We start from the raw sequence: 57,393 nt of genomic DNA, 5'->3' as shown, positions 1-57,393 counted from the left end.
GTGGGCGGTGGAGCGGGGGGCGGCTGCGGATCGGCGAGAGCCGCGCGGCCGGCCGCCGAGCGGGCGTCGACCTCCCGCTGGCCGACGTTGTCCCCGGCCGCGCCGTCGATGACCGGGTCGAGCCGGCCGCGACCGCCGGTGTCCTCCACGACGTCGGCCACGATCACGGTGATGTTGTCCGGTCCGCCGCCGCGCAGCGCGAGCTCGATCAACCGGTCGGCGGTCGACTCCGGGTCGGGGTCCTTGAGAGCCTCGGCGAGGGTCTCCTCGCTGACGACGCCCGACAGCCCGTCGGAGCACAGCAGGTACCGGTCCCCGTCCCGGGCCTCGCGCATCGAGAGGTCGGGCTCGACGTCCTGCCCGTTGAGGGCGCGCAGCAGCAGGGACCGCTGCGGGTGGCTGTTGGCTTCCTCGGCGGTGATCCGGCCGTCGTCGATCAGCGTCTGGACGAACGTGTCGTCGTGGGTGATCTGGGAGAGCTGGCCGTCGCGCATCAGGTAGGCGCGCGAGTCCCCGACGTGACACAGGGCCAGCCGGCCACCGGCGAACAGGATCGCCGTCAGCGTCGTCCCCATGCCCTCGAGCTGGGGTGACTCGCGGATGACCTCGCGCAGGTGCTCGCTGCCCTCGAAGACGGCCTGGCGCAGCGACTGGAGCATGTCGCCGGACGGGGTGTCGTCGTCCAGGTGCTCCAGCGCCGCGATGACCACCTTGCTGGCGACGTCACCCGCGGCATGGCCGCCCATGCCGTCGGCGACGGCGAGCAGCCGCGGTCCGGCGTAGACGGAGTCCTGGTTGTTGCCGCGGATCAGCCCGCGGTCCGAGCGCGCCGCATATCGCAGAACGAGGCTCACGCGTCCACCTCGCTGGCGCTCGGGGGGCGCATGCGCCCGGTTGCTGTCCTCAGGGGGGAGCCGGCACGTGTGCTCACGTACGCAGCTCCAGGGCAGTCTGCCCGATGCGGATCGGCTGACCGGGACCCACCAGGAGCGGACCCTGCACGCGCTGCTGGTCGAGGTAGGTGCCGTTGGTGGAGCCGAGGTCCTCCACGTACCACTGACCGCCGCGGTTGGTCAGGCGCGCGTGGCGGGAGCTGGCGAAGTCGTCGGTGAGGACGAGCGTCGAGTCATCGGCCCGGCCGATCAGGATCGGCTGGTCGCTCAGGGTGATCTTCGTGCCGGTCAGCGGGCCGGCGGTGACCACCAGGCTGCGCGGTCCCCGTTTCCCGCGCTTCTTGCCGGTGACGGCCGCGGCGCGCGGCGGCACCGACGCGACCCGTCCGGCACGGCCGCCGAAGAGGTCGGCCCGTACCACGCGGAAGGCCGCGAAGATGAACAGCCACAGCAGCAGCAGGAAGCCGAAGCGAAAGACCTGAAGGACTATTTCGCTCACTGCACCGCCTCGCCGGCGATCACTGGCCGTCCTGCCGGTAGACCAGCACCGAGTGCCCGATCCGGATGACGTCTCCGTCGGCGAGCGCCTGGCGAGTGACCCGGCGGCCGTTGACCAGCGTGCCGTTGGTGGAGCCGAGGTCCTCCACGGTCGCGGTGCCGCCGTCGAGCACCACGTCCACGTGCTTGCGGCTGACCCCGGTGTCGGGCAGCCGGATGTCGGCCTCGGTGCCGCGGCCGATCACGTTCCGGCCGGTGGAGAGCTCGTGCCGGGTGCCCGGCCCGTCGACGACCAGGACATGGGTGACGCCGGGCCGGTTGCCCGCGCGACCGACGAAGGAGGGACCCTGCTTGCCGGTGTCGGTGGCGACCCGGCCGCGCAGCGGTGGAAGGGGCGGGAGCGGGGGCAGCGGCGGGTGACCGGCCATCGGTCCGCCCCGGGGCGGAGCGCCCACGGCGAGGTCGTCGCGGGCCGGCGGGCGGGCCGGGTCGGCGACCTGGGAGCTGACCTCGAAGATCCCCGTCGGGAGGTCGCTGTCCTGCTCGAGCCGGACGGTGACCTTGTCGAAGACCGTGTAGCCCTCGTCGTCGATGTGCTCGGCGACCATGTCGGCGAGCTCCTCGGCCAGCTGGTCCGACCACTGCCCGAGGTGGTCGAAGTCGGTGCGCCCGAGGCTCACGACGTAGACGTTCGGGGCGAGCACGCGGCCCTCGCCCATGACCGACCGTTGCTCGTCGGCCTCGCGCTGGAGGGCCTTCGCGATCTCCGCCGGGTGCACCTTGCCCTTGAAGATGCGGGCGAAGGCGAGCCCGACCATGCCCTCGAGGCGTCGCTCGAAGCGCTGCAGCACACCCACAGTCGCTCCTTCACGCTCGGTCGGTCGTCCGCTGTCCCTCTGATGATCGTAGCCGGGTCACGTGCCCCCGCCCCGGCAGTGAGCCGCGACGCCCCGCACGAGCATCGGCGTCGATCGGGCAACGATCCACCCCCCGCCGGGGCTACGGCGTCCGGCTGCTAATGTCGTCGCTCGCCAGGGCAAGTGGCGGAATGGCAGACGCGCACGGTTCAGGTCCGTGTGTCCGAAAGGACGTGGGGGTTCAACTCCCCCCTTGCCCACCAGTTCGATCAGCACCCCGTCCACCGGTCCGCCGGGGGCGGGGTTCGCTGTTCCGGGGGGCCGGTCACTCGAGGCGGCGGGGCTCTTCCCGGACGTCCGCCCCGTGGCGAGGGCCGGTGAGCGTCCGGGCGAGCAGGACCGCGCCCCAGGGGCCGATGACCCAGACCGGCCAGAAGTACAGGAACTCCCAGGTGGCCAGGGAGGTCGCGGCCCAGATGACGAGCACGATCAGTGACGTGGTCGCCCACGCCCGCCAGGAGTGCGGGTCCCCGCCCCCGCCGCCGTGCGCCGCGACCGTCGCCGGATGACTGGTGGCATGCGGTGCGGCCGGCTGCGGGGCCGGGCGGGCTGCCGGGACGGCGGCCGGCAGGTCCGCGGTGAGCTGCTCCAGCTCGCCGTAGGTCTTGGCCGCGTAGGCCCGCGCCAACCGCTCGTCGTACTCGTCCAGAGTCAGTCGCCCGGCGGACATGTGCTCGCCGAGGACGGCGGCGACGGCGGCGCGGTCGGCGTCGGCCGCGCGCAGGTGAGGATCGGGCATTGCGGCTCTCCGGGTGAGGGAGCTCTCAGTCTGGTCCGCGGGGACGCTCCGGTCCACCACCGGTGAAGTCCGTTCCACGTGGAACCCGCGGTGGTGGCGGTCAGGTCCGGCTGGTCCGGGTCAGCCCCCGGCTCGGCTGCCAGGAGGAGATGACGAGCGCCGTCTTCTCGTCGTCGAGGGCGACGAGCACCACCTGGTCCAGGTCGACCCGGAACAGCTCGAAGTCCGTGCGCTCCGTGGGAGCCCCGGCCGCGGCGGCGTACCGGCTGCGCTCGTCCGGATCGGTGACCTCCGTGGCGTGGCCGGACACCTTGGCGTCGGCGCTGAAGTCGGCGGGTTCGTCGCTGCCGCTGTGCAGTGCGAAGCGGGGGTCCCGGCGCAGGTCGGTGAACTTGACCGAGTTCGGCATGCCCGCCAGCCAGGGCTCGCCGAGGACGAAGTGCATCTCGATCCCGCTGATCCGAGGGGAGCCGTCGGCGCGCAGCGTGGCGAGGAAGGAGTGCCCGTGCGCGTCGAACGCCGCGCGCACTCGTGCGGCGAACCCGGGCTCCTCGGATTCCACGTCCGCGAAGGAGGCCACGGCTCAGGATGCACCCGGGTACGGACGACATCGCCCCGTGCGTCCCGGCCCGCGAGACTGACCGGATGGGACACCGGGGCCGGCTGTGCGTCGCCGCCGTCCTCGCTTCGCTAGTCACCCTGACCGTCGGATTCCTCGTCGCCGTGCCCGTGGTCCGCATGCTGCAGGACCGCCTCCAGGCGCGGTACGACGCCGCCAACACCGGCCCTCCGGAGGCGGTGCGGGTGGTCGGCGACGAGTACGTCGGCGCCGCCTTCTCGATCCTGGTCGCCTTCGCGGTGGTGGTCTTCTGCGCGGGGGCCGTCCACGTGTCCCTGACGACCCCGCCGTCCCGGCGTGGTCTGGTGCACCGTGACCTGGGGCGGCTCGGCGCTGCGCTGCTGGTCGCGCAGGCGCCGCTGAGCATCGCGGCGGGCGTGTGGGGCCCGTACTCCTCCGCTGCCACCGTCGGCGGCGCAGCCCTGGGTGCCGCCGGAGTGCTGGTGCTGGTCCTCGACCGCGCGCCGGTGTGGGCCTACGCCTGCGGCTGCGCCGTGGCCGCGGCCAGCACGCTGACCGCCGTCGCATCCGCTGTGCTGCTCATCCCGCTGGTGGTGGGCCTGGCCGGCATCCTCGTGGCCGCGGCGGTGACGGCCGTGATCGAGGCCGTCCGCCGCGCCGTGCGGACGTCGGCGTAGGCCGCCCGTCCGGTGCTCAGCCGGCCGCCGGCGCCGCCTCCCGGGCCAGCGCCTTGCCGATCACCATCCGCTGGATCTGGTTGGTGCCCTCGAAGATCTGCATGACCTTCGCCTCGCGCATGTAGCGCTCCGCCGGGTGGTCCCGGGTGTAGCCGGCGCCGCCGAGCACCTGGACGGCGTCGGTGGTGACCTTCATGGCGGCGTCGGTGGCTACGAGCTTGGCGATGCTGGCCTGCCGGGAGTACGGCTTGCCGGCGTCCTTCCGCCGGGCCGCGACCAGGTACATGGCGCGGGCGGACTCCACCGCGGCCGCCATGTCGGCCAGCAGGAAGGCCACGCCCTGGTGCTCGACGATCGGCCGGCCGAACGCCTCCCGCTCACCGGCGTACCGGACGGCGAGGTCGAGGGCGGACTGGGCGAGGCCGACGGCGACGGCGCTGACCCCGAGCCGGCCGGAGTCGAGGGCGGCGAGGGCGATCGACAGCCCACGACCGCGCTCGCCGACCAGCCGCTCGGCGGGCACGGGGACGTCGTCGAGGCGGATGGCCGCCGTGGTGGAGCCGGTGAGGCCCATCTTCTCCTCGGGCCTGGCCGCGCCGAAGCCGGCCAGGTCGGGGGTCAGGTGGAAGCACGAGATGGCCCGGGAACCGTCGTCGGGCGTGCGCAGGAAGGTCGAGTAGAAGTCGGCGTGCCCGCCGTGGGTGACCCAGGCCTTCTCGCCGTTGGCCAGCCAGCCGCCGTCGGTCGCCTTCGCGCTCGCGCGCATGGCGGCGGGGTCGGAGCCGGCGTGGGCCTCCGAGAGGCAGTAGGCGCCGAGCAGCTGTCCGCCCACCATGTCCGGCAGCACCTCACGCCGCTGAGCCTCGGTGCCGAACCGGTCGATGGGAAAGCAGGAGAGCGTGTGCACGCTGACGCCGAGCGCGACGCTGGCCCACCGGGCGGCCAGCTCCTCCACCACCTGCAGGTAGACCTCGTAGGGCTGTCCACCGCCGCCGACGTCCTCGCCGAAGGGCAGCCCCAGCAGCCCGGCGTCGCCGAGCAGCCGGAAGACCTCGCGCGGGAACCGCTCTTCGCGCTCGTACTGGGCGGCCTTCGGCGCCAGTTCGGCGTCGGCCAGCTCGCGGGTGAGCGCCAGCAGATCGGCGGCCTCGGGGGTGGGCAGTTCGCGGTCGACCGGCACGGTGCTCCCTCGTCGCAGACGGTACTGCGAACCGTACCGCAGTACTGTTCATCGTCCAGATCCACGACCACCCGCCGGGAGGAGGACGCGTGACCGTTGCCGATGACGGGGCGCTGACGAGGCGTCAGGCGGAACTGCTCGACCAGCTCGAGGAGCTCTTCCTCGCCGAGGGATTCGTCGGCTTCACCCTCGAGGACCTCGCCGTCCGGCTGCACTGCTCCAAGAGCACGCTCTACGCGCTGGCCGGGTCCAAGGAGCAGCTCGCCCACCGGGTCATCAGGCACTTCTTCCGGAAGGCGACGACGGCGGTCGAGGCGCAGACGGTCACCGAGTCCGACCCGGCGCGGCGGGTCACCGCCTACCTGAGCGCCGTCGCCCGGGCGCTGGCCCCGGCCGGGGCAGCGTTCCACCGCGACCTGGACGCCTTCGGGCCCGGCCGCGAGACCTACGAACGGAACACCGCGCTGGCCGCCGACCGGGTCCGGGAGCTGATCGCGGACGGAGTGGCCCAGGGGCGCTTCCGCGAGGTCCATCCGGCGCTGGTCGCCGATACCGTCACCACGCTGATGTTGCGCATCGGCCGGGGCGAGACCGCACGCGCCACGGGGCTCGACGACGCCACGGCCTACCGGGAGCTGGCCGCCCTGCTGCTGCACGGGATCACGGTGTGACGGTGGAGCCGGTGCCCTGGGACGACGCGACGTCCAGCCGGCAGGTCCCCGCCTGATCCGGATGCGCCGGCATGCGGTCGTGGGCGCCCGGAAGCGCTCCGATAGGTGCGCGGACGGTGATCTGGCGATGGCCGAGCAGGTGACCTACCACCCCTGACGCTCGGGCGGACCGGCTCCTCCGGGGCCGGTCCGTCGTCGCAGGGTAGGACGGGCTGATGACCGACGACGTCGCCGCCGCCGTCCTGGCCCGGTACGGCACCACCTTCGCCGAGGAGGCGGGCATCCGGCTCGCCGATGAGCCGGTGCCGCTGTTCCAGTTGCTCGTCCTCGCCCAGCTGCTGTCGGCACGGATCGGTGCCGGTGTCGCCGTCGCCACCGCCGCGGAACTGTTCTCGGCGGGGTGGACGGTGCCGCAGCGCCTGCGCGACGCCGGGCGGGGCAGCGTGATCGCCGCCCTGGGCCGCGGCGGCTACCGCCGCTACGACGAGCGGACGGCGACGCAGCTGCGCGAGATGGCGACGCTGGTCCTGGACCGGTACGGCGGTGACCTGCGCGGGCTGGCGACGGCGGCAGGGGCGGACACCGACCGCGCGTCGCACCTCGTGCAGGAGGTGAAGGGCATCGGCGCGACCGGGGCGGCGGTCTTTTTGCGCGAGGTGCAGGCGGTCTGGCCCTGGGTCCGCCCCCACCTCGACGACCGGGCACGGGCCGGCGCCCGGCGCATCGGCCTCCCCGACGACACCGCACAGCTCGCCGGCCTGGTCGCGTCCGGTGACCTGGCGCGGTTCGCGGCGGGGCTCGTGCGCATCTCCCGGCTGCCGGCGGGCCAGGACCCGCTCGGCGGCTGACGGGTCTGTGGTGAGCTGGGCGTCCACCCCATCCCGGAGGGATCCATGGCGCAGCACTCCTGGCCGTCCACCGAGCCGACCGAGGTCGTGCTCTCCGCCGGCGCGGCCCGCCTGGCCGTCGATCTGCGCGGCGGGGGGATGCGGTCGTTGACCGTCGCGGGGTGGGAGGTGCTGGCCGGCTACCCGGCGGGCACGGTCGTGGAGGGCTGGCCCGGCGCGGTGCTGCTGCCCTGGCCGAACCGGATCCGCGACGGTCGGTGGACCTGGAAGGGCCGCGAGCTCCAGCTCGAGGTCGGCTCACCCGAGGAGCCGCACGCCATCCACGGCCTCGTCGCCTGGCAGCCCTGGACGGCGATCGATGCCTCGGCCGACACGGTCACGGTTGCGACGGTCGTCGAGCCGCACCCCGGCTACCCGTTCCGCATCGCGGGCGCCGTGGACTACCGGCTGGGTGGCGACCGGCTCGCCGTCACCGTGCGGGTGCGCAACCCCGGCCCGGACCCCGCGCCGTTCGGGGTCGGCATGCACCCCTACCTGTCGGTGGGGGCGACCCGGGACGGCGGCATCGGCGACGCCGACCTGAACCTGCCCGTCCGCACCGTCCTGGACCTCGACAACGGGCTGCCCACCGGAGAGCGCGGTCCGTTCGACGGTGCCATCGGCCGGATCGGCGACCGCGCCCTCGACGACGCCTTCTCCGATCTGGTGCGTGACGACGACGGCTGGGCCCGGGTCGGCCTCCGCGGGACGGCGGGGGAGCTGGAGCTCGCCGTGGACGAGTCCTGGCCGTGGCTGCAGGTCTTCAGCGGTGACGTCCTACCGGAGGGGCGGCGACGGCGCAGCCTGGCGGTCGAGCCCATGACCTGCCCGCCGAACGCGCTCGCCGACGGTGTCGATCTGCTGGTCCTCCAGCCCGGCGCCGACTGGTCGGGGACCTGGACGCTGTCCTGGACGGCGGCCTGATGCGGGTTCTCGAGTTCTGGCGCTATCCGGTCAAGTCGCTGCAGGGCGAGCGGCTGGCGGTCGCCGAGTTCGGGCCGGAGGGCATCGCCGGGGACCGGCAGTGGGCGCTGTTCGACCTCGACACCGGCTTCGGGCTGACCGCCCGCCGGGTGCCCGAGCTGCTCTTCGCCGCGGCCCGGCTCCGAGCGGACGGCGGGGTCGAGGTGGTCCTGCCCGACGGCACGGTCACCACCGAGGACACCGCGATCTCGGCCTGGCTCGGCCGCCGGGTGACGCTCCGGGACGCGGGCAGTGCGCCGAGCCGTCGCCGCTACGAGAGCCCGGACGACGACCTGGCCGAGGGTGCCGGGTCGACCGGACGGTGGCACGACTGGCAGGGGGCGCCCGGCGCCTTCCACGACAACGCCGACGGCCGCGTCTCGCTGGTCACCACGGACACGCTCGGGAACTGGGACCGGCGGCGGTTCCGGTCCAACGTCGTCCTGGAGGGCGCCGGCGAGGTCGGGCTCATCGGCTCCCGGGTGCGGATCGGCGAGGTGGTGCTCCGGGTGGGCGCCCCGATCCCCCGCTGCGTCATGGTCACCCGTCCCCAGCCCGGCGGTATCGCCCGCGACACCTCGGTGCTGAAGACGATCCACCGCGAGCGCGGCGGCGACCTCGCCGTCGCAGCGCTGGTACAGCGGCCGGGCACCGCGCGCACCGGTGAGGTCCTGGAACCGGCCTGAGGCGACACTGGTCGGCGTGCGCACCATCACGATCCGCCCCGGCGAGGACAGCATCCGACTGGGCCAACTGCTCAAGCTGGTCGACGCCGTCCCGACCGGCGCCCAGGTGAAGGACGTGCTCTTCTCCGGCGTCGTCCTCGTCAACGGAGAGCCGGAGGAGCGCCGCGGCCGCCAGCTGCGCCGCGGCGACGTGGTCGCCGTCGAGGGCATGGAGGACGTCCGGATCGGATGAGGTGGGAGTCGTCGTTCCACGTGGAACCGCGCTGACCGCCCGGCTCTGCCAGGCTGACGGCATGGGCAGCCCTCCGATCCGCGTGCCCCGCTGGCCGGCCGCGGCGCCGGAGGGGCCGGACTTCGCGGCCATCCGCGCGGAGTTCGACGTCCCGGAGGAGTTCCCGGCCGAGGTGGTCGCTGAGGCCGAGCGTCGTGCCGCGCAACCGCGCCTGCCCGAGCTCGACGCCACCGACGTCCCCCTGGTGACGGTCGACCCGGTCGGCAGCCGGGACCTCGACCAGGCCGTTCACCTGGCCGCCCGGGGGTACGGGTACCGGATCAGCTACGCCATCGCCGACGTCGGCGCCGCGGTGGATCCGGGCGGCCCGCTGGACGCCGAGGCCCGCCGGCGCGGCCAGACCCTGTACAACCCCGACCGGCGGATCCCGCTGCACCCGACGGTACTCAGCGAGGGGGCCGCGAGCCTGCTGCCCGACCAGCTCCGAGCGGCCGCGCTGTGGACGATCGACCTCGACGCGGACGGTGAGCCGGTCCGTGTGGACCTCCGCCGGGCCCGGGTCCGCAGCCGCGCCCAGCTGGACTACGCCTCCGTGCAGGCGCAGGCCGACGCCGGCACGCTTCCCGATCCGCTTGCCCTGCTGCCCACGATCGGCACGCTGCTCCAAGAACGGGCCGCCGAGCGCGGCGCCCTCGAGCTCGGCACCCCGGACCAGGAGGTGCGGGCCACGCCGGACGGCTGGGCCCTCGTGTTCCGCGGCGACCTGCCGGTGGAGGGCTGGAACGCGGAGATTTCGCTGCTCACGGGGCGGTGCGCGGCCGCGCTGATGCTCGACGGCGGGGTCGGCGTGCTGCGGACGCTGCCCCCGGCCCGGCCGGAGGACGTCGCCCGGCTGCGCCTGCTGGCGCCCGCGCTCGGGGTGGACTGGCCCGCCGACGTGTCGCCCCGCGCGGTCATCGCCGGCCTCGACCCCGGGCGTCCGGGGCACGCGGCGTTCCTGGAGGAGGCGGTCACCCTCCTGCGCGGCGCCGCCTACACCGCTTTCGAGGGCGCACTCCCCGACCAGCCCGGCCACGGCGGCGTCGGGGCGCCGTACGCGCACGTCACCGCCCCGCTGCGGCGCCTGGTCGACCGCTTCGGCACCGAGGTGTGCCTGGCCCTGGCTGCCGGGCGACAGCCGTCCCCCGAGTTGCGCGCCGCGCTGCCCGAGCTCCCGGCCCTCATGGCCGCATCCGACCGGCGCACCCGGGACGTCGAGCGCGCCGTCGTCGAGGCGACCGAGGCCTGGGTGCTGCGCGGCCGCGAGGGCGAGACCTTCCCCGCGGTCGTGGCCGACGCCGAGGACGGCCGCGGCACGGTGGTCCTCGACGACCTCGCCGTCCGGGGCCGCTGCACCGGCGAGGGGCTGCGGCCGGGCACGCGGGTCCGGGTCCGGCTCGAGCAGGCCGACGTCGGCACGCGAACCGTGCGTTTTGCGCTGGCGGGCCCGGCATGACCCGCGTCCCGTACCTCTCGGCCCGGCTGCAGGGCTTCGGGACGACGGTCTTCGCCGAGATGAGCGCGCTGGCCGTCGCCACGGGCTCGGTCAACCTCGGTCAGGGGTTCCCCGACTACCCCGGCCCACCCGAGGTGCTCGACGTCGCCCGAGCCGCCATCGGCACCGCCGCCGACCAGTACCCGCCCGGACCCGGCATCCCGGAGCTGCGTGCCGCGGTCGCCGAGCACCACGGGCGCTTCACCGGCCTGGCCTACGACCCGGCCGACGAGGTCCTGGTGACGGCGGGTGCCACCGAGGCCCTCACGGCCGCGCTGCTGGCGCTGCTGGACCCCGGCGACGAGGTCGTGGTCTTCGAGCCGATGTACGACAGCTACGCCGCAGCCGTCGCGATGGCCGGGGGAGTCGTCCGCCCGGTCACGCTGCGCCCGCCGCCCTCGGGGGAGGGGCGGTGGACCTTCGACCCGGAGGAACTGCGGGCGGCGGCCACCCCGCGGACGAAGCTGCTGCTGCTCAACACCCCGCACAACCCCACCGGGAAGGTCTTCACCCGCGAGGAGCTGGCCACGCTCGCCGCTCTGGCCATCTCCCACGAGCTGCTCGTCCTCACCGACGAGGTCTACGAGCACCTCGTGTTCGACGGGGCCCACCACGTCTCGATGGCAGCCCTCCCCGGGATGCGGGAGCGGACGCTGGTGGTCGGCAGCGCCGGGAAGACCTTCAACGTCACCGGCTGGAAGATCGGGTGGATCTGCGGGCCGGCCCCGCTGGTGTCCGCCGTCCGCACCGCCAAGCAGTTCCTCACCTACGTCAACGGCGGTCCGCTGCAGCCCGCCGTCGCCGCGGGGCTGGCACTGCCCGATGCGTACTTCACCGCCGTGGCCCAGGACCTGCAGTACCGCCGCGACGTGCTGGTCCGCGGGCTCGCCGAGGCCGGCCTGCCGGTGATCAGCCCGGAGGCCACCTACTTCGCGACCGTCGACGTCCGCCCGGTGCAGCCCGACGGCGACGGCCTGACGTTCTGCCGGGCGCTGCCCGCGCGCGCCGGTGTCGTCGCCGTCCCCACCGTGGTGTTCTACGACCCGGCCCATGCCCACCTGGGTCGGCATCTCGTCCGGTTCGCGTTCTGCAAGAGCGACGAGGTGCTGGGAGAAGCAGTCGAACGGCTCAGGAGGTTGGGATGAGGATCGCCGCGGTGCAGCACGACATCGTCTGGGAGGACCGCGACGCCAACTTCGGGCGGCTGGCGCCGCTGGTCGCCCGCGCGGTGGGCGCGGGGGCCGAGCTGGTGCTGCTCACCGAGACCTTCAGCACCGGTTTCTCGATGACGCCGGGAATCGGGGAGCCCGAGGGTGGGCCGTCGGCGCGGTTCCTCGCCGACCAGGCGGCCGAGCACGGCGTGTGGGTGGCCGGCACCTGCCCGGAGATCGCCGCCGGGGAGGAGCTGCCCTACAACTCCTTCGTCCTCGCCGGGCCCGACGGCGCCGTCCACCGCTACCGGAAGCTGCACCCGTTCACCCATGCCGGCGAGCACGAGCGGTTCCGGGCGGGGGAGAAGCCGGTGACCGTCGAGGTCGGTGACCTCCGGATCACCCCCTTCATCTGCTACGACCTGCGCTTCGCCGACGTCTTCTGGAAGGCGGCTCCGGACACCGACGTCTACCTGGTCCCGGCGAACTGGCCGAGCCCGCGGCGGCTGCACTGGCAGGCACTGCTGCAGGCCCGCGCCATCGAGAACCAGGCCTTCGTGGTCGGCTGCAACCGGGTGGGGACGGCGGGGGACGGCACCGAGCACGCCGGCGACAGCCGGATCGTCAGCCCCATGGGGGAGCTGCTCGCCACCGCCGCCGGGGTGGAGACGCTGGTCGTGGCCGACGTGGACCCGACCGAGGTGGCGGCCACCCGCGACCGGCTCCGGTTCCTGGCCGACCGTCGCGCCTGACAGGGGTTCCCGGGGGACGCGTCGGCGTCCTACCGTTCTCGTGGTGACGACTCTCGCCGGCTCGAGCCGGACCGGGTCGGCCCACCTCGCGGCGCAGCTCTCCGCTCCCGTCCGGAGGCTCATCCGTTCCGGCGTCGCCGGCGCGGGCCTGATGGTCGCGGCCACCCTGCTGGCACTGGCCTGGGCCAACTCCCCCTGGGGGAGCTCCTACGACCGGCTGTGGCACACCGAGGTGGCGCTGCGGTTCGGCGACGCCCAGATCGCCATGGACCTGCAGCACTGGGTCAACGACGGCCTGATGGTCTTCTTCTTCTTCCTGATCGGCATGGAGGTCCGCCGCGAGCTCTCGATGGGCGAGCTCGTGCAGCGCAGCCGGCTGAGGATTCCGGCGCTCGCCGCGGTGGCCGGCCTCGTCCTCCCGGCGCTGATCTACCTGGCGATCAACGCCGGTGGCGAGGGCGCGGTGGGCTGGGGCATCCCGATGGCCACCGACACCGCCTTCGTGCTCGGCGCGCTGGCCCTGTTCGGCCAGCACTGCCCCATCCAGCTGCGCGTCTTCCTGCTGTCGCTGTCGGTGGTCGACGACATCGGGGCGCTGAGCGCGATCGCGATCTTCTACTCCGACGAGATCGATCTCGTCGCGCTCGGGATCGCGGGGGCGTGCGTGCTCGCTTTCATCGGGCTGTCCCGCATGCAGGTGTGGCGGGGGCCCGCCTACTTCGCCGTGGGCGCGGTGATGTGGGTGGCCATGTACGAGTCCGGGGTGCACGCCACCATCGGCGGGGTGGTCCTGGGGTTGCTGGTCAGCGCCTATCCCCCACGCCGGGCCGAAATCGAGCGCGCCGGTTCCCTGGCCCGGGCGTTCCGGCAGTCGCCGGAGCCGGGCGTCGCGCGCGAGGCGAAGCTCTCGGTGGAGCGCGCGGTCTCCCCCAACGAGCGGATCGGCGCGGTCCTCGTCCCGTGGAGCAGCTACCTCGTCGTCCCGGTCTTCGCGCTGGCCAACGCCGGCGTGCGGATCGACGGCGCACTGCTGGAGCGGGCGCTCACCTCCCGGGTGACCATCGGCGTCTTCGTCGGCCTGGCGGTCGGCAAGCTGCTCGGGGTCGGGCTCGCCGCGACGCTCGCCGTCCGGCTGCGGCTCGGCGTCCTCCCGCCCGGCGTCAGCCTGGGCAGCGTGTGGAGCGGCGCCGCCCTGACGGGGCTGGGTTTCACGGTCTCGCTCTTCGTCACCGACCTGGCCTTCGACGACGCGGAGCTGCGGGAGGAGGCCACGGTCGGCATCCTGGCCGCCGCGGTCGTCTCGGCCGCGCTGGGCGCGCTCTTCTTCCGGCTGCTGGGCCGGGGAGGGGGCGCACCGGAGCGGCCGGACGCGCTCGACCCCCCGGTGGACCCGGCGGTCGACCACATCCGCGGGCCGGTCGACGCCCCGCTGACGCTCGTCGAGTACGGCGACATGGAGTGCCCCTTCTGCGGTCGGGCCACCGGTGTCGTCAGCGAGTTGCGCGGCCGGTTCGGCGACGACCTGCGCTACGTCTTCCGGCACCTGCCACTCGTCGAGGTGCACCCGCACGCCCAGCTCGCCGCGGAGGCGACCGAGGCGGCCGGAGCGCAGGGGCGGTTCTGGGAGATGCACGACCGGTTGTTCGCCCACCAGGACGAGCTCGACGCCCCGGGCCTGCTCGACCACGCCGCCGGTCTCGGGCTGGACCTCGAGCGGTTCGCGCGCGAGCTCGGTGACGGCACCTACGGCCAGCGGGTGCGCGATGACGTGGCCGGGGCCGAGGCCAGCGGTGTCGAGGCCACTCCCACGTTCTTCGTCAACGGGGTCAGGCACGCGGGTTGGGCGGGCACGGACGAGCTGGCGGCGGCCCTGCTGCGCACCGATCCCCGCGGCACGCCGACGGAGCGCGCCGCTGCTCCGGCTCGGGAACCAGGCGGTCGGTCGCCCGTCGCGATGTCCCCCTGGGTACGGCTGCCGGCGGTCGGGGGCCTGGCCGAGACCCCGGACCCGACCGGGGCATCGCCACGCCTGGACGCCCGGCAGCTCGCCGTCCTCCGCCGGGCAGGGCGTCGCCGGACGACGACGGCCGGTGAGGTGCTGGTCCAGGGCGGATCCAGCGAGTGGGACTTCGTCGTCGTGCTGGAAGGCACCGTCGCGGTGGTCGAAGACGCGGAGCCGGGCGACGGTGAGCAGCCGCGCGTGGTCTCCGTGGTGGGCCCGGGCCGGTTCCTCGGCGGGCTGAACATGCTCGCCGGTCAGCGTGCCGTCCGGTCGGTGATCGCGGCCACGCCCGGAGCGGTGGTCACGCTCACCGTGCAGCGGTTGCGGCAGGTGATAGCGGCCGACCGGGAGCTGGCCGACGTGATCATGCGGGCGTTCCTGCTGCGGCGAGCCATGCTCATCGGGCGGGCGTCCGGTCTGCGGGTGGTGGGCGATCCCCGGTGGCCGGCGAGCACCGAGCTCCTGGAGACGCTCACCGCGCACCGCATCGCCCACCGGTGGCTGGACCCGGCGGAGGACGCGACGGCGCGGTCGATGCTCGCCGAGATCGATGCGCTGCAGGAGGCGCGTCCCGTCGTCGTCGCCTCCGACGGGCGGGTGCTGATCGATCCGACGGCCGAGGACCTGCTCCGGGCTGCGGGCACCGACCGCGTGGGCTGAACTCAGCCGGTGTGGCGCGCCGGGTGCTCGTCGACGACGATCTGCTCGCGCTGGACCTGCTCGGTCACCGTCTCCTGCCCGTGCACCAGCTCGGTGCGCAGACGGACGCGTTCGGTCGGCACGACCTCGACGGTCACCACCGGCCGCTCGGTGTGCAGGATGATCTCGCCCGGCAGACCCGATGTCGCCGCGGTTCCGGCCGGCTGGTCGGTGAGCAGCGACTCGTCCGGGCCGTCGTCGGGGGCGTCGATGGCGACCTCCTCGACGCGGATCTCCTCGCGCCGGATCGGCACGGTGATCTGCACCTCTTCGGTGACCACGTACTTGACCAGGCGCGCTCGCTTCGCGGCCACCCGCTCGGTGCCGACCACGAGCTGTTCCTCGCTGCGGGTCATCCCGCCGTGGTCGTCGGCCGCCGGGTGCCGTGGCGGCTCCGCCGTGGGCCGTGGCGGCTCTGCCGGGATCTGCACCGTCGGGGCGGCGTCGGACGGAGAGCCTGCCCCGGCGTCTGCAGGTCCTGGTGGTGTCACCGTGCCCGTGCCCGTGACGGCGTCCGTGCCCGTGGCGTAGTGGCGGCGCAGCTCGGCCTCGTCGTCGGGAGACAGATGGTCACCGGTGAGCTGCGGCGCGCTCTTCACCGCATCGACGGTGACCGGGAGGCGGAGCCCACCGTCGGCGAAGGTCGCGTCCACGGCCGGTACGACGGACTGCCGGGTACCGAACAGCCCCGTGGTGACCGCCACCCAGGACGGCGCCCCCGTGCGGTCGTCGACGTAGAAGTGCTCGACCGTGCCGATCTTCGCGCCGCTCGCGTCGTAGGCGGGACTCCCGATGGCCGCGGAGACATCTCGCTCGTTCAGCATGGGTCTGCTCCCCTCCGCGCTCCCCGGGGAGCGCGCTCAGGTCTGGCGTGCCCAGCAGCGGTCGCCCCTGAACATGGGCCCGCCTAGGTTCGGATCGGGGCCGCGGCGTGCGGCCGTCCGCGGAGGGAGGACCGGTGTGACCAGCGGGCACCTCGAGATCGAGACGAAGTACGACGTCGGCGGGGACTTCGAGCTGCCGGCGCTGGACGGGCTGGACGGCGTCGCGACCGTCGACCCGCCGGTGGAGCACGCGCTCGAGGCGGTCTACCACGACGCGGCGGATCTGCGGCTGCTGCGCGCCCGCGTGACGCTGCGCCGCCGCACCGGCGGGCCCGATGCCGGCTGGCATCTCAAGCTCCCCGCCGGGGCGGCCCGCCGCGAGCTGCACGCGCCGCTGGGCCGGGCGGTGAAGAAGCCCCCGCAGGCACTCATGGCCCCGGTCGCCGGCATCCTGCGGGGCGCCCCCACGGGACCCGTGGCCACCCTGCGCACCCGGCGGGTGGTCACCGCGCTGCGGGACGACGACGGACGGCTGCTGGCGGAGGTGGCCGACGACACGGTCACCGCGACCGCCCTGGCCGTGGAGGCCGGCCGGCCGGCCGAGGTGCACGTCTGGCGCGAGGTGGAGGTGGAGCTGGGGGACGGCGGCCCCGAGGACGGGGCCGCGCTGGCCACGGCCGTGGGGGAGCGGCTCGTCGCGGCCGGTGCCCGCCCGTCGGTGTCCCCGTCGAAGGTCGGCCGGGTGCTCGCCGACCGGCTGAACGGTGACGTCGCGCCTCCGGTGAAGCGGAAGGGCGGCGACACGGGGCCGTCCGCGGGGGAGTTCGTCGTCGCCGCGCTGCGCGAGCAGCTCGCGAGGCTCGAAGCGGCCGACGTGCTGCTGCGCACGGAGCAGCCCGACGCCGTCCACCAGGTCCGTGTCGCCGCGCGCCGGCTCCGCAGCACGCTGGCCGCCTTCCGCGCGGTGCTGGACAAGGAGGCCACCGGGTCGCTGCGGGAGGAACTGGCGTGGCTGGGCGCGCAGTTGGCCGAGGTACGGGACGACGAGGTAGCCCTCGCCCACCTGTCCGAACTGGTGGCCGCCGAGCCGGAGGAGCTGGTCCTGGGCCCGGTGGCGGCCCGGCTGCAGCAGAGCCGGCTGCGGGAGGAGCAGGCCGGGCTGGACCGCGCGCTCCAGACCGTCTCCGAGCCGCGCTACCTGAGGTTGCTGGACGCCGTGCACGACCTGGTAACCGCACCGCCGTTCACCGAACAGGCCACCGGTCCGGTCGAGCCGGTCCTCCGGGACGCCGTCCGCCGGTCGGTCCGCCGGCTTCGCCGGCATGTCAGGAGTGCGCGGCGCGCAGCCGAGGAGGACCGTCCGGAGGCGCTCCACGCGGTACGGAAGGCGGCGAAGCGGGTCCGCTACGCCACCGAGATCGCCACCTCCGACCTGGACGGCGCGGCGGACGTGGTCGACGCGGCCAAGCAGATCCAGCAGGTGCTGGGGGACGTGCAGGACACCGTCGTCACCCGGGAACTGTGCCGGCGGTTCGGCGTCGTGGCCTTCGCGCAGGGGGAGAACGCGTTCACCTTCGGCCGGCTGCACGCTCTGGAGCAGGCTCGAGCCGAGCGGGCGGTGCGGGAGTTCTGGAAGCTCGAGCCGACGGTGCGCCGGGTGCTGAAGCGCGCGGCGCGTCAGCGGGGGTCCTGAGCCCCGTCGCCCCCGCCTGGGACAGTGAGTCCGTGGTCGATGCGGAGTGGCGGGCGCGCCGGTGTCGGTGATCCTTCTGCTCGGCTTCGGCACCGTGGTGCTGACGGCGATGCTGCTGCTGCACGGCTACCTGTGGTTCCGGCTGGTCCGCAGCACCACCCGCCCCGGAAAGCTGCGGCGTCGGCTGACGGTGCTGACCCTGGTGCTGGCGCTGCTGCCCGCGCTGGCGCTGACCCTGCGGCGCACCCTCCCCCTGGACGCGGCCGCGCCCCTCGACTGGGTGGCCTACAGCTGGCTCGGCGTCGCCTTCTACGCCTTCCTCGCCCTGCTGGCCCTCGAACCGGTGCGGTTCGTCAGGAACGAGGTCCTGCGACGCACGGACCGCGAGGTCGTCCCGAGTGGGGCGGGGGGTCGTGGTGCTGAGCCCAATGGGGTGGTCGTCCCGAGTGGGGCGGGGGGTCGTGGTGCTGAGCCCAATGGGGTGGTCGTCCCGAGTGGGGCGGGGGGTCGTGGTGCTGAGTCCAATGGGGTGGTCGTCCCGAGTGGGGCCCGGAGGGCTCCGCGCAGGGACGACGCAACGGCTCCACGTGACGAGGGAACGGCACCTGATCGCGGTGCGGTCCGGCAGGACCGCGATGTCACCGCCCCCTCACGCCGGCTGTTCCTCGCCCGGAGCCTGGCCGTCACCGCGGGCACGGTGGCTCTTGCCACGGGGGGCACCGGGGCGTACTTCGCCAACTCGCCGCCCGTCGTCCGCCGCGTGCCGGTCACTCTTGCCGGACTCGACCCGGCCCTGGACGGGCTGCGCATCGTCACCTTCTCGGACGCGCACCTGTCGGCCACCTACGGCGGACGGCGGTTCGAGCGGCTGGTGGAGCTGGTCAACGCGCAGCGGCCGGACGTCGTCGCGATCGTCGGCGACCTGGTCGACGGCGACGTGTCCGAGCTCCGCGAGGAGGCGGCACCCCTCGCCGAGCTGGTGAGCGAGCAGGGTGTCTTCTTCGTGACCGGCAACCACGAGTACTTCGTCGACACCGAGGCGTGGCTGCAGCACCTGCCCACGTTGGGCATCGACGTGCTGCGCAACGAGCGGGTGGCCATCCGCCGGGGGACGGCGACCTTCGACCTGGCCGGCATCGACGACCGGACGGCGGCGTCCTCGGGTGTGCCCGGCCACGCCGCCGACCTGGACGCCGCGCTCGACGGCCGGGACGACGCGACGCCCGTCGTCCTGCTGGCTCATCAGCCGGTGATGGTCGAGCAGGCGCGACGGGCGGGGGTGGACCTGCAGTTGTCCGGGCACACCCATGGCGGGCAGCTGTGGCCCTTCGACCACGCGATCCGGCTCGACCAGCCGGCGGTCGAGGGCCTGTCCCGGCAGGGGGACACCCAGCTGTACGTCACCTCGGGCGCCGGATACTGGGGGCCGCCGATGCGGATCGGGGCCCGGCCCGAGGTCACCGTGGTGGAGTTGCGCTCTCCACGCGCCTGAGCAGTGAGCTCCGGGACGGCGGGATCAGGGCTGCTGGAGCGCGTTGAACGCCTCGTCGATCAGCTCCTCGAGCTTGCGCTCGCCGCTGCTGTCCGCCCAGGCGAGCACGCCCGACGTGAAGGCGGCCATGTAGGCGGTGATGACGACGCTGTCCGCCGGCGACAGGGTCCGGCCCCGTTCCGCACGCAGAGCGTCCGTGAGCAGGCCTGCGGTGACGCGCTCGAACTCGGCGGCGCGCGTGCGCAGGCTCGGGTTGCCGGCGATGAGCTTCCACCGGACGAGCTGTGCGGCCCGGAATTCCGGGCTCCACGTGGAGAACCAGATCGTCGAGGCGTGCCTCACGCAGTCTCGTAGCGGCAGCCCCGTCGGCAAGGCCGCGACGAGTGCTCTCATGTCCTCGGCCGTCGGCAGCTGCATGACGAGGTGTTCCTTGGACGGGTAGTGCGCGTAGAACGTCGGCACCGACACCCCCGCCGCGGCCGCGATCTGGGCGACGCTCGCCTGCTCGAACCCGTGGTCGTGGAACAGCCGCATCGCGGCGTCGTAGATCTTCTGATGGGTGGCCTGCCACCGACGGCTGCGCCAGTCCCCGGATTCGCTCACCGGCCGATCTTGCGCTGCCCGCACGCCCCCTGCCCAGTCAACGCTCCGGCTGTCACCGATCCGAAATCGGACGTTCTGCCTGGTCACGGCGCAGCGTCCCGATCCACGTCGTCCACGATGCTGCCTGACCCCCGATGACGCCAGGTCCCCGTTCAGCCCGTGAAGGCCGCGGTCTCGGCCAGCCGCGACGGGGTGACCGTCTTCAAGCGGGCCACGGCCTTCTCCATGGGGACGAGATCGATCTCGGTGCCCCGCAGCGCGACCATCTGGCCGTGGTGCCCCTCGTGGGCGGCCACGGTGGCGTGCAGTCCGAACCGGGTGGCCAGCACGCGGTCGAACGAGGTGGGGGTGCCCCCACGCTGGACGTGGCCGAGGACGGTCGTGCGGACCTCCTTGCCCGTCCGCCGTTCCAGCTCGGCGCCGAGCTGCTGCGCGACGCCGGTGAACCGGCGGTGCCCGTACTCGTCCACGCCGCCGTCGCGCAGGCCCATGGTGCCCGGCAGGGGCGTCGCTCCTTCGGCGACCACGCCGATGACGTGGGAGTCGCCGCGCGCGAAGCGCTCGGTGACCAGGCGGCAGACCTGCTCGATGTCGAAGGGTTCCTCGGGCACGAGGGTCAGGTGCGCCCCCGACGCGAGGCCGGCGTGCAGCGCGATCCAGCCGGCGTGCCGGCCCATGACCTCGACGAGCAGCACCCGCTGGTGGGACTCGGCGGTGGTGTGCAGCCGGTCGATCATCTCGGTGGCGATGCTGACGGCGGTGTCGAAGCCGAACGTCAGGTCGGTCTCGTCGATGTCGTTGTCGATGGTCTTGGGGATGCCGACGACGGGGACGCCGGCCTGCGAGAGCAGGTGCGCGGCGGTGAGCGTCCCCTCCCCGCCGATCGGGATGAGCACGTCGACCCCGTGCTCCGCCAGCACGCCCTTCATCTGCGCGACGCCGGCGTCGAGCAGCTGGGGAGCGACCCGGGCCGAGCCGAGCGTCGTGCCCCCGCGGGTCAGCAGGCCGTCGACGGCGGCGATGTCGAGCGGGGTGGTGCGGTCCTCCAGCAGCCCCCGCCAGCCGTCGCGGAAGCCGAGCACCTCGCTGTCGTAGTGGTTGGCCGCGGTTCGGACGACGGCGCGGATGACGGCGTTGAGGCCGGGGCAGTCGCCCCCGCCGGTGAGGACACCGATGCGCAACGGGCTCTCCCTCGATGGTCGAGCCCCGACCATACGTCATGACGTCTTGATGTCTCGCGACGCGCCGCGACGGCGTCCCATGGGATGGACAGTGATGTGACGTCCCATACGACATGACGACCAGACGTCTGGAAGTCCCGTACCTTTACGGCGTGGTCAGCCCCGTCACCGGACCGAAGTACCTCTCGGTCCGAGAGCACCTCAGGCGGCGGGTGGCCTCCCTGCCCGAGATGACCTTGTTGCCGCCGGAGCCGGTGCTCTGCGCCGAGTACGGGGTCAGCCGGATCACGCTGCGCCGGGCGGTGGACGGGCTGGTCGCCGACGGGCACCTCGTGCGCGAGCAGGGCCGCGGCACCTACGTCACCCGCCCGGCCATCCGCCACGAGTACCGCGAGAGCTTCGTGCACCGGATCGCCGGGTTCAGCTCGGTGATGAGCGAGCAGGGTGCCCAGGTGGGCACGAAGGTGCTTACCCAGCGGGTGGTCCCGGTCCCGGCGTCGGTGGCGGTCGAGCTGTCCCTCGACGGGACCGCCGACGTCGTCGAGCTCGAACGGCTGCGCAGTGTCGACGGCGAGCCCAACCACGTCGCGCACAGTTTCCTGCCCGCCACGCTCTACCCGCGGGCAGCGGACGAGGACTTCAGCCAGGGGTCCCTCTACGAGTTCCTGCGGCGGGAGTACGGGGCCGACCTCGCCCACGCTCGCATCGTCGTCGACGTCGGCACCGCCGGCCCCGGTGAGGCAGACCTCCTCCGGGTCGTCGCCGGTTCCCCGCTCCTCGTCGTGCGGACGACGGTCCGCGACAGCTCCGGCCACCCCCTCGTGCACAGCTACTCCCGCCTGCGGCCGGACGTGAGCCAGGTCGAGTTCGAGGTGTCTGTGAGCGGCCGCTGATGGCCACCACCACCGCGACCGGCTCCTGCGACGTCCCGCAGACCCGCGCCCAGGTGTGGCGCGCCCTCGCCGTCCTCGAGCCCTACTGCTCGGTCTGCGACGTCTCCTACGTCCTGGGGGAAGGCCCGGGCGCCCCCGGCGTCGGGACGACGTTCGTCTGTGCCCCCGGCCGGCTCGACGGCACCCCCGCGGCCGGGGCTCCCCAGGGGGAGATCGTCGAGTGGGACCCGCCCCGGCTGGTCGCCACCCGGCTCCGGCTCACGCCGGAGACCTGGACGACGCGCATCGAGCTCGCCCGCGCCGGCGACGGCGGCACGCGCGTGAGCATCACGATCACCCACGAGCCGACCGGCGGCAGTCGCGTCATCCGGCGGCTGCAGCAGGGGGCGCTACGGCGCCTGGTGCAGCGGACCGTGGATGCCGAACTGGCCAAGGTGCCGGCCCACGTCGAGCGGGTCACCGGACGCGCCTGACCACCCCCGATCGAGGGAACGGTGCATCAGCGACCGTCGCGGCGGGTAGGGAGTCCCATCGTGCACCGGCGGTGCACCCGGCATTCCGCCGGGAGAGCCCGCCGGTCGAACGAAGGAGAACGCTGTGCAGATCCTCGGCCTCATCGTGGTCGGCCTCATCATCGGCGCGCTCGCCCGGCTCATCAAGCCTGGAAAGCAGCGGCTGAGCATCGTCGCCACCCTGCTGCTGGGCGTCGTGGGCGCCCTCATCGGTGGCGTCGTCGCCAGCCTGCTCGGCACCGGCAACATCTGGGAGCTGAACGTCATCGGCTTCATCGTCGCCGTCGTCGCAGCGGTGCTGCTGATCGGCGTTGCCGAGGGCGTCTCGGGCGGTCGCTCGCGCGGCGCCGTCCGCTGATCCACCTCCGGGGGACCCGGCCGGACCTCAGAGTTCGGCCGAGTCCCCCGGGGCCAGCCGGCGTACGGGGGTCGGCGTCCCAGGACCCCGCTCGCCCAGCAGCCCGCTGACGACGCCGAGGCCGGTGTCGTTGAGCAATCCGTCGTGCACGGCGAACGCCTGATCCGCCTGCACGGCCCGCACGTAGTCGATCAGGTCCGCGGTCCGCGACCAGGGAGCGTGGAGCGGCACGAGCAGCGTCGCGACCGGCTCCTCCGGGACGGTCAGCGCGTCACCGGGATGGAAGACCCGGCCGCCCACCAGGAACCCGATGTTGGCGATCCGGGGGATGTCGGGGTGGATCTCGGCATGCAGCTCCCCGTGGACGTGCACCTCCAGGCCGGCCACCGTGACGGCGTCCCCGTGGCCCACCACGTGCACGCGACCGCCCAGGCCCTCCAGCTTCGCCGCGACCGACTTGTTGGTCCACACCTCGAGCGCGGGATCGGCGTCCAGGGCCGCGCGCAACCGCTGCGGGTCGAAGTGGTCCGGGTGCTCATGGGTGATCAGGACCGCGGCGGCGCCCTCGAGCGCCGCAGCATCGGTGAACGCGCCGGGGTCGATGACGAGGCGGCGCTCCTCGTCGCCGAGGACGACGCACGCGTGGCCGTGCTTGGTCAGCTCCATGAGTCGCATCCTGCCCGGCGCCCGGGGGAGCATGCTGCCTCCCCCCTCGGGGGGAGCAGACCGCTCCGCGCCGTAACCCTGGCCCCGTCTGCTGCCGACCTCCACCGCATGATGCTGCAGACGACCCTGTACGCCGCCGCTCGCAGCCGCGCGCACGGGCCCACCGCCGCGCTGTGGCACGCCGTCGAGGTGCACCGTCCGCCGGCCGAGGTCGACGGCGCTTGCGAGCTCAGCCTCTGCGGCTCGCTGGCCCGTGTGTCGACGGAGCAGGCGTGGCCGGTGGCCGCCCGCGACGTCTGCCCGGTGTGTGTCCTGCTGACCCGCTGTTGAAGGACCCCGCTGCCCCCCGCCGGAGAAGGACCCCGTTCTCCTCACCCCTCGCATGCTCGGGGCGAGCCTCGGAACGGGGCCGGCGGCGGGCCCCTGCAGCGGGGCCACACTGACGCCCTGTCGCCGGGCAGGAGTTCGCCCCGACGGCAGGTGAAGGACCCCCTGCTCCCCACCGCTCGCGGGCTCGCGGCGGGTCCCTGCAGGGGGCCGTTCCAGCCTCACCGTGCCGGTGGGGGCAGCGGGGCCCGGTCAGCGGCCGGTGAACTCCGGCGCGCGCTTCCCCAGGAACGCCTCGACCGCCTCGCGGTGGTCGGCGGTCTGCCCGAGCCGGGTCTGCAGCCGCGCCTCCAGCGCCAGCGTCTCCTCCAGCGAGTCGGTGGCCGCGGTCGCCAGCACCGTCTTCATCGCCCGGTAGGCCGCGGTCGGACCGCTCGCCAACCGTGCCGCCAGGGCCTGCGCCTCCGGCAGCACCTGCTCGGGGGCAACGACCCGGTGCACCAGCCCCCACTGCTCCGCGGTCTCGGCGGTGATCGGATCGGGAGTCAGCAGCAACTGGGTCGCCCGGGACCCCCCGACGCAGTGCACCAGCCGCCAGGCGAGCGCGGAATCGCTGGACAGCCCGACTCCGGTGAACGCGGTGGTGAACTTCGACCCGGCGGCCGCCACCCGCAGATCGCCCGCCAGCGCGATCCCGAGGCCCGCACCGGCGCACGCCCCGTTGATGCCGACGACGATCGGCACGCGCAGCGCCGAGAGCGCCAGGATGAGCGGGTTGTACTCGTCCTCGACGACCGAGAGGGAGGTCGCGGCGTTCCCGCGCAGTGACTCGATGTGCTCCGCCAGGTCCTGCCCCACGCAGAAGGCCCGGCCCGAACCGGTCAGCAGCACCGCCCGCACGGACTCGTCGGCGGCGACCTCCTGGACCGCGGCCAGCAGTTCGGTCCGCAGCGCGTGCGACAGTCCGGGTCGCTGGAGGGTCAGGGTGGCCACGCCGCCGTCGTCGGCCCTGGTCACGGTGTCGGACATCGTCGTCCCGCCTCTTCTGTCGGTCGTTCCTCGCCGTCACCCTGTCATGACGCCGAGCAGCGGTGCGCATGTGGCAGGAGTCGCCCACCGTTCCACGTGGAACCGTGGTTAAGGTAAGGCTGGCCTTTTCCGTTCGACAAGAGGGGTTCCCGCCGCCGACACCGCTGTGGCGGGGTGGGAACACAGCGCGGCGGACGCGCTGACCGGTCCCGCATGCGACCAGTGCCGCACGCGGGGACTGGCCGGTGCGCCCGCCACGTGCGGCGACCATGTGTAGCCCGCGCCCGAAATGGACACGGAGGGCCGGGGGAACGATCAGCGTGACCCCGACGGGCGGCAACATGGCGGCCTTCACGCAGCAGGGCCGGACAGGCGAGGAGTGACCTCCGTGGTCGAACCAGGACGACGGTGCCTGGGCGACCGCTACGAACTCCACCAGCTCATCGCCGCCGGCGGCATGGGGCAGGTCTGGCAAGGCCTGGACATCGCCCTGCACCGGCCGGTGGCCGTCAAGGTTCTCCGGAGCGAGTACACCGGCGACCCGACGTTCGTCGCCCGCTTCCGGGCCGAGGCCCAGCACGCGGCGTCCCTCAGCCACCCCAACATCGCCGCGGTCTTCGACTACGGCGAGGACGTCGCGGCGGACGGCACGGGGGAGACGTTGGCCTACCTCGTGATGGAGCTGGTCGAGGGGGAGCCCCTCTCCCGCCTGCTGGCCCGGGAGGGCGCGCTCGGCACCGAGACGACGCTGTCGCTGGTCCGGCAGACCGCCTTCGGCCTCGGCGAGGCGCACCGCGCCGGGATGGTCCACCGCGACGTCAAGCCCGGGAACATCCTGGTCCGTCCCGACGGCAGTGTGAAGATCACCGACTTCGGAATCGCCTGGTCGGCCCGCAGCGTGGCCCTGACCCGGACCGGCCAGGTCATCGGCACGCCCCAGTACCTCTCGCCCGAGCAGGCCGAGGGGCGCCCGGCCACCCCGGCCAGCGACGTCTACGCGCTGGGACTGATCGGTTACGAGTGCCTCGCCGGGCAGCCGGCCTTCGAGGGCGACAACCCCGTGACCATCGCCCTCAAGCAGGTCCGTGAGGACCCCGAGCCGCTGCCCGAGCATCTGCCGGCGGAGGTGCGCGCGCTGATCGGCCGCGCCCTGGCCAAGGATGCCGGCCGCCGCTTCCCTGACGGAGCGGCGGTCGTCGCCGCCATCGACGACGTCCAGGCCGGCCGTCCGGTGCCCGAGGCGCCCGTGACGACGGGGGCCGCCGCGGCCAGTGTCGTCCCCACGCCCCGGGCCGCCGGGCCGGAGACCCTGCTGACCGGGGCGGTCGCCAGCCCCCCGGTCACCCGCCGGCGGGGGCGGATCGCCATGGTCCTCCTCCCGCTGCTCGGACTCCTGGCCGGCGCGGGCATCGCGATCGCCCTCCTGCAGGCTCTCTCCGACGCTTCGGGCGGCTCCCCGGCCGTGGCGGCCGAGCAACGCGACAGCGGCAGCATCGTCCTGGACGCCGAGCAGTACGTCGGCCGGCCGGTCGACGAGGTCGTCGCGCGGCTGACCCGGCTCGGGCTGCACGTCGAACCGCGCAGCGAGGTCCGCGACGACGTCGTCCCCGACCACGTCACCGGCGTCGAGCCCGACGGCAGGCCGCTCACGCCGGGCGAGACCGTGGTCGTCACCTATGCGACCGGTGTCCCCTCCACCGGCGCGGCGCGCAGCCGACCGGCCGTCACCGGCGCGGCGGGCGGTGGCGGCGGCGGCGGTAGCACGGTCGTGCAGGAGGACCAGCCGGTCAGCAGCGCCCCGGCTCCGTCGTCCCCGACGTCGACGAGCACCCCGGCCCCGGTCACCACGCTGCCGGCGGCCACGACGACCGCTCCCGAGACGACGACGTCGGAAGCGACGACGTCGCCGTCGACCAGCGCTCCGAGCAGCACGCCCCCGACCACCCAGCCGACGGCGACGAGCCCGACGACGGCCTCGGTCGAGTGACGACCCCGTCCTCGGACGTGTGCCGCCCGCTCCCGGGTGCCACGCTGGGAGGTCCGGCACCGGAGGCGGCGGAAGGGCACGGGATGGGGGGATCGGGGCGCGGCGCCGTCGGTGACCGCTACGAGCTCGTCTCCCTGCTGGCCACCGGCGGGATGGGTCAGGTCTGGCGGGCCCGCGACACGCTGCTGGACCGGCCCGTCGCGGTGAAGGTGCTGCGCAGTGAGTTCACCGGCGATACCACCTTCCTCGCCCGGTTCCGGGCGGAGGCGCGGCACACCGCCGTCCTGGCCCACCGCAACATCGCCGCGCTCCACGACTACGGCGAGGTGGCCGCCGGCGAGGCCGGTCCCGAGCACCTGGCCTACCTGGTGATGGAGCTCGTGGAAGGCGAGTCCCTGTCCGACCTGCTGGCCCGCGAGCGGCGGCTCGGTGTCGACCGGACGCTGGACGTCCTGCAGCAGACCGCCACGGCGCTGGCGGCCGCGCACGCGGCAGGGGTCGTGCACCGGGACGTGAAGCCGGCCAACATCCTCGTCGGCACCGACGGCGTCGTGAAGATCACCGACTTCGGCATCGCCTGGTCGGCCTCCAGCGTGCCGCTCACCCAGACCGGGCAGGTCGTCGGTACGGCCCACTATCTCTCCCCCGAGCAGGCCGCCGGCACCAAGGCGGGCCCCGCCAGTGACGTCTACGCGCTGGGGATGATCGGCTACGAATGCCTCGCCGGCCGACGGGCGTTCGACGGCGACAACTCGGTCCAGATCGCGCTCCGTCAGCTCCGCGACGCCCCGGATCCGCTGCCGGACGACGTCCCCGAGAACGTCCGGCGGCTGATCGCCCGTGCCCTGCTGAAGGACCCCGCAGCCCGCTTTCCCGACGGAGCCGCCTTCCGGGACGCCGTGGCCGACGTGCTGGCCGGTCGCATGCTGACCCCGCCCCCGAGCGACGGAGGAACCCGGCAGTTCGCCGCGGCCGTCGCCGGGGCTGCGCGCGTGGTGCCGGCACGTCGTCGGGGAACCCGGCTCCTGGCGCCGGTCGCCGCGCTGCTGGCCGGTGCCGGCATCGCGGTGGCCGGCACCCAGCTGCTCGACTCCCCGATGCCCTCGCCGCCAGCCGCCGCGCAGACCCGGCCGTCGTCGGTCGTGCTGGCCGCGGACGACTTCGTCGGCCGGCCCGTGGGGGACGTGGAGGCCGCCCTGGGGGCCATGGGGCTCGGTGTGGAGCGCGTACCGCAGGAGACGGCAGCGCAGGCCCCCGGCCTGGTCACGGCGGTCAGTCCCGCGGGCTCCGTGCCGCGGGGGACCCGGGTCACGGTCTCCTTCGCGGTGGCGCCGCCCCCGGCCCCGGTTCCGGCCCCGGTTCCGGTTCCGGTCCCGGTCCCGGAGACCCCTGCCGCACCGTCGGGCGGCTCCGTGCCGGCGGTGTCAGGAGAGGTGGTGACCGTTCCGGCCGCCGGGAACGACGCGGTCGCGGACGACCAGCAGCCGTCGAACGGCAACGGGAAGGGGAAGGGCAACGCGGGCGGCAACGGGCGCGGCAAGGCGAACGGGCGCGGCCAGGGCTGAGTCCCGACGTGGACCAGGTGCGAGTGGCGGCGCCGGCCCGCCCGGTCAGCCCTTGCGGTGCGGTCCCACCCAGAGCGCCGCACCGAGGACGGCGAGCGCCGCGGTGAGCACGAACCCACGGTCGGTGTCGGCGACGGGGAGGACGACCAGCAGCCAGAAGACGGCCAGGCCGACCAGGCCCCCGGCGGCCACCCGCCAGGCAGAACCCGGGCGCACCCGGTCACCGGCCAGATGGCATGCGGCGACGGCCACCAGGGACAGCAGTCCGCAGGCGGTGACGAACGCCGACCACAGCGGGACCGCCGACCAGTAGGACTCCCCGCCGACGTCGAGGGTCAGGCCGACCTGGAGCAGCAGCACGGAGAGGGCCACCAGCCCGAGGCCGAGCAGGGCTGCCCGATCCCACGGACGGCGGGTCCGCAGCTTTCCCGGGCGATCGTTGGCGGAACCGGACTCGAGGGTCTCCGGCCACGTCCGGGTGGCAGTCGCAGTGGACGCACCGGAGTCCTGCGCGGACGCGATCGGAGTGGGAGCCGGCACGGGCGCCGCCGCGGGCGGCGCAGCCGGCGGAGGCGGCGGAGGCGGCGGCGCGCCCAGGCCGGGCAGCCCCGGGACGAAGTCGACCGGGCCGGTCGGCACGGGCGCGTCCACCGGCTGGACGGGTGGGTGGGTCGTCGCGTTCGGGTGCGGGGGCAACTGCTGGACTGCCGTGGACCCGGTGGACGGCTGCACCACCGGGATCTCCTGCGTGCTCGGCGACGTGGGACCGCCGGGCTGCACGGGCGGCTGGGGGTCGGACGAACTCACGGCTCCTCCTGGCGCGCTCCGGTGGTCCGCCGATCGGACCGCTCCGCCCCGCACCGTATCGGCGCCCACCCGACGGGCCCGCGAGGCGCCCCGGGGATGGTCGCCCTAGGGTCGGTCCGTGGGCGAGCGTGCCAGCTCGCGCGCGGACGGAGCAGCGCCGCGAACGGGGCCGACGAGCGCCAGCGAGGAGGAGTCATGAGCGCCCGCGCCGGCATCATCGTGACCGGGACGGAGGTGCTCACCGGCCGGGTCACCGACCGGAACGGCCCCTGGCTGGCCGAGCAGCTCCGGCTCTTGGGCGTCGACGTCGGCCACGTCGTCGTCGTGGGGGACCGGCCGGAGGACCTGCAGGGAGCGCTGGCCTTCCTCGCCGGCACGGACGTCTCCCTGGTGATCACGTCGGGCGGCCTCGGTCCGACGGCCGACGATCTCACCGCCCAGACCGTGGGCGACTGCCAGGGCCGGCCGTCGGCGGTCGACCCCGCGCTGGAACAGCGGATCGCCACGATCGTGGACCGGCTGACGGCCCGCCGCGGGTGGCGGGCCGACCCCGCGGCGCTCGCGGCCGGCGTCCGCAAGCAGGCCCGCGTGCCCGAGGGCGCGACGGTGCTGGAGCCGATCGGCACGGCGCCCGGGCTCGTCGTACCGCCCGCGGAAGGGCGCGACGGACCGGCCGTGCTCGTGCTGCCCGGTCCGCCCTCGGAGCTGCAGGGCATGTGGCCATCGGCAGTGGCCGCTCCCCTCACGCAGGCGGCGCTGGCCGGCGCCGCGGAGGTCAGGCAGCAGACCGTGCGGCTGTGGGGCACGCTCGAGGCGCAGCTGGCCGCCACGCTGCGGGAGCACGACGACGAGCTGGCCGGCCTCGAGATCACCACCTGCCTGCGGGACGGCGAGCTCGAGATCGTCACGCGTTTCCCGCCCTCGGCGCAGGCGGCCCAGGACCGGCTGTCCGCGCTGCTCGCCGAGGAGTACGCCGACACGCTGTTCTCCACCGGGCCGACGCTGGACGACCTGGTCGCCGGCGGCTTCGCCGACCGGGGCCTGACCGTCGCCACGGCGGAGTCCTGCACCGGAGGCCTGCTGGCGGCGCGGCTGACCGAGCGCCCGGGATCGTCGGCGTGGGTGCTCGGGGGCGTGGTCGCGTACGCCAACGCGGCGAAGGAGCAGCTGCTCGACGTCCCGCCCACTGTCCTGGCCGAGCAGGGCGCCGTCAGCCCGGAGGTGGCCGTCGCGCTGGCCGACGGCGCCCGGGCGCGGTTCGGTGCCGACATCGGGGTGGGGATCACCGGGGTCGCCGGGCCCGGCGGTGGCACGCCCGACAAGCCGGTGGGGACGGTGCACCTCTGCGTGGCCGGTCCGGACGGCAGGCAGCTGCGGGCCCTGCGACTGCCCGGCTCACGAACCGCCGTCCGGGAACGCTCCGTGACCATGGCCATGCATCTGCTGCGAGCCTCGCTCGTGGGCGGTCCTCCCGCCTGACCGCCCGGGGGGCGACGCCCGAATGTGTTCTTGCACACACCGTGACAACTCTCCGAGCGGACGTCGAAAATAGGGCGGCACCGGTATCGGAACCTTGGTGTCTTGTCCACCATCGACCCATGTCGCTCAGCCAGAGGCGTCTGGGACAGGCAGCAGCCTGCCGTCCCGTGGACTCCCTGGCTCTGGACGGGGGTAGCCCTGCACTCGGCTGGGCCGTGGCGCTCGGGCTGGTGCGGATCGCCGTGTGCGCCGGCCTGACGGTGGGGTTCTCCGCCCTCCTCTTCGCGTTCGCGCAGATCGCGGCCGCGGCCCCCGACCCCCCGGCGCCCCGCGCCACACAGGTCCTCGACGCGCCGGCGCCTCCGGGCGGCGGAAGCAGCGCCCCGACGGCGACGTCGAGTGCCTCGGCGGTCGCGGGCAACAGCAACAGCACCGTGCAGTCGGTCGAGCAGCAGGCCGCCCCGTCGGCTCCCGCCTCGCAGGCGGCCGCCGTCGAGAACGACACCCGGCAGGACGCGACCGCCGTGGCCGAGGCTCGGCCGGTTCCCGCCGCCGACACCTCGGCGACGACGACGGCGGCGCCCCTCGCGACGGGCAGCCCCGCGGACGGGTCCCCCGCACGGACGAGCGCGGTCGCCGGCACGGACAACAGCACCACCCAGACGGTGGCGCAGACCGCCGGCGCGGCGGCGTCGCAGACGGCGTCGGTGGTCAACACCACCCAGCAGGTCGCCTCCGCCGCGAGCACCGTCACCGGCACCGCCGACTCGGTGAGCGCGGTCGCCGGCACGAGCAGCAGCACCATCCAGACGGTGGCGCAGACCGCCGGTGCGGCGGCGTCGCAGACGGCGTCGGTGGTCAACACCACCCAGCAGGTCGCCTCCGCCGCGAGCACCGTCACCGGCACCGCCGACTCGGTGAGCGCGGTCGCCGGCACGAGCAGCAGCACCATCCAGACGGTGGCGCAGACCGCCAGTGCGGCGGCGTCGCAGACGGCGTCGGTGGTCAACACCACCCAGCAGGTCGCCTCCGCCGCGAGCACGGTCACCGGCACCGCCAGCGGTGTGGTGACCGGCGTCGTCGAAGGCCCGTTCCCCGCCGTCGTCGCGCCCGTCGTTCCGACTCCTGCCACTGCCGTCGCCCCGGTTCCCGGGACGGTCGTTCCCCTTCCGACTTTCTCCAGCGTCCTCGTCGACGCCCCGGCGGCCCCCGGGGTCACGGTGCCTGAGACCGCCCTTCCGGCGACCGCCGACCCGGGTGTGCTTGCCGGCGCCGGTGCGCCGAGTGCCACGACCGCCGGTGGGCCGAGTGCCGGCACTTCCGGTGGGCCGAGTGCCACCCCCGCCGGTGCGCCGAGTGCCGCCTCCGAGGCCACGCCGGCGGCCGGCGCCGCTCCGGTGCGGAACACTCAGCTGGTCGCCGGTGAGCCGCTGGCGAGCTCGGTTGCGGGCGTCGGCCCCGTGCTGGTCACGGACCCGGCCGTCGTCGCCGCCACCGTGAACGTCGTGGGCGCCGGCTCCGTCGCCGCTCTGGCCGAGCGGGTCGGACCCATCGCTCGCAGCCTGCCCGCCGACATCGCTGTCGGGACTCTTCAGTACGGGTCAGCGTCGAGTCCCGCGAGCACCGCGCTTGCCTGGCCGGACTCGACGATGCCGGCTGCTTCCCCCTCTGTCTCCGGCGCGTCCGGCCCCGCATCCAGCATGAACGGCAGCAGCGGGTCGGCGGGCCTCGGAGTGGCCGTCCTCGCGGCCCTGCTGGCCCTCGTCGTTCCGCTTCTCCTGCGCACGCTCGCCGATCGAGCGTCGTCGATGACGCCGCGCCTGTACTTCCCTGTCCTGGTCGGTCCGGCCTAGCCCCGCTGCCCCGAGGCGAGCCCGCTGCACGGCGTGCTCACGCCCTCGGCACGGCACATGGGAGCACACGAACCGTCCACCCGCAGCCGGCCCAGGCGGCCCGCTGTCCATCACGTCACGCAGTCCAGGCCGATCGGCCTGCTGCAGCACAGGGAGAACAACTCATGTCACGCACGAGCTCACGCGCCCTGGCCACCTCCGTCATGGGACTGGCCATCAGCGCCTGCATCACCGGCACCGCCCTCGCCGGCGGCGACCACAGCACGTACAAGCCCGGGAGCGCCGGGAACCAGACGGCGACCCAGGACAACCGGACGACGCAGGACGCCACGTCGACCGCGACGGCCAGGCAGCTCTTCCCGGCGAACCTCGGCGCCAACTTCTCGTTCCTGAGCCTGGGCTCCGGTGGGGACCAGTCCAACGAGCAGTCGAACAACAACCTCGCCTTCTCCTGGGCAGGCAACTACAACGCCACCCAGCAGTCGGCAGAACAGCACCAGAAGGTGACCCCGCCCAAGAAGCACGACAAGAAGAAGGGGGACTACTGCAAGAAGCACGACGACTACGGGAAGCACCACGACCACTACGGCAGCCAGGACGGCGGCCACCACGGTCGGACCAGTGGCCAGCAGGAGGCCGAGCAGTCCAACGCGACCGAGCAGACGGCCACCTCGTCGGCGACGGCCAACCAGGTCGCCCCGGTGAACGCCGCTGCGAACGTGGCGATCCTCAGCTCCGGTGACCAGTCCAACGAGCAGTCGAACAACAACGTTGCGGCGTCCGAGGCGTCCAACGAGAACGAGACCACCCAGACCGTCGACCAGCAGCAGGCGGTGGCCGGTTCCGGTGGTTCCAGCAGTGGCCAGCAGGAGGCCGAGCAGTCCAACGCGACCGAGCAGACGGCCACCTCGTCGGCGACGGCCAACCAGGTCGCCCCGGTGAACGCCGCTGCGAACGTGGCGATCCTCAGCTCCGGTGACCAGTCCAACGAGCAGTCGAACAACAACGTTGCGGCGTCCGAGGCGTCCAACGAGAACGGGACCACCCAGACCGTCGACCAGCAGCAGGCGGTGGCCGGTTCGGGTGGTTCCAGCAGTGGCGAGCAGGAGGCCGAGCAGTCCAACGCGACCGAGCAGACGGCCACCTCGTCGGCGACGGCCAACCAGGTCGCCCCGGTGAACGCCGCTGCGAACGTGGCGATCCTCAGCTCCGGTGACCAGTCCAACAAGCAGTCGAACAACAACGTCGCGGTGTCGTCCGCGACGAACAGCAACTCGACTGACCAGTCCATCTCGCAGAACTGATCCCGATCGCCGGGGTAACTGACCGGTGAGCTCCCGAATGCCCGCCCGGGCGCCGCACGGCACCCGGGCGGGCATTCGGCCGTGCGCGCCCGGAGGTGCGGAGATCTCGTACGGTGCCCTCCATGAGCAGGACGCACGAGGTGACCAACCAGGTTCCGCCCCTGATCGGCCACGACCCCATCGCGGGCGATGCTGCCCTCGCCGAGGCCTGCATCCGGCACGCCGGCGCGCGGACACTGGAGTCCCTGGCCGGTCTCGGCCGGCTGGCCGGCAGCGAGCAGGCGCAGGAGTGGGGCCGGCTGGCGAACGAGAACCCGCCGAAGCTGCGCACCCACGACCGATACGGCCACCGCGTCGACGAGGTCGAGTTCCACCCCTACTGGCACGACCTGATGCGCACGGCGGTGGAGAACGGCCTGGCCGGCGCCCCGTGGGCGGCCGCACAGGCCGGTGACCGGCACGCCCACGTGCGCCGGGCGGTCGGCTACTTCGGCTGGACACAGGTCGAGATGGGGCACGGCTGCCCGACGACGATGACCTATGCCGCCGTCCCGGCGCTGCGCCGCAGCCCCGAGCTCGCCGCACGCTTCGAACCGGGGCTCACCGCGACCGCCTACCAGTTCGGGCTCGCCGAGCCGACCGGCAAGCGGGGGCTGATCGCGGGCATGGGCATGACGGAGAAGCAGGGCGGCTCCGACGTCCGGGCCAACACCACGCGTGCCGTTCCGCAGGACGACGGCTCCTACCGGCTCACCGGGCACAAGTGGTTCACCTCGGCGCCGATGAGCGACCTGTTCCTCGTGCTGGCCCAGCTCGAGGAGGGCGTCTCCTGCTTCGCCGTCCCGCGGGTGCTGCCGGACGGCAGTCGCAACGTCTTCCGCCTGCAGCGCCTCAAGGACAAGCTCGGCGACCGGTCCAACGCCTCCACCGAGGTGGAGTTCGAGGACACGGCGGCCTGGCTGGTGGGGGAGCCGGGCAGGGGCGTTCCGGCGATCATCGAGATGGTCAACATGACCAGGCTGGACTGCGTCCTCGGCTCGGCCGCCACGGTGCGCGCCGCCTTGACCCAGGCGATCCACCACGCCCGTCACCGGCGGGCGTTCGGGGCGATGCTGGTCGACCAGCCGCTCATGCAGAACGTCCTGGCGGACCTCGCCGTGGAGAGCGAGGCGGCGACCGCTCTGGTCGTCCGGCTGGCCGCGGCCGTCGACGCGGGGGAGTCGGCGTTCCTGCGGCTGGCCGGCGCGGCGGCGAAGTACTGGGTGTGCAAGCGGACGCCGGGGGTCGTCGCGGAGGCGATGGAGGTGCTGGGCGGCAACGGCTACGTCGAGGAGTCGGGGCTGCCGCGCCTCTACCGGCAGTCGCCGCTGAACTCCATCTGGGAGGGCTCGGGGAACGTCATAGCGCTGGACGTGCTGCGGGCCATGGGCCGCTCGTCGGACACGCTCGCTGCAGTGAGCGCCGAGATCGAGCTCGCGCGGGGTCTGGACCATCGGTTCGACGACGCGGTGAAGCGGCTGCACGACGAGCTCGGCGACCCCGACCAGCTGCCCTTCCGGGCGCGGCGGATCGCCGGTCAGCTGGCTCTCTGCCTCCAGGGCTCGCTGCTCCTGCGGCACGCACCCGCCGCGGTCGCCGACGCCTTCTGCGCATCCCGCCTGGGCGGTCACGGTGGTGGCGTGCTCGGGATGCTCCCGGCCACCGCGGCTGTCGGGGCGATCGTCGAACGCGCGTCGATCGTGACTGTCTGATCACCCCTCGGGGTGGCTACTCTCGTGTCACCCACGGACACCGACGGCGATGTCGGACGGTGCCGTACCGTAATTGTCCGCCTCGCGCGGACCGGCGACCAGTGGACGAGAGCGGGCAGCGTGCAGCACGACGACGACGGGTCCCGGACAGGTCATCCCGACCTGCTGGCCGGCGTCCCCGACGCCGTCTACCGGCTCGATCGCGACGGTCGCGTGACGTACGTCAACGCCGCAGCCGAAGCACTCCTCGAGCGCCGCGCCGACGAGCTCATCGGTCGGCACGCGCTCGAGAACTTCCCCACGTCCCGGGGGACGGTCGCGGAGACCCATCTGCGGGAGGTGCACACCGACCGGCAGCCTCGCCAGTTCGCGTACTACCACGAGCCACAGGACCGCTGGTACGAGGTGCGCGTCTTCCCGCACGCCGACGGACTGGCCGTGTTCTTCCGGGACATCGATGCCTCGTACCGCACCCAGGAGCGGCGGCAGACCGAGCTGGGGGAACTCACCGCCGTGCTCGCCGCGCTCCGATCGGCCACGGTGCTGGTGGACGAGGGTGGCCGGATCCTGGTCACCAACCGTGCCTGGGACTCGGACGGCGAACTGCTGCGCAGCAGCGGCATCCAGCCCGGCAGGGTCGGCGACGGATACATCGACGCCATCTCATGGGGGCTCCGGCCGGCCGACGCCGCCGCGATCGCAGCGGCTTTCAGCCGGCTGCAGGCCGAGCCCGTGGACGGTCCCCCCGGCTCGTTCGATTACCAGTACTCGACTCGGCTGGGGTCGTTCGTGACGTGGTTCCACCTGCAGGCGGCCCGCGTTCCCGCCTCGCGCCGCGTCGTGGTGACCCACACGGACGTCACCGAGCGGGTCCGCGGTGAGCAGGCGCTGGCCTGGCGTGCCGGCCACGACGACCTGACCGGACTGCCGAACCGGGCGACCCTGCTGGACATGATCGCCAACGCGCTGGCCGTGGGTGCCCCGGATGCGCCCGGCACCGCACTGCTGGTCCTGGACCTCGACGGGTTCAAGACCGTCAACGACTCGCTCGGCCACCAGATCGGTGACCGCGTGCTGCGCCAGGTGGGGGAGCGGCTCACCGAGCAGGTTCGTCCCGGGGACGCCGTGGGCCGGCTCGGTGCCGACCAGTTCGTCGTCCTCGCCCGGGAGTGCGACCAGGCGGAAGCCGCCGCGCTGGCGTTCCGCCTGCAGACCACGTTGGCCCTTCCGTTCACGGCGTCCGGGATATCCGTGCCGCTGTCGGCGAGCATCGGCGTCGCCGTGTCCCGGTCCGACGTCCGCGATCCGCACCAGCTGCTGAGCGACGCCGACGCCGCGATGTTCGCCGCCAAGAGCTCCGGCCGTGACCGGGTCCACCTGTTCTCCCCCGGGCTGCGCGAGGCCGCCCGCTGGCGGCTGGAGGTCGCGACCCGCCTGCGCGGTGACGCGATCGACCAGCTCGTCGTCCATTACCAGCCGGTGATCCGCCTCGACACCGGCGAGGTCGACGGCGTGGAGGCGCTCGTCCGGTGGCAGCACCCCGAGCGCGGGTTGCTGCCTCCCGACACCTTTCTGTCGGTGGCCGAGGAGACGGGGCAGGTCATCCCGATCACCCGGTGGCTGCTCCGGGAGACGACCCGCAAGGCCGCCGAGTGGGCCGCCGACGGCCTTCCGTTGCGCATGTCGGTGAACGTGAGCGCCCGGCACTTCTCCGCCGAGACCCTGGTCCGGGACGTACGGGTGGCCCTGCGCGACTCCGGACTGCCGGCCGACCAGCTGGTCCTCGAACTCACCGAGACCAGCGTCGCCGAAGATCCCACCCGCGCCGAGGACCAGCTGACCGTGCTGCGCAGCTTCGGCGTGCGGGTCGCCATCGACGACTTCGGCACCGGCTGGTCGTCCCTGGCGCAGCTGTTCTCCTTGCCGATCGGCACGCTGAAGATCGACCGCTCGCTGCTGACTGCGGCCGAGCGCGCGGTCGCCGGTGAGACCGGTGCGGTGCTCACCGCCATCGTCGGGCTGACCCGGACCCTCGGGATCAGCTCCGTGGCGGAGGGGGTCGAGACCCCCGAGCACCTCCGGATGGTGCGGGCGGCCGGCTGCGACCTGGCCCAGGGCTGGCTCCTCGGCCAGCCCATGCCGGCCGAGGCGATCCCTGGCTGGGTCCGGGGGATCCGGGCCGCCGGCGGCGATGTCTGTGCGCTCGCCATGGCCGGCTGCGCAGTCCCGCAGGCCGGATGATCGGCCGCCGCGGCGGCCGCCGGGCGACGGCGCCGGCCGGCCCGCCACGCCCGGCGGGCGTGCCTCCGCAGGCACCGCAGCACGCCGGCGACCGCCCGACGCGGCAGACTGCTCCCGTGCCCGACAGCCTCGACGCCGAACTCGCCACCTTGACCGAGGAGGGACCGGTGACCGCGGCGGCCACCACGCTGCCCGCCGCAGCCACCGTCGAGGGGCGGCAACGGCCGGCGCTGGACCTCCTCATCTGGGATGCGCCGAACATCGACATGACCCTGTCCACGGTCATCGGTGCCCGGCCCACCGCGGCGTCCCGCCCCCGCTTCGACGCCATCGCGGCCTGGTTCGTCGAGGGCGCGGGCGATCCGGCAGCGCAGGGAGCGCCCGAGGTCGAGGCCTGCGTCTTCGCCAACATCCCTCCGGTGCCCGGCACGCTCCAGCGCTGGGTCGAGGCGCTGCGCGGCTTCGGGTACTCGGTGTTCGCACGCCCCAAGTCGCAGCCCGACGACGACATCGACCAGGACATGCTCGACCACATCGCCGTGCGGGCGCACAGCCACCGGCTGCGCCGGCTGGTCGTGTTCTCGGGGGACGGGCGGAACTTCGCCGAGCCGCTGGAACAGCTGGTGCGCGAAGGCACCGAGGTCGTCGTGGTCGCCTTCAGCGAGGTCGCGGGGTACGCGATCAGTTCCGAACTGCTCCGGTTCATCGACATCGAGGACGTTCCCGGGGCGTTCGTGGAGCCGCTGGACCGGGTGCGCCTGGACGCCCTCCCGCCGGACGGCGCCTGGCTGCGGCCCACGCGCAGCCTGCGGGACTTCGTCACCAGCTTCAACGCCCGGCGCGATCGCTAGGACGCCGTCCACACAGGAACGACGCCACCGGGCGAACGTGGTCGGCGCCCCGGCCGCGACCTCGCCGTCTCCACGTCGTGCCCGTCTGCCTCCCTGTGGTCGGCGGCGACCTGCTCCTTCCGGGTGACATGCAGGGGACTGCGCTTGCAGACCGTCCGTCCGCGGCCGATGACCTGCCGTGACGCACGATGCGCGCGTCGTGCGGCGAGTCGGGGACCGGCAGCGTGGCCGACCCCCGGCCGGGGGTCACCGTGCCCCACCGCGGGGTGGCGATCCGGGTCCCACGGGCCCGTGCTCCGCGCGGTATCCATCGGAGAGGACCCATGACGAGCGTGCCCGGTGTCGACCACCCGGTGGAGCAGACCGAGGCAGAGGTGACGCTGACCGGTCGCGGAATCTCCGTCAGCTCCCGGGTCGAGGTCGTCCACGACGGCTTCATCGCCGTCCGGCCGTCGACGGGGGAGTTCGTCGAGCAGGTCGTGGTCCGGGTCGGAGACCCCGTCGAGGTCTTCTGGAGGGCCGAGGACACCCAGCGGGTAGTCCCCGCCGACGTCACCGAGGTCGAGCAGGGCGCCGTCGTCCGCTGGCGCATGCGGATGACCGGCCCGGCCGAGACCAGCCAGCGGCGCAAGGCCGTCCGTGGGCGGATCGCCGTCCCGGTAGAGGGCCAGCACGGGTCGATCAGACTCAAGGGCACGACCCTCGACCTGAGCGAGGCCGGGCTGCGCGCCGAGTTCGAGGGGCTGGGCGCGCCGCCCGAGGCAGGGGCGAAGCTGACCCTGACGATCCACCTCGAGGACGCCGCCGTCAGGACCAGGGCCGAGGTGGTGCGCACCCAGGCCCGGGGCGCCCGCTGGATCATCTCCATCAGCTTCGTCGACATCCCGGAGAAGGAGCAGGACCGCGTGCGCCGGCGGGTCTTCCAGGCGCTGCGTGAGGAGCGCGCCCGGAGGGCCGACGACTCCCCTCCCGGTCTGCGGGGGTAGTCCGGCCTCTCTCGGGGCAGAGAGTGGAGTGACCGAGCGTGCGAGGTCACGAGGAAGCTCAGCACCCCGGTCGCACGACCGGCCAGCATCGGCGAGGAGGACGTGTGAGCGCCCCGCCCATCCGGCTGCCCGACGCCCTTGCGGCGCTCCGGAACCAGCTGGCGACGACGCCGCTCGGGCTGGCCACGCCGGAGCGCGATGCCGCCGCGCGGGCGGCCCGCGCCGTCCGCGACCAGATCGACGACTACCTGCTCCCCCGGCTCGGTGATCTCGACGCCCCGCTGCTGACCGTCGTCGGCGGCTCGACCGGCGCGGGCAAGTCGACGCTGGTCAACAGCCTGATCGGCGCTCCGGTGACGACCGCCGGCGTCCTGCGGCCCACCACGCGTGCCCCGGTGCTGGTCTGCGCGCGTGCGGACGTGGGCGCGTTCTCCGGCGACCGGGTCCTGCCCGGGCTGGCCCGCGTCACGGGCGGCGCTGGCGGTCCGGGAACCGTGCAGCTGGTCGCCCGGGACGACGTCCCCGCGGGGCTGGCCCTCCTGGACGCCCCCGACGTCGACTCCGTGGTCGAGTCCAACCGGGAACTGGCCGGTCAGCTGCTGGCGGCGGCCGACCTCTGGATCTTCGTCACGACGGCTGCCCGCTATGCCGATGCGGTGCCCTGGGACCTGCTCCGTACGGCCCAGGAACGCGGGACCGCGCTCGCCGTGGTCCTGGACCGGGTGCCCCCCGAGGCCGCGGACGAGGTGTCCGCCGACCTGCGGGGGATGCTGCAACGCGCCCGGCTGGAGGGCGCGCGGCTCTTCGTCGTCGAGGAGCGGGCGCTGGCGGACGGGATGCTGCCCGAGGCCCAGGTGGCCCCGCTGCGGACGTGGCTGCACGATCTCGCCGCCGATCAGGAGGCTCGCGCCGCCGTAGTCCGTCAGACGCTGACCGGCGCGCTGGCCAGCCTCGAGGAGCGCGTGGCCGGCGTCGCGTCCGCCGTGGACGAGCAGATCGTCGTGGCGGACGCCCTCCGCGCCGCGGCGGCCGCCGCCTACACCGCCGCCTACGAGGGCATCGACGACGGCGTCCGGAGCGGGACGCTGTTGCGCGGTGAGGTCCTGGCCCGGTGGCAGGAGTTCGTCGGCACCGGCGAGTGGATGCGAGCGCTGCAGGGCCAGGTCAGCCGGTTGCGTGACCGGGTGGTCAGCGCCGTCACCGGCCGCCCTACGCCGGTGGACGACCTGCAGGACGCGTTGGAGAACAGTGTGGAGCGGCTGCTGCGCGCCGAGGCCGACCGTGCCGCCGAGCGCACGGTGACCGCCTGGCGCTCCCTGCCGGCGGGCGCCCAGCTCCTGGCCGGTGACGAGCGGGAGCTCGAGCAGGTGTCCCCCGACTTCCCGGAGGCCGCGGCCGCCCAGGTGCGTGACTGGCAGGGGACGGTGCTGGACCTCGTCCGGGACCAGGGCGCGGACAAGCGGTCGACGGCCCGGCTCCTCTCGTGGGGGGTCAACGGAGCCGGGGCGGTGGTCATGGTGGCCGTCTTCGCCCACACCGGTGGGCTGACCGGAGGGGAGATCGCCGTGGCCGGCGGAACGACCGCCGTCGGCCAGCGGGTGCTCGAGGCCGTGTTCGGCGACGCAGCCGTGCGGTCGCTGGCGGCCCGGGCCCGGGAGGACCTGCAGCGCCGGGCCGATGCCTTGCTGCGGTACGAGCAGGATCGTTTCGACCAGCGGGTGGACGCCGCCGCGCCCACTCCCGACGCCGCCGAGGCGCTCCGCGCGGCCGTGCGCGAGCTGGCTGCAGCCCGCAGGGCAGTCGCATGAGCCGCCGGGAGACGCCCTTGGCCGACCGGTTGGCCGCGTTGCGCGAGGCCGTCGAGGTGGCCGAGGGGCGGCTCGAGGTCCCGGAGGTGTCGAAGGCCCGTTCCCTGCTGGCCAAGGCCGGCGCCCGCGCTGCGCTGGGCGACGCGACCGTCGTGGCCCTCGCCGGTGCCACCGGCAGTGGCAAGTCCACCCTGTTCAACGCTCTCTCCGGCAGCGAGGTCAGCACTCCCGGCGTCCGCCGACCCACCACCGGCGTCGCTCACGCCACCACCTGGGGCGAGCAGAGCGCCGACGGGCTGCTGGACTGGCTGGAGGTTCCTCGCCGGTACCGGCACGCGCCCGAGCCGGCTCTGGACGGGCTCGTCCTGCTCGATCTGCCCGACCACGACAGCGTCCGGCTCGAGCACCGTCTCGAGGTCGACCGTCTGGTCGGCCTGGTCGACGTCCTGGTGTGGGTCCTGGACCCGGAGAAGTACGCCGACGCCGCCGTCCACGACCGCTACCTGGAGCCGTTGGCCGGGCACGCCGGCGTGCTGCTCGTCGTGCTCAACCAGATCGACCGGCTGGAGCCGGTCGCGGCGAAGGAGTGCCTGACCGATCTGCGTGCACTGCTCGACCGGGAGGGGCTCGCCGCGGTCCCGCTGCTTGCCGTCTCCGGCCGGACCGGGATCGGTGTCGCCGAGCTGCGCGGCGAACTCGCCCACCGGGTGGCGGCCCGGCGCGCGGCCACCGACCGGCTCACCGCCGACGTGCGTGCCGCGGCCGCGGCACTCGGGCAGCACGCGGTCGACGACGGGCCAGCGCCCGGCCGCCGGGAACGCGCGGAGCTGGTCGAGGACCTCGGGAACGCGCTGGCCGCGGCCGCCGGGGTCCCCACCGTCACCTCCGCCGTGGAGCGCTCGACGTTGCGGGCCGGTGCCGCCCGCACCGGCTGGCCCCTCGTGCGGTGGATCCGGAAGTTCCGGCCGGACCCGCTCGACCGGCTGCACCTGGGCGACGAGCGGGCCCGCACCTCGCTCGCGCCGGCGGGAGCGGTCGAGCTGGCCGGGGTGACGACGGCGGTGCGGCGGGCCAGGGACGTCGTGGGGGAGGGCCTGCCGCAGGCGTGGCGGGACGACCTGCGGCGCACGGTGGAGGTCTCGGAGGGTGAACTGGCCGACCGGCTGGACCGGGCTGTCGCCGGCACCCACCTCGGGCCGGACCGGGTTCCCCTCTGGCAGCGCGGCGTCGGTGGTCTGCAGTGGCTGCTGGCCCTCGTCGCGCTGGCCGGGGCGCTGTGGTTGCTGGCGCTGGTGGTCCTGGGTTTCTTCCAGCTCGACGGCGTCGTCCCGCTGCCCCGGGTGGAGGGGCTGCCGCTGCCCACCCTGCTCGTGGGAGGGGGACTGCTCGCCGGCGCGCTGCTGGCCCTGGTGTCCCGGCCACTGGTGCGCATGCGGGCGCGGCGGCGCGCCCGCGCGGCCGAGCGACGGCTGCGGGCCGCGATCGAGGCGGTCGCGGAGCAGGAGCTGCTGGCACCGATGACGGCGGTCCGCGAGGACGCAGCGCGCTTCCGGGCCGCGGTGGACGCCGCCCGCCGTTAGTTCAAGGACCCGCTCTTCCCCACCTCTCGCAGGCTCGGGGCGGTACCCGGGAGCGGGCCGGTGGGGGGCAGGGGGTCCTTCTTCAGTCCCGCCGCAGCTCGGGCGAGCGGGGCTCGGGCAGCTGCCTGCGTCGGCGTTCGAGCTCCTCCCTGCGGCCGGAGGGCAGCCGCGCCCAGACGTGCTTGCGGCCGGGGCGTCGTTCGTAACCGAAGCTCGTGGACAGCTGGGCGACCAGGTGCAGGCCCATCCCGCCCAGGGCGGGATCGCGGTCGACGGCCGGAACAGGGGGGCGGTCGGGCGCCTCGTCGCTCAGGTCCAGCAGCCAGCCGCCGGGCCCCGCGACCACCAGGGCGCGGACATCCCCGCCGCCATGGCGCAGGGCGTTGGAGGCCAGCTCCTCGAAGACCAGGAGGAGACCGTCCCGCGCGTCCTCGGTGGACGCCGAGGACACGGAGGGATGGGCGATGCGGGCGCGGAGGTCGCTGCGCACCCGCGAGACGACGTGCATCGCCTCCAGCTGCCAGTGCCAGACGTCACCGGGAACGGAGGGAACGGGGGCACAGGGCCACGCGTCGTCGGCCGGCTCCTCGGCCGTGTCGCGGGCCATGTCGCTGGCCATCGCCTCCCCCTCGCGTCCGCTTCGCAGGCGAGCCGCGCACCTGCCCGGCCGGGTCCATCCTGACCGATGGTGATCGTTGACGCACGGGGGGCGGGAGATGGGCGTCCAGCAGGGCAGACTGTCGCCATGCAGCAACTGCTCCGGGACCTCGCGCGCGTCGTACTGGCCGACCGCACGCTCGAGGAGGTCCTCGGGGAGATCACTGCGCTGGCCTCCCGGGGCATCCCCGGCGCCGAGGCCACCTCGATCACCCTGCTGCGCGACGACAAGGCCTTCACCGCCGCGTACGACGGCGAGATGGCCCTGGCAGCCGACGAGCTCCAGTACGAGCGGGGCCACGGCCCGTGCATGGACGCCGGCCGGGGCGGCGTGGTCCTCCGCATCGACGACATGAACACCGAGCAGCGCTGGCCGGAGTACGTGTCCCACGTGCGCACGAACACCCCGGTGCGCGGCTCGCTGTCGGTCCCGCTGCCCTACCAGGGCTCGACCATCGGCGCACTGAACGTCTACTCCAGCCGGCCCGCCGCCTTCGCCCCGCCGGAATCCTTGGCGGCCGGGCTCGAGGTGGCCGAGACCATCGCCGTGGCGGTCGCCAACGCCGACGCGCACTGGCGGCTGGGTGAGCAGACCCGCAACATGCGGCTGGCGATGGACTCGCGGGCGGTGATCGAGCAGGCCAAGGGTGTGCTCATGGCGCAGCGGCACGTCGATGCCGAGCAGGCCTTCGAGGTCCTGCGCGAGGCCTCCCAGCGCTACAACCGCAAGCTCCGCGACATCGCCCAGGGAATCGTCGACGGGACCCAGGAGAACCGCGGGCGCTAGACCGGCCGGGCGTCCAGCGAGGCCAGCCGGGAGACGAGGAACTCCACCGCGGCCGCGCTGTCGACGTGCTCGGCCACCTCGACGGCGGTCGGGGCGGTGGACACGGTGCGCCGGTCCACCAGCGTCTGGCCGCGGCCGAAGCCGAGCCCGGTGTCGACGACGACGTCGCGCCGCACCGTGCCGAGGGTGCCGGGCAGGATCGCCTCGGTGACGGCCAGCGCGTCGTGCACGACGACGCCGGTGGTGCCGTAGGCCGTCCGGGCGTGGTCCACGTACTGCTGGAGGATGGCGGCGGCCCGCGCGCCGATCGGTCCCGCGGCGGCGAACCGTGCGATGCCGTCCTCGTCGAGCACGGTGGGCAGGGTGACGTCGAGGCCGACGAGGACCGTCGGGAGGGTCGAGGTCAGCACCGCCTGCGCGGCCTCCGCGTCGGCCCACACGTTGAACTCGGCCGCCGCCGTGACGTTGCCGCCGCGCGCCGCCGAGCCCCCCATGATCACCAGCCGGCCGATCCGGGCGGCGGCCGCAGGGTGGACCCGCAGCAGCAGGGCGATGTTGGTCAGCGGTCCGATGGCGACAATGGTGACCGGCTCCGGTGAGGCCGTCAGCAGTTCGGTGAGGGCCACGACGGCGGGTCGCGGGTCCACCGCGGCCGGGGAGGGCGGCAGCTCGACCCCGCCCAGCCCCGCCGTGCCGTGCACGTGCCCGGCCCGTTCGGGCTGTGGGTGGACGAGGGAGTCGTGCGCCCCGGCCGCCACGGGCACGTCGGATCGGCCGGCGAGGTGCAGGACGCGCAGGGCGTTCTCCGTCGTCCGGGCCAGGTCGACGTTGCCGTGCACCGTCGTCACCAGCTTCAGGTCGACCTCCGGGCTGGCCAGGGCCAGGAGGATCGCCAGCGCGTCGTCGATGCCGGGGTCGGTGTCGATCGCCAGGGGGGTGGGCACCCGGGAATCCTGTCAGCCCGCCGCACCACCCGACGCGCCGGGCGCGTCGGGCGCTCGCGGGGAATGACCGGTCGCCATCCCTCGCAATTTCACGCTCGAAAAGCGCAGCTTGTCGACAAGTTCACGGCGTGAAGAAAGGGTCGCCATCCGGTTCGGAAATGCTGCACAACGGTTAGGTCACGCGCCTTCGAGAGCTTGTCGGGAATGGCCCGGAAACGGTCCGGCGATCCCTATCTTTCTCCTTGTCCGCGGCACCTTCCCCGGCTGCGGACATGACTTGAGGAGGCGACGTGAGCGAGCGAGCGAACGCAGCGCGCATGGCCGTCGACCCCGGCGCCGGCGGTCAGGGTCGCAGCCTGGCCGGGCTGATCGACGTCCTCGACCGCGCGGACGCCGCCGGGGCGGCACGTCGCCCGCTGCCCCGCCGGACCTCCCGGCACCGGCCGGCCGGTGGGCGGTCGGGCGCCGTCCGCACCGTTCCGCTGCGCTCCGTGCAGCCGGCGCCGATGGCCCGCGTGACCACCGGGCCCCGGGTCTTCGTCGTCCCTGAGCCCGAGCGCCCCACGGTCGGCGGCCTCTCCGGCCTGCTCCGTCGCGCGGCGCTGTGGGGCGGCGGATCGCACGGCGAGTACCTGGCCTGGCGGGTGACGCCGCCGGTGGCCGCTCCACAGGCTCCGTCCCCAGCCCGGCGGTCGGTGCGGCTCCGGTCCATGGTGCGCAGACTCGCGCTCTGGGGGTCCGGCCCCGGCGGGAAGTACCTCGCCTGGGGCGGCCCCGCCTTCCCCGAGCCGCGCCCGCAGCACGACCGTCCCGTCGTGCTGCGCGAGATGCCCAGCACCCCCACGATCCAGCCCGCGGCGTCTTCCCCCGCCGTGGCGCTCGTTCCCCGCGGTCCGGCGTCGTCGGCCGGCGCGCGGGGAATGCCGCCGGTCCCCCGCGGAGCAGTGGCCGTCCCCGGCGTAAGACCGGGCGGACCGCCTGAACGCTCACGGGCCACCGGCTGGCCGACCCCGTCCAGGACGTCGCCGGCGGCGACCGGACTGGTCCGGACGCGGGGAGACCCGCTGTCCTGCCCGGTCAGGGGGTCTCCCCCGCCGGCGCGACGATCCAGGTCCCCGGGTTCCACGTGGAGCTCGTTCCCGTGAGGACCTGATCGACGCATCCGCATGCTCCGAGCGCGACCACGGCAGCCAGCCGCTGGACGCCGTCCTCCGCACGGCCCGAGCACGCCGAGACCGGTCGCCCTCTTCCCCGGGTGACCGCGACCGACGACTCGGTCCCCGAGCCCGTCCGACCCCTGCCGGCCGACATCGGCCGCGCCTGGCTCACCTCCGACGGTGCACTCCGGCCGCCGACCGACTTCGACGCACGACGGTTCTCGCCTCGACCCACCGCCGACTGCCCTGTGCAGCGCGCGGACCCTCCAGGGAGGCGCAGACGTGTGCGGCGACGCCGGCCCGGCCGACCGGAGACGTCCGCGAGGCGAACAACAGGTCCTCCCGGTACCCGGAAGCGACGTTCTCGTCCCCGGGTCTCTGACCGGTGCGGCCCTGGCCATCGGCGCCCGGCGCGCCCGCAGGGGGCGAACGCTCGCGGTGACCGGTCCACGGTCCGGCCCGCTCCCGGTCCGCGATGCTGGACGACGTCGCCTGGCCCGTGGGCCTCGTGCCGGTGGACGAGCTCCTCGTCCGCCACCCTCCCGCCGATGGGCGGGCGCCTTCCGAAGTCTTGGAGGCGCCCGCCCCGGCCAGGAGGACCCGCTGCTGGCCGGCGAATTCCGGGCCGGAATGCTGTACCGGATGCTGGGCCCGCGTGCGCCTGGTCCGCCCCTGCGGAAGGAACCTGATCGTGACCGCCCCCGAGCCGCTCGCAGGCTCCCTCGAGGGGCGGTTGGCGGCGGTGCGGCGGCTGGAGTCCACCGCGCTCGGCTCGCGGGCCCTCCAGCGGCTGACCGGACTGGTCGTCCGGCTGCTCGACGCCGACGCCGCCTCGGTCTCCCTGCTCGGCGACGTCGAGACCGTCGTGGGCGGAGACGGCCTGCCCTCGGGCAGCCTCGGTCGGCAGGTCCCCCTCGACGAGTCGCTGTGTGCGGTCGTGCTCGACCACGGGCCCGAGCCGCTGGCCGTGCCCGACGCCCGCCGGCAGTCCGGCGTCGCGGGGCTGCCGCCGATCGTCGACGGTCGTGTCGGCGCCTTCCTCGGCGTCCCGCTGGTGGTCTTCGACGGCTCGCCCGTCGGAGCGCTCATGGCCTGGTCCCGGGAGCCGCGGCCGTGGACCGACAGCGAGATCGCCCTCGTGCGCCAGCTCGCCGACTCCGTCGCCACCGAGCTCGAGCTGTCCGCCCTCGGTCGGGAGCTCGAGGCGCACCGGTTGCGCTTCGAGCTGGCCATCGACGCGGCGGAGATCGGCAGTTTCGACTGGGACCTGGTCACCGGCCGGCTGGTCTGGGACGACCGGCTGGTGGAGATCTTCGGCTACGACCGGGCGACGTTCGACGAGACGATCGACGCCTTCACCGCCCGGTGCCATCCCGACGACCGCGAGCGGGTGCTGGACGCGCTCCGGACGGCCGTCGACACCTGTGGGGAGTACGACGCGGAGTTCCGGGTCGTACTCCCCACCGGAGAGACCCGCTGGGTCCAGGGCCGCGGACGCGCACTGAGCGACGACCGCGGGGTCGCGGTCCGGCTGGTAGGCGCCGGCTTCGACACGACCTCCCAGCGGCACGGGGACGCGCGGGTCGCCCGGGTGCTGGAGGCGATGAACGCCGCGTTCTTCGCCCTCGACCGGAACTGGCGGTTCTCCTACGTCAACCACGAGGCCGAGAAGCTCCTGCGCCGGTCGCGCGAGGAGTTGCTCGGCGGGTCGATCTGGGAGCTGTTCCCCGCCGCCGTGGGCAACGACTTCGAGAAGCACTACCGGGGCGCCGTGGCCTCGGGGCGTGAGCGGGTCTTCGAGGCGTACTACCCGGCCCCGCTGGACGGCTGGTACGAGGTCCGGGCCTCACCGAGCCCCGACGGTCTGTCGATCTACTTCCTGGACGTGACCGAACGGCGCGTCGCCGATGAGCGGTCCCGCCGCAGTGCGGCGCGGCTCTCCCTCGTCGCGGAGGTCACGAGCGCGCTGTCGGAGACCCTCACGAGCGGGCAGGGCGAGGAGGCGGCCCTGCAGCGGGTGGCCGAGTCGGTGGTCCCCGTGCTCGGGGACTGGGTCATCGTGAGCCTCGTCGACGAGGACGGCCGCATGCGCGACGTCGGCAGCTGGCACCGCGACCCGGGGATGCGCCGACCCGCCGCGAGGTACGCCGAGCTACGGCTGGCGGCCCTGCAGCCCGACGCGCCCATCCTGCGGGCCATGGCCTCCGGGCAGGTGCGCACGGTGGACGACGTGGGAGCGGTGGTCGGCCGGACGCTGCCGCCGGGGGAGGTCAGTGACGTCTTCTGGCAGCTGGCGCCGCAGTCGGCGGTCACGTTGCCGATGTCTGCCCGGGGCCGGACGTTGGGGGCGCTGAGCATCTACCGCTCGCCCGACCGCGCACGGGCCGACGAGGAGGACGTCGTCACCGCCCGCGATCTCGCCGACCGCATCGCCCTGGCCCTGGACAACTCCCGGCTCTACGAGCAGCAACGCCGGCTGGCCGAAGGCCTCCAGCGCAGCCTGCTGACGGCTCCGCCGCAGCCGGACCACGCGGAGATCGTGGTGCGGTACCGGCCGGCCGTGGAGGTGGCCGAGGTCGGCGGTGACTGGTACGACGCCTTCCTGCAGCCCTCCGGCGCCACGGTGGTGGTGATCGGTGACGTCGTGGGCCACGACACCGAGGCGGCGGCGGCCATGGGTCAGTTGCGGGGCATGCTGCGCGGCATCGCCTACCGCGACGGGCCGGGGCCGGCCGCCGTCCTCACCGAGCTCGACGCCGCCATCCAGGGCCTCGGCATGGGCACGATGGCGACCGCGGCGATCGCCCGCGTGGAGCAGACCCCGGAGGAGCGGGCGGCCGGGCTCGCCCGGCTGCGCTGGTCCAATGCCGGCCACCCGCCACCACTCCTGCTGCACGAGGACGGCCGTGTCGAGGAGCTGACCACCCCGCGCGCCGAGCTCATGCTGGGGGTCGACCCGTCGGCACGGCGCACGGACTCGGTGGTGACGGTGCAGCGTGGGGCGACCCTGCTGCTCTACACCGACGGTCTGGTCGAGGGGCGGGACCTCGCCCTCGACGACGGCATCGCCCGGCTGTGTTCCGCGGTGACCGAGCTGGCCGGCGAGCCGCTCCCCGTCCTCTGTGACCAGGTCATCGAACGGCTGCGGCCGGAGGGCCTGCAGGACGACGTGGCCCTCGTCGCGATCCGGCTGCACCCGGAGGATCGGCCGCGGCCGTCCGAGGCAGGGCCGGAACGGGTGCCGGACGTGATCGACCGGCGGTGAGGCGCAGCGGTGGGCAGTGCCGCTCAGCGGCGGGGCAGGAGCGCCCAGACGTGCTTGTACCCGGCATTGACGTACCAGCCGTGCGCGGTCGACATCTCCGCGATCAGGTAGAGGCCGAGACCACCCTCACTGGGGTCCCGCTCGACGGCCGGTGACGGCGGGGCGGTGATGGCCTGGTCGGAGACCTCGATCAGGTAGGCAGCGGGGGTCAGCCGCACCACGGCCCGCACCCGCCCAGCCCCATGACGCAGCGCGTTCGAGGCCATCTCGTCCAGGGCGAGGATCAATTGATCACGTAGGTCGGCGGCCGCTTCGCCGCCTGGCCGGACGTGATCCGCCGGGCGGGCGATGGCGTGCCGGCGGAGCTCGGCCCGGACCCGCGGCAGCTCACCGATGTCCTGCAGCTCCCAGGCGAGCGCCGGGTCGGCCGGGGGCGGTGACGCCGACGGCCAGATCACCCCGGCCGCCTGCCCTGTCACGCGCTGATCCCCTTGTGTCCGTGGGCCCTCGTCCTGAGCCAACAACCTCATATCGGCAGCAGCGGGCGATCGCAAACCTGATGCGACACGTATCACTCGGGGTGAGGCTGTTGTCGACGCCGTGCTGCGGGGAGCCTCCGCTCCTTAGGGCCGGCGGGTCAGCCGACGAAGACCGGGTCCCACGAACCGGTCAGCACACTGAGCGTGACGGCGACGATGCAGACGGCGGTGGTGGCTGCCACGAACCAGGTGTCGCGCGGGTGCAGTGTGGAGCCGCGGGCGTTGGTGCGCGGGATGCCCGAGTCGAAGCCGCGGGCGTCCATCGCCGTCGCCAGGCGCGAGCCGCGGCGCACCGCCCCGACCAGCAGGGTGAACCCCACCCCGGCCAGCAACCGGGCCCGCGCCACCGGGTTGCGGCCGGCCTCCACCCCGCGGGTGCGCCGGGCCAACCGGGCGGCCTCGAACTCCGCGACCAGCAGCGGGGCCAGGCGGAGGGCGGCCAGCGCGCCGTAGGCCAACCGGGTGGAGACCCGCCAGTGGATGGTCAGCGCGTCGGCCAGCCGGACGGGATCCGTGGAGGCGACCAGCAGCACCCCGGGCAGGGCCAGCCCGATCACCCGGAGCGCCAGTCCCAGGCCGGTGAGAACGCCGGCCTCGTCGGAGAGCAGCACGTTGACCACTCCGACCGACGTCGCGCCGAGCAGCACCGGCCAGGTGCGCCGGAGGAGGTCGCCCGGCCGGGTCAGGCCTGCCGCAGGCAGCAGGCACAGCTCGGCGGCGACGACGACCGCCGGGGTGACGACGTCCAGGCTGGTGAGCAGCACCAGGGTGGCGATGGCGATGGCGATGAGCTGGGCGACGGGGTTGATGCGGGACAGCCGGACGTCGGTGACCGGCCCCAGCGCCAGGGACGCCGTCCCGGTGCTCGTCGCTCGACGCCGCGCTCGCTGCGACGCTCGCTCGTGCGTCGTCCTCACCGTGCCCATGGTTCGACTCCGCGCTCGTTCCGCTCCTCGCTCGTGCGTCGTTCGGACAGGCTCAACCGATCGTCGGCCAGCACCTCGACCACGTCGCGGTCGTGGGTCACCGCTACGACGGCGCAGCCGCGGGCGCGCTGCTCGGCCAGCAGCGTGACCAGCTCACGCCAGGTGGCAGCGTCCTGGCCGAACGTCGGCTCGTCGAGCACCAGGACCCGCGGCGAGGTGGCCAGCGCGGTCGCCACGGAGAGCCGGCGCTGCTGGCCGCCCGACAGGGTGAACGGGTTGGCCTCGGCGAACGCCGACAGGCCCAGCCGTTCCAGCAGCTCCTCCGCAGTGGCCCGCGCCGCGTCAGCGTGCTCGCCGGAGCGCAGCGGGCCCAGTGCCAGCTCGTCACGCAGTCGCCCGGTGAGGAACTGCTGCTCGGGATGCTGGAACACCGTGCCGATGCGGCTGACCAGGTCGCGGGCCGCCCAGCGGTGCGGCTCGTCGCGCCCCTTCCGGACGCCGGCTGCCAGCTCGGCTGCCGCCGTCACCCGACCGGTCGTGGGGGCGCGCAGTCCCGCCAGCAGGAGGGCGAGCGTCGACTTCCCCGTGCCGTTCGAACCGGTCACGGCCAGTGCCCGGCCGCCCCGGACGACGGCGTCGACCGGTGGCAGGGCGGGTGTCGTCGTGCCCCGGTAGGTGAAGCCGGCCGCCTCGGCGGTGAGCAGGACCGGTCCGTCCGGCGCCGGGGGCAGGAGCAGGCCGGTCGTCCGGGCGACCGGGTGCCAGCCCGGCCCGTGCTCGGTGAGCCCGCCGGGCGTCACCTCCACCACCCGGTCGACCAGGGGCAGCCACGGTTCGGCGTCGTGGTCGACGACGAGGACCGTCGTCCGGCGGTCGGCGGTGGCTCGCTCGACGGCACCGCGGACGAGGGCGGCGCCGGCGCCGTCGAGCTGGGCGGTGGGCTCGTCGAGCAGCAGCAGGCCGGGTCGGCGGGCCAGGGCGCCGGAGAGCACCAGCCGCTGCTTCTCCCCGCCGGACAGCGCCTGCGTCGGGTGGTCGCGGCCGTACGGGAAGCCCACCGCGGCCAGCGACTCGTCCACTCGCGGCCAGATGACCTCCGGCGGCAGGCCGGCGTTCTCCAGGCCGAAGGCGACGTCGTCGCCCGCGCGGGTCATGACCAGCTGGCTGTCGGGGTCCTGGGCGAGCATCCCGAGCCGTCCCCGGGCGGCCCGGGGGTCGGCGCCGTCGACGGTCAACTCGCCGACGACCTCCGTCCCCTCGGCCTCGAGGATGCCGGCCACCGCCGCGAGCAGCGTGGACTTCCCCGCCCCCGAGGCGCCGGTGACCAGCACCCGCTCACCGGGCTCGACGACGAGGTCGACGTCGGTGAGCGCCCAGGCCCGCCGCGAGGCGTGCCGCACACCGAGCCCGCGGGCGACCAGCCGCGCGGGTCCGGCGGCGGCGGTCGCCCGCGGGGAGGCCTCGCGCGGAGTGGTCACCGAAGGACGTCAGACGCGCCGGCGGCCCGCCGCGAACGAGCTCAGTGCGCCGGTGCGCGCCAGGGCCCGGACCAGCAGCAGTCCCACGACGCCGGCCAGGAGCACGCTGCTGAGCACGGTGAAGGCGAGGTAGGGCAGCGTGAACGCCCACAGGGGGTACTCGCCCGACACCGGGTAGTAGAGGCTCAGATCGAGGATCGACGTCGACAGGCCGGCGGTGGCCGCGGCCAGCAGTGCGGTGCCCCAGCCGAAGGTCCGGTAGCGGGTGAGCAGGAAGCCCAGCTCCCCACCGAGGCCCTGGACCAGGCCGTAGACGACGATGATCCCGCCGTAGGGGGAGCCGAGCAGCAGGCTGACGGCGGCCGCGAGCGTCGAGGCGAAGACCGCCGCCCCCGGCTTGCGGATGAGCAGGCCGGCGACCACGCCCGGCATCAGGAAGACCCCGTTGAGCAGGCCCTTGATCGGCGGGAAGAAGTCCAGCGGGGTGCCGGCCACCTCCGCGAAGAGGTTCCAGGCCCAGAAGACGACGCCGAAGGCGACGCCCAGCACGGCGGCGACGACGATGTCGACGGTGCGCCAGCGGTTCGTGCGCTCCGGTGCGGGCGCAGCAACAGATGTACGGACGGCCTCTCCGGCCATGGTTGTCCTCCAGACTCCCTGCGCCGGCATGACCCGGATCAGGTTCGAGGGTCTGCGGTTGCCCGCACTCTCAGCGCCGAAGCGCTCCCCTGCTGTGTGTTCGGTTGTGCCGCTGACCTTAGCCCAGGACGAACTCCAGGATCAGGTGTGCGTTGAGGCCGATGATCAGCGCGGCGACCACCCCGCCCGCCGCCGTGGTGAACGGCCGGTTGGCCCACCCGGCCATCAGGTCCCGGCGGCTGGTCAGCCAGAGCAGCGGCACCAGGGCGAAGGGGATCCCGAACGAGAGGACGACCTGGGACCACACCAGCGCGGTCGTCGGGTCACCGCCGAGGACGAGGACGGCCAGCGCGGGGGTGAGGGTGATCAGCCGGCGGGTCAGGACGGGGATGTGCCGGCGCAGGAACCCGGCCATGACGACCTGCCCCGCGTGCGTGCCCACCGACGACGACGCGAAGCCCGAGGCCAGCAGCGCCACGGCGAAGGCGATGGCCGCGCCGGTGCCGAGCTGATCGCCGAGACCCGCGTGCACGCCCTCGAGGGAGGTCGCCTGGCTGCCGCCGGTGAACAGCTGCGCGGCGATGATCAGCATGGCGGCGTTCACCAGTCCGGCCAGGCCCATGGCCAGCAGCACGTCCAGCCGCTGCGCCCGCAGGAGGCGGCGCCGTCCCTGCTCCGTGCGCCCGGCGGTGACGGCGTCGCCGTAACGGCCCGGCGTGAGCGCGGAGTGCACGTAGATGACGTGCGGCATGACCGTCGCGCCGAGGATGCCGGTGGCCAGGACGACGCTCTCCGCCCCGTCGAAGGACGGCACCATCCCGCCGGCCACCCCGCCCAGGTCCACACCGGAGCCGATCAGGGTGTAACCGAAGCCGAGGCCCACGACGAGCAGCAGGCCGGTGATGACCCGCTCGAACGGCCGGTGTCCCCGGGACTGGGCGGCCAGCAGGACGAAGGCGACGACGGCGGTGATCGCGCCGCCGACCGGCAGGGGCACGCCGAAGAGCAGGTTCAGGGCGACGGCGCCGCCGACGATCTCGGCCAGGTCGGTGGCGATCGCCACGGCCTCGGCCTGCAGCCACAGCCCCCAGGTGACGGGCCGGGGCAGCCGCTCCCGGCAGAGCGTCGCGAGGTCGCGCCCGGTGGCCAGCCCGAGCTTCGCGGTCAGCGACTGGATGAGCATCGCCATGAGATTCGCCGCGACGATCACCCAGAGCAGCGTGTACCCGAAGGCGGCGCCGCCGGAGAAGTTGGTGGCGAAGTTACCGGGGTCGACGTAGGCGACGGCCGCCACGAACGCGGGGCCGAGCAGGGGCCAGATCCGGCGGCGTGGCTCCGACGGCGCGGTCGGGAGCGGGGCGGGGCGAGCGGTGGCCAGGGTGGTCGGCAGGACGGCGGCCTCGGTCTTCGACACGTACACGGCGGCCTCGCAAGGGCGGGATGGCGGAACGGGACGAGGGAGCGTGGGCTGGCGCTCCTGTCCTGCCCGTCCGCACTGGACCGCCCGGGCCGACCTGTGGCCCCCGGGGGCCAACCGAGCCTCACCTTCCCGTCGCCCTCCTGATCATCGCCTCGATCCGGGCGGCGTGGGCGCCGTGCCAGTACACCCGCGCGCACGAGGCGCACCGGACGAACTCCTCGTAGCTGCGGCGGGTCGCGGGCTCGAGGAGGTGGGCGACCTCCTCCTTGGCCACCGGTGCCAGCGACCCGCCGCACGCGGTGCACCGGGTCAGGGGCGCCGGCTCGGGGGCGAACCGGTCGAGGACGTCGGCGAGCTGGTCGTCCGGGTGACTGCCCCGCACGAGCGCACCCCGGGGGAGCGCGCGGCGCATGAGCAGGCGGCGGTCCTGGGTGAGCAGCACCCGGTCCTCCGTCGTCGCGCGCACGACCAGATCGGGGTCGTCGGCGTCGTTGGACCAGGCGACGTCCAGGCCGAGCAGGCGCAGCCGGCGGGCGAGGGCGCCCAGGCCGACGTCGAGGAGGAAGCCGCCCGGCGGCAGGGGCTGGGGGCGCTCCACCTCGTCGACCTCGATCGTGCTCCCGGGGTACGGCCGGGCGGACGGCGGCACCGCGGCGCCGTCCAGGCGCAGCCGGCCCACCTCCGTGAGCGGCACGCCGGCCGCCTGGATCAGGTGACCGACCGTGGCATCGGCGTCGAAGTCCATCCGCCGCGCCCCGCGGGGGCGGTCCCGCGGCGACAGCAGGAAGCGCAGCCTCGTCGGGACGACGATCTCGACGCCCTCGGTCACCCCGGGCACGTCAGCCCGCTACCCGGCTGCGCGGACGGAATACTTGAAGCGTCAAGCAACTTGCCGAGGACGTACCCGCCGTCCCGTCGTCAGGAGTCCGTCATGCCTGTTCAGCGCCTCAACCACGCCGTCCTCTACGTCCGCGACGTCGAGCGCAGCCACGCCTTCTACCGGGACGTCCTCGGCTTCCGCGCGAAGACCGAGATCCCCGGCGCGGCGGTGTTCCTGCAGGCGGAGGGCTCCACGAACGACCACGACCTGGGCCTGTTCCAGATCGGCGCCGGCGCCGGCGCGTCGGAGGCGGGCCGCCGCACGGTCGGGCTGTACCACCTGGCGTGGGAGGTGGACACGCTCGCCGAGCTCGCCCGGATCCGCGACGCGCTGCTGCAGGCCGGTGCCCTGGTCGGCGCCTCCGACCACGCCACCACCAAGGCGCTCTACGCCCGGGACCCCGACGGCATCGAGTTCGAGGTCTCCTGGCTGCTGCCGGCCGACCTGATCACCCCCGAGGTCACCGAGGGTGCGGCGATGACCGCCCCGCTGGATCTGGAGCGGGAGATCGAGCGCTACGGTGCGCAGACCCGCGGCGGCGTCGGGGTCTCCGTCCCCGTCTGACGCGTGAGCCCCCGGCGGGAGGGGCACGGAGAGGGCCGATCCCGATCCGCCAGGAGGCCTCCGTGTCCCAGTCCGCGACCCGTCCGCTCGCTCTCGTCACCGGCGCGTCCAGTGGCATCGGGCGGGAGCTGGCCAGGCAGTTCGCCGAGAACGGCTTCGACCTGATCGTCGCTGCCGAGGACGTCGAGCTCGACGACGCCGTCGAAGAGCTGCGCGCCATCGGTGGGGCGGTGGCACCGGTCAGCGTCGATCTGACGAAGAGGAACGACGTCGAGCGCCTGGTCGCCGCCGTCCGTGGTGCCGGCCGCCCGCTCGACGCCGCTGCCCTCAACGCCGGGGTCGGCGTCGGTGGCGCGTTCCTGGAAACCAGCCTGGACGCGGAGATCGCGCTCGTCGAGCTCAACTGCATCGGCACCATGCACCTGGCCAAGCGTGTCGCACAGGACATGGCCGACCGAGGCGCAGGCCGGATCCTGTTCACCTCGTCGGTCGCTTCCCAGGCGCCGCAGCCCTTCCAGGCGGTGTACGGAGCGTCGAAGGCGTTCGTCCAGTCGCTCGCGCTCGCCCTCCGCGAGGAGCTGTCCGACCGCGGGGTCAGCGTCACCGCGCTGCTCCCCGGACCCACCGACACCGAATTCTTCGATCGAGCCGATGCCACTGACACCCGGCTGGGCGCCATGGAGCAGAAGGACGACCCCGCGCTGGTGGCGCGACAGGGCTTCGACGGTCTGATGAAGGGCGAGGCATCGGTGTTCGCCGGCTCGCTGGCCAGCAAGGCGATGGGCCGGCTGTCGGCGGTCACTCCGGGGCCGGTGGCAGCCAAGCTCAACCGGCAGGTGACCGAACCGGGCTCCGCGGGAAGCTGATCCGGCTCCGGGTCGCAGAGAAGGCCGGCTGCACCCTCGAGGGCCGGCTGCGTCGCTCCTACCGGTACGGCGACGGCGTCAAGCACGACGGCGACGCCGTCAGGACCGCCACGCCGGCCGCACGAGGCGGGCGACGGCCGAGGAACGCAGCGGTCCGACACGCGTGCCGGACCCGCCCCCGGACGACGACCAGGCCCGGCCGCCGACCCGCAGCCCGACACCGATCAGGCGCCTCAGGACGACGATCGACGCCACTGTGACGATGGCCTGCCAGCCGGGGTCACCGACGAGGCGCAGGAGGCCGGCCGCCAGGAGGAGATCCAGAAACACCGACAGGGCCAGTGACGGCCGGTGGGTCACCGCGAGGGCCAGCGCGCCGGCGATGAGGGCCGCCGTCCCGATGCACACGGCCAGCAGGCC

General features: G+C 74.1%; 53 protein-coding genes, 1 tRNA gene and 1 riboswitch (2 of these 55 cut by a window edge). Of the genes, 33 read left to right on the top strand and 21 right to left on the bottom strand.

All coding sequences use genetic code 11. The annotated features are described in order from the left end of the window. The 3 genes from CHB94_RS14525 to CHB94_RS14515 form a co-directional block, all read right to left on the bottom strand. Positions 1-854, bottom strand: partial view of a PP2C family protein-serine/threonine phosphatase gene (locus tag CHB94_RS14525; protein WP_089337269.1) — the 5' portion only. The gene continues 544 nt to the left of window position 1, outside the view; 854 of the gene's 1,398 nt are visible here — the first part of the coding sequence; it begins with the start codon at positions 852-854; its stop codon lies off the left edge, out of view. 73 nt (positions 855-927) lie between these two features. Further along, positions 928-1,392: an FHA domain-containing protein FhaB/FipA gene (locus CHB94_RS14520; RefSeq protein ID WP_089337268.1), complete on the bottom strand. Its 465-nt coding sequence runs from the start codon at positions 1,390-1,392 to the stop codon at positions 928-930. 19 nt (positions 1,393-1,411) lie between these two features. Next, positions 1,412-2,248, bottom strand: a complete 837-nt coding sequence (locus CHB94_RS14515) for an FHA domain-containing protein (RefSeq protein ID WP_089337267.1) — start codon at positions 2,246-2,248, stop codon at positions 1,412-1,414. A gap of 177 nt (positions 2,249-2,425) precedes the next feature. Between CHB94_RS14515 and CHB94_RS14510 the strand changes: the two genes are divergently transcribed. After that, positions 2,426-2,511 (top strand) — tRNA-Leu (locus tag CHB94_RS14510). A gap of 62 nt (positions 2,512-2,573) precedes the next feature. On the opposite strand, the gene CHB94_RS14505 is transcribed toward CHB94_RS14510, so the two are convergent. Together CHB94_RS14505 and CHB94_RS14500 are read right to left on the bottom strand one after the other, a co-directional pair. Beyond that, positions 2,574-3,047 carry a DUF1707 SHOCT-like domain-containing protein gene (locus CHB94_RS14505; protein WP_089337266.1) on the bottom strand — a complete coding sequence of 158 codons (474 nt, stop codon included), beginning with the start codon at positions 3,045-3,047 and terminating at the stop codon, positions 2,574-2,576. 100 nt (positions 3,048-3,147) lie between these two features. After that, positions 3,148-3,627 (bottom strand): pyridoxamine 5'-phosphate oxidase family protein, encoded by a 480-nt coding sequence (locus CHB94_RS14500; RefSeq protein WP_089337265.1) that lies wholly within the window; start codon positions 3,625-3,627, stop codon positions 3,148-3,150. A gap of 65 nt (positions 3,628-3,692) precedes the next feature. On the opposite strand from CHB94_RS14500, the gene CHB94_RS14495 reads away from it, so the two are divergent. Next, entirely contained in the window at positions 3,693-4,304 is a 612-nt protein-coding gene (locus CHB94_RS14495) for a hypothetical protein (RefSeq protein ID WP_141137512.1), read from the top strand. 16 nt (positions 4,305-4,320) lie between these two features. Here CHB94_RS14495 and CHB94_RS14490 read toward each other — a convergent pair whose 3' ends face one another. Beyond that, on the bottom strand, positions 4,321-5,484 hold the full coding sequence (locus CHB94_RS14490) for an acyl-CoA dehydrogenase family protein (RefSeq protein ID WP_089337263.1): 1,164 nt from the start codon (positions 5,482-5,484) through the stop codon (positions 4,321-4,323). 89 nt (positions 5,485-5,573) lie between these two features. Between CHB94_RS14490 and CHB94_RS14485 the strand changes: the two genes are divergently transcribed. From CHB94_RS14485 to nhaA, 9 genes are all read left to right on the top strand, one after another. Next, positions 5,574-6,155: a TetR/AcrR family transcriptional regulator gene (locus CHB94_RS14485; RefSeq protein WP_176445568.1), complete on the top strand. Its 582-nt coding sequence runs from the start codon at positions 5,574-5,576 to the stop codon at positions 6,153-6,155. Between the two features lie 215 nt (positions 6,156-6,370). Next, positions 6,371-7,003, top strand: a complete 633-nt coding sequence (locus CHB94_RS14480) for an endonuclease (protein WP_089337262.1) — start codon at positions 6,371-6,373, stop codon at positions 7,001-7,003. Between the two features lie 45 nt (positions 7,004-7,048). Next, a complete protein-coding gene (locus CHB94_RS14475; RefSeq protein ID WP_089337261.1) occupies positions 7,049-7,966 on the top strand; it encodes an aldose 1-epimerase family protein in 918 nt (305 codons plus the stop codon). Beyond that, positions 7,966-8,691: an MOSC domain-containing protein gene (locus CHB94_RS14470; RefSeq protein ID WP_089337260.1), complete on the top strand. Its 726-nt coding sequence runs from the start codon at positions 7,966-7,968 to the stop codon at positions 8,689-8,691. The genes CHB94_RS14475 and CHB94_RS14470 overlap by 1 nt, the downstream gene beginning before the upstream one ends. 16 nt (positions 8,692-8,707) lie before the next feature. Continuing rightward, positions 8,708-8,923, top strand: coding sequence for an RNA-binding S4 domain-containing protein (locus CHB94_RS14465; protein WP_176445567.1), 216 nt, complete (start codon positions 8,708-8,710; stop codon positions 8,921-8,923). Between the two features lie 61 nt (positions 8,924-8,984). Next, entirely contained in the window at positions 8,985-10,418 is a 1,434-nt protein-coding gene (locus CHB94_RS14460; protein WP_089337296.1) for an RNB domain-containing ribonuclease, read from the top strand. Next, positions 10,415-11,602, top strand: a complete 1,188-nt coding sequence (locus tag CHB94_RS14455) for a pyridoxal phosphate-dependent aminotransferase (RefSeq protein ID WP_089337259.1) — start codon at positions 10,415-10,417, stop codon at positions 11,600-11,602. The genes CHB94_RS14460 and CHB94_RS14455 overlap by 4 nt, the downstream gene beginning before the upstream one ends. Then, positions 11,599-12,360, top strand: a complete 762-nt coding sequence (locus tag CHB94_RS14450; RefSeq protein WP_089337258.1) for a nitrilase-related carbon-nitrogen hydrolase — start codon at positions 11,599-11,601, stop codon at positions 12,358-12,360. The genes CHB94_RS14455 and CHB94_RS14450 overlap by 4 nt, the downstream gene beginning before the upstream one ends. Positions 12,361-12,403: 43 nt before the next feature. Then, positions 12,404-15,022, top strand: a complete 2,619-nt coding sequence (gene nhaA, locus CHB94_RS14445; RefSeq protein ID WP_141137511.1) for a Na+/H+ antiporter NhaA — start codon at positions 12,404-12,406, stop codon at positions 15,020-15,022. 2 nt (positions 15,023-15,024) lie between these two features. On the opposite strand, the gene CHB94_RS14440 is transcribed toward nhaA, so the two are convergent. Next, positions 15,025-15,885, bottom strand: a complete 861-nt coding sequence (locus tag CHB94_RS14440) for a DUF2382 domain-containing protein (protein WP_089337256.1) — start codon at positions 15,883-15,885, stop codon at positions 15,025-15,027. A gap of 136 nt (positions 15,886-16,021) precedes the next feature. Between CHB94_RS14440 and CHB94_RS14435 the strand changes: the two genes are divergently transcribed. Beyond that, positions 16,022-17,578: a CYTH and CHAD domain-containing protein gene (locus CHB94_RS14435; RefSeq protein WP_089337255.1), complete on the top strand. Its 1,557-nt coding sequence runs from the start codon at positions 16,022-16,024 to the stop codon at positions 17,576-17,578. Positions 17,579-17,639: 61 nt separating this feature from the next. Further along, positions 17,640-19,070, top strand: coding sequence for a metallophosphoesterase (locus CHB94_RS14430; RefSeq protein WP_089337295.1), 1,431 nt, complete (start codon positions 17,640-17,642; stop codon positions 19,068-19,070). A gap of 24 nt (positions 19,071-19,094) precedes the next feature. On the opposite strand, the gene CHB94_RS14425 is transcribed toward CHB94_RS14430, so the two are convergent. After that, the gene (locus CHB94_RS14425) at positions 19,095-19,673 is read right to left on the bottom strand and encodes a TetR/AcrR family transcriptional regulator (RefSeq protein ID WP_089337254.1); all 579 of its coding nucleotides are present in this window, start codon (positions 19,671-19,673) and stop codon (positions 19,095-19,097) included. A 152-nt stretch (positions 19,674-19,825) separates the two neighbouring features. Next, complete coding sequence (locus tag CHB94_RS14420; protein ID WP_089337253.1) at positions 19,826-20,854, bottom strand: ATP-dependent 6-phosphofructokinase; 1,029 nt, start codon at positions 20,852-20,854, stop codon at positions 19,826-19,828. A gap of 152 nt (positions 20,855-21,006) precedes the next feature. On the opposite strand from CHB94_RS14420, the gene CHB94_RS14415 reads away from it, so the two are divergent. From CHB94_RS14415 to CHB94_RS14405, 3 genes are all read left to right on the top strand, one after another. After that, positions 21,007-21,747, top strand: a complete 741-nt coding sequence (locus CHB94_RS14415) for a GntR family transcriptional regulator (protein ID WP_254920649.1) — start codon at positions 21,007-21,009, stop codon at positions 21,745-21,747. Beyond that, complete coding sequence (locus tag CHB94_RS14410; protein ID WP_089337251.1) at positions 21,747-22,220, top strand: SRPBCC family protein; 474 nt, start codon at positions 21,747-21,749, stop codon at positions 22,218-22,220. The genes CHB94_RS14415 and CHB94_RS14410 overlap by 1 nt, the downstream gene beginning before the upstream one ends. 124 nt (positions 22,221-22,344) lie before the next feature. Continuing rightward, positions 22,345-22,617, top strand: coding sequence for a GlsB/YeaQ/YmgE family stress response membrane protein (locus CHB94_RS14405; RefSeq protein ID WP_217899308.1), 273 nt, complete (start codon positions 22,345-22,347; stop codon positions 22,615-22,617). A 27-nt stretch (positions 22,618-22,644) separates the two neighbouring features. Here the strand turns inward: CHB94_RS14405 and CHB94_RS14400 are convergent, their stop codons facing one another. Next, positions 22,645-23,283, bottom strand: a complete 639-nt coding sequence (locus tag CHB94_RS14400) for an MBL fold metallo-hydrolase (protein WP_089337250.1) — start codon at positions 23,281-23,283, stop codon at positions 22,645-22,647. Between the two features lie 108 nt (positions 23,284-23,391). On the opposite strand from CHB94_RS14400, the gene CHB94_RS14395 reads away from it, so the two are divergent. Next, positions 23,392-23,613, top strand: a complete 222-nt coding sequence (locus CHB94_RS14395) for a hypothetical protein (protein ID WP_089337249.1) — start codon at positions 23,392-23,394, stop codon at positions 23,611-23,613. A 249-nt stretch (positions 23,614-23,862) separates the two neighbouring features. Here the strand turns inward: CHB94_RS14395 and CHB94_RS14390 are convergent, their stop codons facing one another. Next, the gene (locus CHB94_RS14390) at positions 23,863-24,639 is read right to left on the bottom strand and encodes an enoyl-CoA hydratase-related protein (protein ID WP_089337248.1); all 777 of its coding nucleotides are present in this window, start codon (positions 24,637-24,639) and stop codon (positions 23,863-23,865) included. A gap of 388 nt (positions 24,640-25,027) precedes the next feature. Here CHB94_RS14390 and CHB94_RS14385 point away from each other — a divergent pair, with 388 nt between their 5' ends. Next, positions 25,028-26,626, top strand: a complete 1,599-nt coding sequence (locus CHB94_RS14385; protein WP_254920648.1) for a protein kinase domain-containing protein — start codon at positions 25,028-25,030, stop codon at positions 26,624-26,626. 83 nt (positions 26,627-26,709) lie between these two features. Next, positions 26,710-28,191 (top strand): serine/threonine-protein kinase, encoded by a 1,482-nt coding sequence (locus CHB94_RS14380; RefSeq protein ID WP_089337293.1) that lies wholly within the window; start codon positions 26,710-26,712, stop codon positions 28,189-28,191. Positions 28,192-28,236: 45 nt separating this feature from the next. On the opposite strand, the gene CHB94_RS14375 is transcribed toward CHB94_RS14380, so the two are convergent. Further along, positions 28,237-28,998 (bottom strand): hypothetical protein, encoded by a 762-nt coding sequence (locus CHB94_RS14375; protein WP_141137510.1) that lies wholly within the window; start codon positions 28,996-28,998, stop codon positions 28,237-28,239. 195 nt (positions 28,999-29,193) lie between these two features. On the opposite strand from CHB94_RS14375, the gene CHB94_RS14365 reads away from it, so the two are divergent. The 9 genes from CHB94_RS14365 to CHB94_RS14325 all read left to right on the top strand — a co-directional run bounded on the left by CHB94_RS14365 (position 29,194) and on the right by CHB94_RS14325 (position 42,851). Next, positions 29,194-30,477, top strand: a complete 1,284-nt coding sequence (locus CHB94_RS14365; protein ID WP_089337244.1) for a competence/damage-inducible protein A — start codon at positions 29,194-29,196, stop codon at positions 30,475-30,477. 167 nt (positions 30,478-30,644) lie between these two features. Next, positions 30,645-32,330, top strand: a complete 1,686-nt coding sequence (locus tag CHB94_RS14360; RefSeq protein ID WP_141137509.1) for a hypothetical protein — start codon at positions 30,645-30,647, stop codon at positions 32,328-32,330. Positions 32,331-32,494: 164 nt separating this feature from the next. Further along, a complete protein-coding gene (locus tag CHB94_RS14355) occupies positions 32,495-33,634 on the top strand; it encodes a hypothetical protein (RefSeq protein WP_089337242.1) in 1,140 nt (379 codons plus the stop codon). 122 nt (positions 33,635-33,756) lie between these two features. After that, positions 33,757-35,385, top strand: a complete 1,629-nt coding sequence (locus CHB94_RS14350) for an acyl-CoA dehydrogenase family protein (protein ID WP_089337241.1) — start codon at positions 33,757-33,759, stop codon at positions 35,383-35,385. A gap of 120 nt (positions 35,386-35,505) precedes the next feature. Continuing rightward, positions 35,506-37,626, top strand: a complete 2,121-nt coding sequence (locus CHB94_RS14345) for a putative bifunctional diguanylate cyclase/phosphodiesterase (RefSeq protein WP_089337240.1) — start codon at positions 35,506-35,508, stop codon at positions 37,624-37,626. Between the two features lie 116 nt (positions 37,627-37,742). After that, positions 37,743-38,477: an NYN domain-containing protein gene (locus CHB94_RS14340; RefSeq protein ID WP_254920647.1), complete on the top strand. Its 735-nt coding sequence runs from the start codon at positions 37,743-37,745 to the stop codon at positions 38,475-38,477. A 323-nt stretch (positions 38,478-38,800) separates the two neighbouring features. Continuing rightward, on the top strand, positions 38,801-39,463 hold the full coding sequence (locus CHB94_RS14335; protein ID WP_176445566.1) for a flagellar brake protein: 663 nt from the start codon (positions 38,801-38,803) through the stop codon (positions 39,461-39,463). A gap of 104 nt (positions 39,464-39,567) precedes the next feature. Then, on the top strand, positions 39,568-41,271 hold the full coding sequence (locus tag CHB94_RS14330) for a GTPase domain-containing protein (protein ID WP_089337237.1): 1,704 nt from the start codon (positions 39,568-39,570) through the stop codon (positions 41,269-41,271). After that, positions 41,268-42,851 (top strand): GTPase, encoded by a 1,584-nt coding sequence (locus CHB94_RS14325; protein WP_089337236.1) that lies wholly within the window; start codon positions 41,268-41,270, stop codon positions 42,849-42,851. The genes CHB94_RS14330 and CHB94_RS14325 overlap by 4 nt, the downstream gene beginning before the upstream one ends. Before the next feature lie 82 nt (positions 42,852-42,933). Here the strand turns inward: CHB94_RS14325 and CHB94_RS14320 are convergent, their stop codons facing one another. Then, complete coding sequence (locus tag CHB94_RS14320; protein ID WP_254920646.1) at positions 42,934-43,470, bottom strand: ATP-binding protein; 537 nt, start codon at positions 43,468-43,470, stop codon at positions 42,934-42,936. 126 nt (positions 43,471-43,596) lie between these two features. On the opposite strand from CHB94_RS14320, the gene CHB94_RS14315 reads away from it, so the two are divergent. Next, positions 43,597-44,295, top strand: a complete 699-nt coding sequence (locus tag CHB94_RS14315; protein ID WP_089337235.1) for a GAF and ANTAR domain-containing protein — start codon at positions 43,597-43,599, stop codon at positions 44,293-44,295. On the opposite strand, the gene CHB94_RS14310 is transcribed toward CHB94_RS14315, so the two are convergent. Further along, entirely contained in the window at positions 44,292-45,239 is a 948-nt protein-coding gene (locus tag CHB94_RS14310) for a nucleoside hydrolase (protein ID WP_089337234.1), read from the bottom strand. The two genes, CHB94_RS14315 and CHB94_RS14310, sit on opposite strands and share 4 nt — an antisense overlap. A 290-nt stretch (positions 45,240-45,529) precedes the next feature. On the opposite strand from CHB94_RS14310, the gene CHB94_RS14305 reads away from it, so the two are divergent. Both CHB94_RS14305 and CHB94_RS14295 read left to right on the top strand, forming a co-directional pair. Further along, positions 45,530-46,384 carry a hypothetical protein gene (locus tag CHB94_RS14305; protein WP_141137508.1) on the top strand — a complete coding sequence of 285 codons (855 nt, stop codon included), beginning with the start codon at positions 45,530-45,532 and terminating at the stop codon, positions 46,382-46,384. Between the two features lie 703 nt (positions 46,385-47,087). Further along, entirely contained in the window at positions 47,088-49,661 is a 2,574-nt protein-coding gene (locus tag CHB94_RS14295) for a SpoIIE family protein phosphatase (protein WP_089337231.1), read from the top strand. Positions 49,662-49,684: 23 nt separating this feature from the next. Here the strand turns inward: CHB94_RS14295 and CHB94_RS14290 are convergent, their stop codons facing one another. From CHB94_RS14290 to CHB94_RS14265, 6 genes are all read right to left on the bottom strand, one after another. Then, a complete protein-coding gene (locus CHB94_RS14290) occupies positions 49,685-50,140 on the bottom strand; it encodes an ATP-binding protein (RefSeq protein WP_089337230.1) in 456 nt (151 codons plus the stop codon). A 158-nt stretch (positions 50,141-50,298) separates the two neighbouring features. Then, positions 50,299-51,117, bottom strand: a complete 819-nt coding sequence (locus CHB94_RS14285) for an energy-coupling factor transporter transmembrane component T family protein (RefSeq protein WP_217899307.1) — start codon at positions 51,115-51,117, stop codon at positions 50,299-50,301. Continuing rightward, a complete protein-coding gene (locus tag CHB94_RS14280; RefSeq protein ID WP_254920645.1) occupies positions 51,114-52,604 on the bottom strand; it encodes an ABC transporter ATP-binding protein in 1,491 nt (496 codons plus the stop codon). The genes CHB94_RS14285 and CHB94_RS14280 overlap by 4 nt, the downstream gene beginning before the upstream one ends. Before the next feature lie 9 nt (positions 52,605-52,613). Then, positions 52,614-53,243: an ECF transporter S component gene (locus tag CHB94_RS14275; RefSeq protein WP_089337228.1), complete on the bottom strand. Its 630-nt coding sequence runs from the start codon at positions 53,241-53,243 to the stop codon at positions 52,614-52,616. After that, positions 53,241-53,344: riboswitch (TPP riboswitch) on the bottom strand. It overlaps the preceding gene by 3 nt. 17 nt (positions 53,345-53,361) lie before the next feature. Continuing rightward, on the bottom strand, positions 53,362-54,663 hold the full coding sequence (locus CHB94_RS14270; protein ID WP_176445565.1) for an Nramp family divalent metal transporter: 1,302 nt from the start codon (positions 54,661-54,663) through the stop codon (positions 53,362-53,364). A gap of 121 nt (positions 54,664-54,784) precedes the next feature. Next, entirely contained in the window at positions 54,785-55,492 is a 708-nt protein-coding gene (locus tag CHB94_RS14265; RefSeq protein ID WP_254920644.1) for a Mut7-C RNAse domain-containing protein, read from the bottom strand. Between the two features lie 102 nt (positions 55,493-55,594). Between CHB94_RS14265 and CHB94_RS14260 the strand changes: the two genes are divergently transcribed. Next, positions 55,595-56,107 carry a VOC family protein gene (locus CHB94_RS14260; RefSeq protein WP_089337227.1) on the top strand — a complete coding sequence of 171 codons (513 nt, stop codon included), beginning with the start codon at positions 55,595-55,597 and terminating at the stop codon, positions 56,105-56,107. Positions 56,108-56,169: 62 nt separating this feature from the next. Beyond that, a complete protein-coding gene (locus CHB94_RS14255) occupies positions 56,170-56,973 on the top strand; it encodes an SDR family NAD(P)-dependent oxidoreductase (protein ID WP_089337226.1) in 804 nt (267 codons plus the stop codon). Between the two features lie 99 nt (positions 56,974-57,072). Here CHB94_RS14255 and CHB94_RS25220 read toward each other — a convergent pair whose 3' ends face one another. Next, positions 57,073-57,393: the 3' portion of a DUF1622 domain-containing protein gene (locus CHB94_RS25220; RefSeq protein WP_176445564.1), read on the bottom strand. 27 nt of this gene lie beyond the right edge of the window; 321 of the gene's 348 nt are visible here — the last part of the coding sequence; its start codon lies off the right edge, out of view; the stop codon is at positions 57,073-57,075.

Source organism: Blastococcus mobilis (assembly GCF_900188025.1).
GTDB classification, from domain to species: domain Bacteria; phylum Actinomycetota; class Actinomycetes; order Mycobacteriales; family Geodermatophilaceae; genus Blastococcus_B; species Blastococcus_B mobilis.
The sequence above is the reverse complement of the archived record's forward strand: the minus strand, read 5'-3'. Positions and strand labels throughout refer to the sequence as shown.

What these genes read in the sequence shown, in the direction of transcription:
- CHB94_RS14365 (WP_089337244.1), top strand. Translation starts at nt 29,194, where the DNA reads ATGAGCGCCCGCGCCGGCATCATCGTGACCGGGACGGAGGTGCTCACC.
- CHB94_RS14355 (WP_089337242.1), top strand. Translation starts at nt 32,495, where the DNA reads ATGTCACGCACGAGCTCACGCGCCCTGGCCACCTCCGTCATGGGACTG.
- CHB94_RS14275 (WP_089337228.1), bottom strand. Translation starts at nt 53,243, where the DNA reads ATGGCCGGAGAGGCCGTCCGTACATCTGTTGCTGCGCCCGCACCGGAG.
- CHB94_RS14350 (WP_089337241.1), top strand. Translation starts at nt 33,757, where the DNA reads ATGAGCAGGACGCACGAGGTGACCAACCAGGTTCCGCCCCTGATCGGC.
- CHB94_RS14315 (WP_089337235.1), top strand. Translation starts at nt 43,597, where the DNA reads ATGCAGCAACTGCTCCGGGACCTCGCGCGCGTCGTACTGGCCGACCGC.
- CHB94_RS14260 (WP_089337227.1), top strand. Translation starts at nt 55,595, where the DNA reads ATGCCTGTTCAGCGCCTCAACCACGCCGTCCTCTACGTCCGCGACGTC.
- CHB94_RS14450 (WP_089337258.1), top strand. Translation starts at nt 11,599, where the DNA reads ATGAGGATCGCCGCGGTGCAGCACGACATCGTCTGGGAGGACCGCGAC.
- CHB94_RS14390 (WP_089337248.1), bottom strand. Translation starts at nt 24,639, where the DNA reads ATGTCCGACACCGTGACCAGGGCCGACGACGGCGGCGTGGCCACCCTG.
- CHB94_RS14335 (WP_176445566.1), top strand. Translation starts at nt 38,801, where the DNA reads ATGACGAGCGTGCCCGGTGTCGACCACCCGGTGGAGCAGACCGAGGCA.
- CHB94_RS14455 (WP_089337259.1), top strand. Translation starts at nt 10,415, where the DNA reads ATGACCCGCGTCCCGTACCTCTCGGCCCGGCTGCAGGGCTTCGGGACG.
- CHB94_RS14495 (WP_141137512.1), top strand. Translation starts at nt 3,693, where the DNA reads ATGGGACACCGGGGCCGGCTGTGCGTCGCCGCCGTCCTCGCTTCGCTA.
- CHB94_RS14410 (WP_089337251.1), top strand. Translation starts at nt 21,747, where the DNA reads ATGGCCACCACCACCGCGACCGGCTCCTGCGACGTCCCGCAGACCCGC.
- CHB94_RS14380 (WP_089337293.1), top strand. Translation starts at nt 26,710, where the DNA reads ATGGGGGGATCGGGGCGCGGCGCCGTCGGTGACCGCTACGAGCTCGTC.
- CHB94_RS14505 (WP_089337266.1), bottom strand. Translation starts at nt 3,047, where the DNA reads ATGCCCGATCCTCACCTGCGCGCGGCCGACGCCGACCGCGCCGCCGTC.
- CHB94_RS14440 (WP_089337256.1), bottom strand. Translation starts at nt 15,885, where the DNA reads ATGCTGAACGAGCGAGATGTCTCCGCGGCCATCGGGAGTCCCGCCTAC.
- CHB94_RS14460 (WP_089337296.1), top strand. Translation starts at nt 8,985, where the DNA reads ATGGGCAGCCCTCCGATCCGCGTGCCCCGCTGGCCGGCCGCGGCGCCG.
- CHB94_RS14400 (WP_089337250.1), bottom strand. Translation starts at nt 23,283, where the DNA reads ATGGAGCTGACCAAGCACGGCCACGCGTGCGTCGTCCTCGGCGACGAG.
- CHB94_RS14475 (WP_089337261.1), top strand. Translation starts at nt 7,049, where the DNA reads ATGGCGCAGCACTCCTGGCCGTCCACCGAGCCGACCGAGGTCGTGCTC.
- CHB94_RS14395 (WP_089337249.1), top strand. Translation starts at nt 23,392, where the DNA reads ATGATGCTGCAGACGACCCTGTACGCCGCCGCTCGCAGCCGCGCGCAC.
- CHB94_RS14480 (WP_089337262.1), top strand. Translation starts at nt 6,371, where the DNA reads ATGACCGACGACGTCGCCGCCGCCGTCCTGGCCCGGTACGGCACCACC.
- CHB94_RS14325 (WP_089337236.1), top strand. Translation starts at nt 41,268, where the DNA reads ATGAGCCGCCGGGAGACGCCCTTGGCCGACCGGTTGGCCGCGTTGCGC.
- CHB94_RS14470 (WP_089337260.1), top strand. Translation starts at nt 7,966, where the DNA reads ATGCGGGTTCTCGAGTTCTGGCGCTATCCGGTCAAGTCGCTGCAGGGC.
- CHB94_RS14320 (WP_254920646.1), bottom strand. Translation starts at nt 43,470, where the DNA reads ATGGCCAGCGACATGGCCCGCGACACGGCCGAGGAGCCGGCCGACGAC.